The organism is Roseovarius aquimarinus (genome assembly GCF_043661195.1).
Lineage (GTDB): Bacteria > Pseudomonadota > Alphaproteobacteria > Rhodobacterales > Rhodobacteraceae > Roseovarius > Roseovarius aquimarinus.
This window is the reverse complement of the sequence record NZ_JBIHMM010000004.1, coordinates 1-54940: the sequence shown is the minus strand read 5'-3', so window position 1 is coordinate 54940 and position 54940 is coordinate 1. Positions and strand designations below refer to the sequence as shown.

The following is a 54940-nucleotide window of genomic DNA, read 5'->3' as shown; positions in this document are numbered from 1 at the left end:
GCGGGGCTGGTCTTCTGGGGCGCGCGCTGGGCGCCGCTCGGCTGGCTGGGGGCGGCGCTCTCGGTCGGCACGGTCTACGCAACGGCGATGATCTACGCGCAGATGCGCACGGTGCCGCGCTGGCGCAGCTGGCTCACGCCGGCGCTCTACCTCACGCTTTCCCTCACCGGCGGCGCGCTCCTTGCCGGGCAACTCTATCTCGCGATCCTGCTCTTGCCCGTCGCGGCCCTCGTTCAGATCGCGTGGTGGGTGCGCGGCGACGGGGCGCTCGCGCGGTCGGGCACCTCGCTCGAGACGGCGACCGGTCTCGGCTCCATCGGGACGCCGCGCGCCTTCGAGCCGCCGCATACCGGCACGAATTACCTCCTGCGCGAGTTCGTCCATGTCGTCGGCCGCCGCCACGCGAAGAAGCTGCGCATCCTCGCGCTCAGCTTCGGCTATGTGCTGCCGGTCATGCTTCTGGGCCTGCCGGGAGGCCATCTGACCGCCGGCCTCGCGGTGCTGAGCCATGTTCTGGGCATCGCCGCCTCCCGCTGGCTCTTCTTCGCCGAGGCCGAGCATGTGGTCGGGCTTTACTACGGCAAGCGCAGCGCCTGAGCGCGCGAGAAAACAATTTCGTCCGGACCTTGCAGAGGGGTCGCCGCGTTCGCATTTGCAAGCGATCACCGGCACGGAGCCCTCGCAGTCATGGATTATCTTTATGTCGCCCTCGGCCTTCTCGGTCTCTTCCTGGGCGGGGATGCGCTCGTGCGCGGCAGCGTCGGGCTGGCTCGGCGCATGGCGATCTCTCCGCTCGTCATAGGTCTTACCGTCGTGGGCTTCGGCACCTCGACGCCCGAGCTTCTGGTGTCGGTCGATGCGGCGCTGCGCGGCGTGCCGGACGTGGCGCTCGGCAATGTCGTCGGCTCCAACATCGCCAACGTGCTCTTGATCGTCGGCGCCACGGCGCTGATCTGGCCCATCGCGGTGGCGGGCGCGACGCTGCGGCGCGATACCGCCGTCATGGTGGCGGCAGCGCTGGCGCTGGTGCCGATCTTCGCGCTGGGCGAGGTCGGGCGGCTGGCGGGCGCGTGCCTTTTCGCGGCGCTCGTCGGCTATCTCGTCTGGGCTTACCTTCAGCCGGGCGATGCGGCGCCGGACGAGGCCGATCTTGCACCGCCGATGGCCGCGCCCCGCGCGCTTCTGTGGCTGGGCGGCGGTCTCGCCGTGCTGATGCTGGGCGCGCGGTTTCTCGTGACCGGGGCCGTCGCCATCGCCGAGGATTTCGGCCTCTCCGAAGCTTTCATCGGCCTCACCATTGTCGCGGTAGGCACGTCGCTGCCCGAACTCGCGACCTCGGTCGTCGCGGCCGTGCGGCGGCAATCGGCCATCGCCATCGGCAACGTGATCGGCTCGAACATTTTCAACGTGCTCGGCATCCTCGGCGTCACCGCCGTGATCGCGCCCATTCCGGTGGCGCCGCGCTTTCTCGGCTTCGATCTGCCGGTGATGATCGGCGTGTCGCTCCTGCTGACCGCGCTCCTGCTGCTGCGGGCATCGGTCGGGCGGATCATGGGCGCGGCGATGCTCGGGGGCTACGCCGCCTATATCATCGCGGCGCAGGGCTGAGCCGCGGCGAGCGCACATGAAAAAGGCCCCGCGGTGTCCCGCGGGGCCTTTCGTCATTCGATGATCCGGCGGGATCAGTCCTTGTCGGACTTCAGCGCCGCGCCGAGGATATCGCCCAGCGACGCGCCCGAATCGGACGAGCCATACTGCTCGACGGCCTCTTTCTCTTCCGCGATCTCGCGGGCCTTGATCGAGAGGCCCAGACGGTGCGATTTCGAGTCCACGTTGGTCACGCGCACATCGACCTTGTCACCGACCGAGAAACGATCCGGGCGCTGTTCGGCGCGGTCGCGGCTCAGGTCCGAGCGGCGGATGAAGGACTTCATGCCTTCGTATTCCACCTCGATGCCGCCATCCTCGATCGAGGTCACGGTCACGGTGATGATCGAGCCGCGCTTCACGCCGCCGACCGCTTCGGCGAACTTGTCGCCGCCGAGGTTCTTGATCGAGAGCGAAATACGCTCCTTCTCGGTGTCGACTTCCGAAACCACGGCCTGAACGACGTCGCCCTTGCGGTAGTTCTGGATCGCGTCCTCGCCACGCTCGTCCCAGCTGATGTCGCTGAGGTGAACCATGCCGTCGATCTCGCCTTCGAGGCCGATGAAGAGACCGAATTCGGTGATGTTCTTGACCTCGCCCTCGACCTCGGTGCCCTCGGGATGCGTCTCCGCGAAGACTTCCCACGGGTTGCGCATGGTCTGCTTGAGACCGAGCGACACGCGGCGCTTGGCCTGGTCGATCTCGAGAACCATGACTTCGACTTCCTGGCTGGTCGAGACGATCTTGCCGGGATGCACGTTCTTCTTGGTCCAGGACATCTCCGAGACGTGAACGAGACCTTCGACACCGGGCTCCAGCTCCACGAAGGCGCCGTAATCGGTGATGTTGGTCACGCGGCCCGTGTGGGTCGACTCGAGCGGGTACTTGGCGGCCACGAGATCCCACGGATCTTCCTGAAGCTGCTTCATGCCCAGCGAGATGCGGTGCGTTTCCTTGTTGATCTTGATCACCTGCACCTTGACCGTCTCGCCGATGGCGAGGATCTCGGAGGGGTGGTTCACGCGGCGCCATGCCATGTCGGTGACGTGCAGCAGGCCGTCCACACCGCCGAGATCGACAAAGGCGCCGTATTCGGTGATGTTCTTGACGACGCCGTCGACATTGTCACCCTCGCTGAGCTTGCCGATGACTTCGGCACGCTGCTCGGCGCGGCTCTCTTCGAGGATCGCGCGGCGCGAGACGACGATGTTGCCGCGGCGGCGGTCCATCTTGAGGATCTGGAACGGCTGCTTGAGGCCCATGAGCGGGCCGGCGTCGCGCACGGGGCGCACATCGACCTGGGAGCCGGGCAGGAAGGCCACGGCGCCGCCGAGATCGACGGTGAAGCCGCCCTTGACGCGGCCGAAGATGGCGCCTTCGACGCGCTCTTCAGCGGCATATGCCTTCTCGAGGCGATCCCAGGCTTCTTCGCGGCGCGCCATCTCGCGGCTGACGACAGCTTCGCCGCGCGCGTTCTCGGCCGAGCGCAGGAAGACTTCGACTTCGTCGCCAACCTTGATGTTGGGCTGCTCGCCGGGATCGGCGAATTCTTTCAGATCGACGCGGCCTTCCATCTTGTAGCCGACGTCGATGATGGCCTGGCCCGCTTCGACTGCGATGACCTTGCCTTTGACGACCGTGCCCTCTTCGGGCGTGTCCATTTCGAAGCTTTCGTTCAGGAGGGCTTCGAATTCCTCCATCGATGTATCTTGAGCCATGTGGTCTCGGGTTCCTTTATACGATTCTATTCGGGCCGTGCGGTTGTCTCCGCCGGTCTGGGGTGAATTTGGTCAGGCGGCATGCGAAATGCCGAAAGAGGCCACGGGTCTTGCCGGGCCCTGCTCGGTCTCGTTCGGAGTCGCGATGTATGTCGCCTTGGTGACAGGCGCGCGTATACGGGCATTGGCCCCGCTTTGCAAGGGCGGGCCCTAGCCGCGCTGCACCCGCTCGACCTCGGCGATGGCGGCGGCCACGGCCTCCTCGATCGTCAGCTTGGAGGTGTCGAGCCTCACGGCGTCCTCGGCGGGCTTGAGCGGGGCGGCGGCGCGGGCGCTGTCGCGCGCATCGCGCTGGCGCAGATCGGCCAGCACCTCGTCATATCCGATATCGTGCCCCGAGGCCGTCAGCTCGGCGAGGCGGCGCGCCGCGCGCACCTCGTCGGTGGCGGTGACGTAGAGCTTCACATCCGCTTCGGGGCAGATCACCGTGCCGATGTCCCGCCCGTCGAGCACGGCGCCGCCCGCGCGGGCGGCGAAGGCGCGCTGGAAATCCACCAGCGCCTGACGGACTTCGGGAAGGGCGGCGGCACGGCTCGCGGCCTGTCCGACCTCGGGCGTGCGCAGGCCGGGCGCGTCCAGATCGCCCGGGCGCAGCGACTGCGCCGCCTCGACGGGGCCTTCGCCGTCCAGCATGCGCCGCCCGGTCGCGCGGTAGAGCAGCCCCGTGTCGAGATGGGCGAAGCCGAAATGCGCGGCGAGCCTGCGCCCGACCGTGCCCTTGCCTGCCGCCGCAGGCCCGTCGATCGCGATAGTGAATGCCATATGCGGTCCTTGTGCTGCGCTGCGCCCGAGCCTCATGGCTACTGCACGCGGGCGGTCGGCTCAAGCGACGGCCAAGGAAAAACGTCTCCGAGGCGGCGCTCAATCCTCGTCGATCGGCAGATTGAGCGTGACGACCAGCCCGCCGGGCTGCCAGTCGAAATCGAGAGCGCCGTTCGACGCCGCGATCAGGCGGCTGACGATGCCCGCGCCGCTTTCGCGCTCGGGCGCGGTGACGGCGGGGCCGCCATGCTCGCGCCATGTCATGTGAAAAACGTCGTCCTCGTCCTTCGACCAGGTCAGCGCGACCAGTCCCGTCTCGCTGCCGAGCGCGCCGTGCTTGACCGAGTTGGTGGCAAGCTCGTGGAGCAGAAGCGTGAGGGACGTCACCATGTCGCCGGTCAGCTCGACCGGCGCGCCCTCGAATTTGACCTGACTGTCTCCGAGCGGCGCATAGGCAAGCAGGAGCGTGCGCGCCAGATGCTCGAATTCGAGTTGGCGGGGGCGCTCGGTGGTGAGGGTATCGAAATGCGTCTGGCCGAGCGCGACGAGGCGCTCGATCACCTTCTCGCTGTATTGCTCGGGATCGGTCTCGCTGCGGCCGGTCATCTTGATGACGACGCTCATCACGTTGACGATGTTCTTGAGGCGGTGCAGCAGTTCGGCGGTGCGCAGCTCGGATTCCTTGCGCTCGCGCTCGCGCGCCTCCGAGATGTCGAGCTGGGAGCCGAAGCGGAAGATCAGCTCTCCCTCCTCGTCGTAGATGGGGCCGATCTGGAGCGCGTTGATGAATTTCTCACCGTTCTTGCGGTAATTCACGATCTCGATCATCGTCACCTCCCGCGCCGCCATGGCTTCGCGGATCGCCGCGACGCTCGCGCGCGAGGTGTCCGGGCCTTGCAGGAACCGGCAATTCTTGCCGATGAATTCCGCTTCCTCATAGCCGGTCAGATCGCAGAACGCGCGATTGGCGAAGACGATCGGCTCGTCCGGCTTGGTCGGATCGGTGATGCAGAGCGGCAAGCGGCTATGCTTGATCGCATGCGCGAAGACGTCGTTTTCGCGCAGCGTTTCCGACGAAAGGGAAACCACATCTTTCAAATCGAGCGACATGCGATTGCCTGCATCTTGGTTCGGGATCGCGCGTTTATATGGGCTCTCGTCCGGGAAGGGCAAGTGGGCCCGCACGTCCGGCGCCTCCGTTCACTCCGCCCTTTCAACCTGCCGCGAGGGCAAGCGCGGCGTCGAGATCGGCCATCAGATCCATCGGAGATTCGATGCCGATCGAGAGGCGCAGAAGGTTCGGATGCACATCGAAGCCGGGGCCGGAGACGGTCTTGCGATGCTCGATCAGGCTCTCGACGCCGCCGAGCGATGTGGCCGGGTAAAAAAGCCGGCAATGGCGGGCGGTATCGATGGCCGTCTGCTCGGATCCCTTGGTGATGATCGAGAGCATGCCGCCGAAGAACCCTTCGCATTGACGGCGGGCGATGTCGTGGCCGGGATGGTCCGGCAGGCCAGGGTAGAGCACCTTTTCGACCTGCGGATGAAGGGCCAGTTGCTGCGCGATGCGGCTGGCGCTGGCGGTCTGACGCTCGTAGCGCAGCGGGAGCGTGCGCATCCCGCGAATCAGGAGCCACGCGTCGAAGCTGTGCAGCACGGTGCCGTGAAGCGTGCGGATGCTCGCGATCTCGTCCCACATCGCGCCCGCCCCGCGCGTCGCGAGCGAGCCTGCGGTGACGTCCGAATGCCCGCCGAGATACTTGGTGGCGGAATGAAACGAGATATCCGCACCGTGATCCAGCGCGCGGCAGTAGGGCGGCGGCGTGCCGGTGCAATCGGTGACGAGCCGCGCGCCCGCGCCATGCGCGATCTCGGCGGCGGCTTTGATATCGGTGACGGTCCAGTCGGGATTGCTGGGCGTCTCGACCCAGACCAGCGCGGTGACGCCGGGGCGCATGAGACCGCGCATCGCATCGAGATCGCCGACGGTATGAAAATCGACCTCGAGCCGCCCGCTGGCGTGATGCTTGCGCAGCTGGTGCAATACGCCGTGATACATGACCGAGGGCGCGACGACATGCGCGCCCATCGGCAGCGCCTCGAGCACCGCATTGGCCGCCGACATGCCCGACGCGAAAAGCAGCGTGGAGGCGGCGCCCTCGATATCGCCGATCATGGCTTCGGCGAGCTCGGTCGTCTCGTTGCTGTCGCGCCGGTAGATATAGGCCTGCCTCGGGCCGTAATCCGCGCCGCGCGCGTAGGTCGTGCTGGGCTGGATCGTGGGGGTGACGGCGCCGGTATGCTCCTCGAGATGATGTAGCGCCTGGGCGAGGCGGGTCGCGGGCGAGAGGGGCGCGTTGCGGCGGTCGTGCGTCATGGCGTGGCCTTTGCGATCATGGCCGGGCAGGACGCCTTCGGCGAGAGTATTTGTGCCAAGATGAAGCCGGGCGCGAAAGGGAAATTCCGCGCCCGGTTTTTTCGTCAGCCAAGCGCCTCGGAGCAGCGCTTGCACGTGCCGGGATGCGTGTGGGTGCCGACATCGGGCAGGATCTTCCAGCAGCGCATGCATTTCTGGCCGGGGGCCTTTTCGAAGACGACGCCGATCCCGTCCGTCTCGGGCAGGCGGAAGGCCGTCTCGGGGGCCGCGTCCTCGCGGATGTCGATGGCCGAGGTGATGCAGACATCCTCGAAATGCACCGAAGCGAGCGCCTCGCGCAGGCCTGCATCGGCCACATGCACCTTCGGCGCCGCTTCGAGCGACGAGCCGATCACCTTGTTCGTGCGCTCGATCTCGAGCGCGGCGGTGACCGCGCGGCGCGCCTGCCGGATGCCCGCCCATTTGGCGGCGAGATCCGGGTTCAGCCAGTCCTGCGGCGTCTCGGGCATGTCCTGAAGGTGCAGCGACGAGCCCTTGCCGGGGAAGCGCTCGAGCCAGACCTCCTCCATCGTGAAGACCATGACCGGCGCGAGCCAGGTGGTCAGGCGATGGAACAAGAGGTCGAGCACGGTGCGCGCCGCGCGGCGGCGCGTGCTGTCGCCGTCGCAATAGAGGACGTCCTTGCGCACGTCGAAATAGAAGGCCGAGAGGTCCAGCGTGCAGAAGTTGAAGAGGGCCTGCGTGACGCCCTGGAAATCATAGGCCGCATAGCCTTCGCGCACGCGGGTATCGAGCTCGGCCAGGCGGTGAAGCACCCATTGCTCGAGCTCGGGCATCTCATGCGGCGCGATGCGGTCCGACTCCTCGAAATGCGCGAGCGCGCCCAGCAGGTAGCGCATCGTGTTGCGCAGGCGGCGGTAGCTGTCCGACACGCCCTTGAGAATTTCCGGGCCGATGCGCAGATCGCCGGTATAGTCCGATTGGGCCACCCAGAGGCGCAGGATGTCGGCGCCGTATTGCTTGGTCACATCCTCGGGGCTGACCGTGTTGCCGACCGATTTGGACATCTTGTTGCCCTTCTCGTCCAGCGTGAAGCCGTGGGTCAGCACGCCGCGATAGGGCGCGCGCCCCATCGTGCCGCATGCTTGCAGCATCGACGAGTGGAACCAGCCGCGATGCTGGTCCGTGCCCTCGAGATAGAGGTCCGCCAGACCGTCCTCAGAGCCGTCTTCGCGGTCGCGCAGCACAAACGCGTGGGTGGAGCCGCTATCGAACCACACGTCGAGAATGTCATCGACCTTGTCCCACTCCTCGGGGTCCACGATGCCCGAAAGGAAGCGCTCCTTGGCGCCGTCCTTGTACCAGGCATCCGCGCCCTCGGCCTCGAAGGCCTCGAGAATGCGGGCGTTCACCTCCTCGTTCTTCAGAAGGAAGTCTTGGTCGGTCGGCTTGGCGCCCTTGCGGGTGAAGCAGGTGAGCGGCACGCCCCAGGCGCGCTGGCGCGACAGCACCCAGTCGGGGCGCTGTTCGATCATCGCATGAAGGCGGTTGCGGCCCTTTTGCGGGGTCCATGTCACCAGCTCGTCGATGGAGGTCAGCGCGCGCTCGCGGATCGTCTTGCCGTAGGTGTCCTGCCCGTCGCCGACCGGGCGGTCGATGGCGGCGAACCATTGCGGCGTGTTGCGGTAGATGATCGGCGCTTTCGAGCGCCAGCTATGCGGGTAGCTGTGCTTGATCTTGCCGCGCGCCAGAAGGCCGCCGACCTCGGTCAGCTTGTCGATGACGGCCTTGTTGGCGTTCCCTTCCTTGCCCTTGCGGTCGAGGATGAAGGTGCCACCGAAGAAGGGAAGATCCTCGCGGAAGCTGCCATCGTCAATGACGTTGTAGGTGATGACTTCCTGAAGGCGGCCGAGATCGCGGTAGAGCTCGAATTCCTCCATGCCGTGCGACGGCGCGCAGTGGACGAAGCCGGTGCCTTCCTCGTCGGTCACGAAACCCGCCGCGCGGAAATCGCGGGGAGCGTCCCATTCGCCGTTCGAGCCATCACTACCGGCGAGAGGGTGCTTGAGCGAGAGGCCCGCAAGCTCGTCCGCCGGAACGCCGCGCAGGCGTTTCCACATGCCTTCTTCGAGGCGGGCACGATTGAACACCTCGCCCGCCAGCTTGTCGGCCAGGAGGAACCGGTCGCCGGGCGCGGCCCAGCATTCTTCGGGCGTGTCGGTGACTTCGTAGAGGCCGTAGTCATAATTGGCGCCGTAGACGACCGCCTTGTTCGACGGGATCGTCCATGGGGTCGTGGTCCAGATGACGACGTTTGCGCCCTCTAGATCGTCCGAGCCGGACACGGCGAACTTCACCCAGATCGTGAAGCTTTCCTTGTCGTGATACTCGACCTCCGCCTCGGCCAGCGCGGTCTTCTCGACCGGCGACCACATCACGGGCTTGGAGCCTTGATAGAGCGTGCCGGTCATCAGGAATTTCTGAAACTCCTCCGCGATGATCCGCTCGGCGCGGTAGTCCATCGTCAGGTACGGCTTCTCCCATTTCCCGGTGACGCCGAGACGCTTGAACTCGTTTCGCTGCACATCGATCCAGCCATCGGCGAACTTGCGGCATTCCTGCCGGAAATCGACGATATCGACCTCGTCCTTGTTCAGGCCCTTGGCGCGGTACTGCTCCTCGATCTTCCACTCGATGGGCAGGCCGTGGCAGTCCCAGCCGGGGATGTAGCGGGCATCGCGGCCCATCATCTGCTGGCTGCGCACCACCATGTCCTTGAGGATCTTGTTCAGGGCGTGGCCGATATGCAAATGGCCGTTGGCATAGGGAGGGCCATCATGGAGCGTGAAGGGGGGACGGCTCCCGGCCTTCTCGCGCAGGCGGTCATAGATGCCGATCTCCTCCCAGCGGGCCAGCCATTCCGGCTCGCGCTTGGGCAGGCCCGCGCGCATCGGGAAATCGGTCTGCGGCAGGTTCAGCGTGTCTTTGTATTCAGGCGTGGTATCGACGGTATCGGCGCACATTTCGGGCGTCCTTTATCTCGGGTCTTGGCTTGGATATGAGGGGGCGGCGCGAATGGCTCGAACGCCTTGTCCCGGCGGCTCAGGTCTCAGAGCGCCGGGCATGTAATTCGAATGATGATCGCAATGAAACGCATCATGGGCGCGTTATAGGGGCGCCGCCGCCCCGCGTCCAGAGGGCGAAGGAGACACCATCATGACCAATCCGCTGGCCCAGTTCGACGTGAGCCGGGACGAGATCGCCCGCGTCGTCGCGCGCTTCTATGCGCGGGTGCGGCGCGATCCGGTTCTGGGTCCGGTCTTCGCCGCGCATGTTCGCGATTGGCCCGCGCATGAAGAGAAGATCGCGCGTTTCTGGGCCAACGCGATCCTGCGCGAGCGGGTGTATGACGGCAATCCGATGCAGGTGCACAAGGCCGCGCAGGATGTGCAGCCCGAGCATTTCGCGGTCTGGCTGGACCTTTTCGACGAGGTGCTGGCCGAGGAACTGAACGAGGAGACCGCGCGGCGCTGGTCCGCGCTGGCGCACCGGATCGGGCGCGGTTTTAAGGTGGGGCTCGAGATGCGCGCGCCGCCGGGATCGGTGCCGAAGCTGCGCTAGGGCGCGTTCACGTGGTCCCAGATCCGGCCGATCACGACCGAGCCTTCGCCGACCGCGCTCGCCACACGCTTGACCGATCCCGCCCGCACGTCGCCCACGGCGAAAATGCCGGGGCAGGAGGTGGCATAGGGGAAGTCCTGCCCCGCCGCCTCGCCCGTCTGCACGAAGCCCTTGTCGTCGAGCGCCACGAGATCCGAGAGCCAGCCCGTGTTGGGCGCGGCGCCCACCATCACGAAGAGGCCGCAAATCTCCATGTGGCGCTCCTCTCCGTCGATGCTGGCTGTGACGGCCTCGAGCGCCTCGCCGCCGTGGAGCGCGCGCACCTCGGATCTGCGGTGAAGCGTGATGTTGCGCGTGGCCTCGAGCCGGCTCGACAGGTAGTCCGACATGGATGCGGCGAGGCTGTCCCCTCGGATCATCACATGCACATGGCTTGCCGTGCGCGATAGGAACATGGCCGCCTGGCCCGCCGAATTGCCGCCGCCGATCACCACCACCTCGCGGCCCTCGCAAAAGCGCGCCTCGCTCTTGGTGGCGGCATAGTAGAGGCCCGCGCCCTCGAAGTCCTCGAGGCGGTCCCACGGAAGGCGGCGGTACTGCACGCCGGTCGCGATCACCAGCGCGCGGGTGCTGACCTGGCGCGCATCGTCGAGCGTGACGTGAAAGAGCCGCTTGCTGCATTGCGTGAGCGAGACGGCGCGGCGCGGCATGGCGAAGCGGGTGCCGAATTTCATCGCCTGAATTTCGCCCCGCCCCACGAGATCCGCGCCGGAGATGCCGGTGGGAAAACCCATGTAGTTCTCGATCCGGCTCGATGTGCCTGCCTGCCCGCCGATGGAGGTGTCCTCGAGCACAAGCGCGCTCAGCCCCTCCGCGCCGGCATAGACGCCCGCCGCAACGCCCGCGGGCCCCGCGCCGACGATCAGCACGTCGAGCACCTCGTCATCAGGTAGGCCGAGATCGATGCCCAGAAGCTGCGCGAGGCGCTTGGGGGTCGCCGGCTCGACCAGTTGGTCGCGGCCCAGCATCGCCATCGGCTTGCCCGGCTCGGCGCCGCAGGCTTCGGCCAGCCGGCGCGCCTCGTCCGTGCCGAGTTCGATCTCGCGGCAGGGCAGGCGGTTTCTGCCGGCGAAGGCGGCCAGGGCGCGCAGCTCGCGGCTCTGATCTACGCCGATGAGGGCGATGCCGGCTTTCTCGGTCTCGACCATGCGGCGGCGGCGCGCGGCGAAGACGGTGACGACGATATCGGACATCTCGGGCATGTCGGACATGAGGCGCAGCATGTCGGCGCGCGGCACGGCGAGAATACGCCCGACCCGCGTCGCGCGGTTGCCGAGGATCGCGTTGGCGCCCGTCAGGAAGCCCAGATCGCCGGTGAACTGGCCCGGCCCGAGAACCGCGCCGCCGTAGCGCTCGTCCGTGACGGGATCGAACGCCTCGATCTCGCCCTCGAGAACGTAGTGAAACGCATCCATCGGCGCGCCGGGAGTGACGACGATCTCGCCCGCCTCGATGGAGCGCTCGCGGCCCTTGGCGCGCATGGCGGCGACATGATCGTCCCCGAGCGGGGTCCGCACCAACGTGGCGAGATCTGCTGCGAATGATTCCATCTGTCTCGTCCTCGAATCAGTGCGGCGGCGCCGCGTCAGACCAGCATATAGGCACTAACTGGGAAAAAGCCCGCTGAGCGCGGTGGTGACGATCCGGCGCACCTTGGGCCGCTTGCCGGGCGAGAAGGGCAGCGGGCGGCAGACCTCCATGGCGGCGACGCCCACGCGCGCGGTCAGTGCGCCGTTGACCACTCCCTCGCCGAAGCGGCGCGAGACCTTGCCGAGCAGGCTGCCGCCCGCGACCGAGCTGATGACGTCGTCGCCCACCGCGACGGCGCCGGTCGCCACGAGATGCGTCATCACCGCGCGGGTGAGGCGCAGGCTGCCCAGCGTGCCCGAGCGGCCTCCATAGATCTCGGCGATGCGGCGGATCATGCGGATATTCGCGGTGAGCGCGGTGACGACATCCGCGAGGGCGAGCGGGACGAGCGCGGTGACGGCGGCCACTTGCCGCGCCGCACCCTCGATCTGGCGCAGCGCGGCGGCGTCGAGCGGCGTCAGAAGCTCGGTCTCGGCCAAGGCAAGCAGCGCGCCCGCATCGAACTGATCGCCTTGCCGCTCGGCCAGCCGCTGGCGGCCCCAGCGCGTGTCCTCCCGCCCCATGTAGAGCTGCACCAGATCGCCGGTCAGCTTGCGCGCTGCGCCCAGATCGTTCGCGGCGAGGGCCGCATCCGCGCGCCGGTGCAGCGCGTCGATCCGGCCAAGGCGGGCGAAAGCCGCCATCTCGCGGATGGCGATGAGGACCAGCACCACCAGCAGCGCCGCGATGAGCGCGGTGACGCCGTAGCCGAGCACGGGCACCCGCGCGACGAGGCCGGTGGCGAAATCCCACGCGGCGAGCGAGATCGCGACCCCGAGGAGCGCGGCGACAAGCCCCCAGAAGAGGCGCGCAAGCCGCGAGGGGCGCCGCGCGGCCAACACGGCGGCGGTCTGCATCGCTGCGCCTTGCGGCGCCTCCGGCAGATCCGGCTCGGGGACGGGCGGCGCTTCGGACGGCGCGGCGCGCGGCGCGCTCTCGTCCAGATCGAAGAGGATGGGGCCCTTGTGTCGGCTCATCGTGCGCACCTCTCGTCTTGCCACAGCATCTGAAGCTCGGGGATGCCTTCGTCATTGCCCGAGCCGTCGCCTTGCCGCGCCTCGACGAAGCCTTGCGCCGCATAGAAGGCGCGCGCATCGGCATTGGCTTCGGCGACCCAAAGCTCGAGCCGTGGGGCCGCATGCTTGGCATCGTCGAGAAGCGCACGGCCCAGCCCGAGCCCCTGCGCGCGCGGATGCACGTAAAGGGCATGCACCTGCGCGCCGTCACGGGCGATGAAGGCGGCGGGGCCGCGCGCGTCATGAAGGGCGCGCACCCAGCCCGCGCGCGTGATCCGCATCATCACGCGCAGATCGGTGCGGTAGGGCCGCACGCGCGGCAGCCAGTCCGACCGGCGCTCGAAGCCGCGCAGGATGGCGGTCATCTGCGGCACATGCCAAAGGCGCGCACGCAAGGGGACTGCCGCGCTCACAGCCGATCCCCGATCAGGAACTGCGCCGCCCGGTCGAGCCGGATATGCGGCGGCCCCATGCCAGGCTTGGAGACGAGCGGCGCGGGCGCGAATTTCATGATCCGGTAATCGGCATCGAGCCATGCTTCATGACCCTGCCGCGCGGCGGCGATGAGGCTTGCCGGGCTTTCGGGCAGATCGCCGGGATGGAACGCCGCCTCCTTGCCGCGCGTGCCGTCGGGGTTTTGCAGCGTGCCTCGCACGCAGGCGAGGGTTTCGCCTTCGTGCATGCGCTCCTCCTCGACCGTGGCGCGCAGTGCGGCCAGCGCGAGCGCGGATGTTTCGGCGCCCTGGAAATCGGCGCGGCTGCGCGCGCCTTGGGTCAACGCCTCCATGAAGGCGGTGAGGCGGGCATGCTGGGAATGGTGCAGATGGTCGGCCTTGGTGGCGGCGAAGAGGATCTTCTCGACACGGCGGCCAAGGAAGATGCGGCTGAGGAAGGCGTTGCGCCCGGGCCGGAACGCGCCGAGGATCTCGGCCATCGTGTCCTGAAGATCGGCCACGGCGGGCGGTCCCGCATGTATCGCGCCGAGCGCGTCGACGAGCACGATCTGGCGGTCGATCTTGGCGAAATGGTCGCGAAAGAAGGGCGTGACGATCTGCGCCTTGTAGGCGTCGAAGCGCCGCTCCATCTCGCGCCAGAGGCCACGGCGGGCGGGCTTCTCGGGCTTCTGCATCGGCGCGAAGGTGAGCGCGGGCGAGCCTGCCATGTCACCGGGCAGAAGGAAGCGGCCCGGCGCGACGCCGCTCAGGCCCTTGTCACGCGCGGCCTCGAGATAGGCGGTGAAGCTGTCGGCCAGCGCCTTGATCCGCGGCTCGTCCCAGCTTTCGGCGCCGTCCTCGTCGGCAAGGCGCGCGAGGTAGGGCGCGCCGATCTCGCGACGCTTCATCAGGTAGAGCGTGGCCTCGCACCAATCGGCGTAGCTTTTGTCCATGAGCGCCAGATCCAGCAGCCATTCGCCGGGATAGTCCACGATATCGACATGCACCGTGCGCGGCCCCGAAAAACCGGCCAGAAGGCCCGTAGGCCGCACCCGCAGGCTCAGGCGCAGCTCTGAAATGGTGCGCGTGCTTTCGGGCCAACGGGGCGTCGGCGCGGTTAGCGCATCGAGATGACGCTCGAACTCGAACCGGGGCACGGTATCGTCGGGCTGGGGCTGGAGAAAAGCTGCGTCGATCCGGCCCTCGGCAGCGGCGGCGAGGCCGGGCATGCGCCCGCGCTCGAGCAGATTGGCGACGAGCGAGGTGATGAACACGGTCTTGCCCGCCCGCGCGAGGCCAGTCACCCCGATGCGGATCACCGGCTCGAAAAAAGCGCCCGAGACGGTGCCGGTCAGCCTCTCGGCGCCGCGCGCGAGACCGTCTGCGAGGTTCGATATGCCCAATGCGCGGCCCTTTCCCGTGCAGCCTTGGACCCATAGATAACGGCGCCTCGGCGGTGTTTCCAGTGGCGCGACCGCGACGGTTCCGGCGCGAGAATTTTCGGAAAGACAGCGCCGCGCGCGCTTTCGCGTGGATGCGCGTTGGAGTATGAGCGCGAACATGCAGAGATTTGCGCTCAGGATCGAGTATCACGGCGGCCCCTTCGCGGGCTGGCAGAGGCAGCGCGACCAGCCGTCGGTCCAGGGCGCGATCGAGGCGGCGCTGGCGAAGCTCGAGCCGGGGCCGCACACGATCGCCGCCGCCGGGCGCACGGATGCGGGGGTCCATGCGCTGGGGCAGGTGGCGCATTGCGATCTCGAGAAGGAATGGGAGCCTTTCCGCCTCATGGAGGCGCTCAACTATCATCTGAAGCCCGCGCCGGTCGCGATCACCGCCTGCGCGCGGGTCGAGAGCGATTGGCACGCGCGATTCTCGGCGGTGGAGCGGCGCTATCTCTTCCGGCTCGTGATGCGGCGCGCGCCGGTGACGCATGACAAGGGGCTGGTCTGGCAGGTGCCGCATGACCTCGATGTCGAGGCGATGCGCGCGGGCGCCGCGCATCTCATTGGGCTGCATGATTTCACGACCTTCCGCTCGGCCATGTGCCAGTCGGCCAGCCCGGTCAAGACGCTCGATGCGGTGGAGATCACGCGGCAGGACGGGCCGGGCGGGGCCGAGCTGCGCTTTCGCCTGCGCGCGCGGTCCTTTCTGCACAACCAGGTGCGCAGCATCGTCGGCACGCTCGAGCGGGTCGGGCGCGGCGCCTGGACGCCCGAGGATGTGCGCCGCGCGCTCGTCGCCGCCGACCGCGCCGCTTGCGGGCCGGTCTGTCCCCCCGAGGGGCTCTATCTCGACGCCGTGGGATATCCCGCCGACCCCTTCGGAGCGGATTAGGCTTTGCGCCGCGCGCGGACCGGCGCTAGAGAAGGCGCGCGCGGTCCCTTAGCTCAACTGGATAGAGCAGCTGACTTCTAATCAGCAGGTTCGGGGTTCGAGTCCTCGAGGGATCGCCAAAGTCTCAGCCGTCCGCATTGCCAGCATGCTGGCGCAGCACCTCCATGGGAACGATGTCGAGGGCGCGCTCGTGGGTCGCCTCTAGATGCACGCGGGGGGCGCAGCCTTCCTCGTGGGCTTGGGCGAAGCGGGCGGCGCAGAGGCACCATTGATCGCCGGGTTTCAGCCCGGCGAAGCCGAATTCAGGGCGCGGCGTGCTCAGATCGTTGCCGACATACTTCGAAAAGGCGAGGAATTCGGCGGTCATCTCGGCGCAGACGGTGTGGCTGCCGCGATCCTCGGCGCAGGTATTGCAATGGCCATCACGGAAAAATCCGGTGACCGGATCGGCGAGCGAGCAGGGCTCGAGCCGGGTTCCAAGCACATTGACGGGGGCGTCTTTCTCCATGGTTCAGGGCCTTTCCTTGACGTCTCTGTCACTTTAGCGCGCGGCGGGATGCGGACAAGCGCCGCGCGGCTCAGCGGAACCTGTCCACCAGCTTTTGCAGGGCGCTGCGCGCGTCGGGCTCGGGCGGCGTCTCGGCCGGCTTCTCGGCGTGCGCGCGCGTCGCCTCGGGGGCGGCATCCTTTGCCGCAGGCTTGCCCTTCTGGCCGCCGGAGGAGCGCGGCGGCGCGGTGCGCAGGGCGACCGCGTTCTGGAACTTGCCGCTGTCGCCCGCCGCCAGATGCGGCGCGCCGTCCGAGCAGCCGCGCAGCACATCGTCCAGCCATTCCTGATCGGCCTTCGGGAAGTCATGCAGCACGTAGCCCGGCACGGCGTCCTTGTGGCCGGGATGGCCCACGCCCATGCGCACGCGGGTGTAATGCGGGCCGATATGCTGATGCAGCGAGCGCAGGCCGTTATGGCCCGCATGGCCGCCCCCGTCCTTGACGCGCACCTTGCCGGGCGCGAGGTCGATCTCGTCGTGGAAGACGGTGATATCGGGCGCTTCGAGCTTGAAGAAACGCATTGCCTCGCCTACCGATTGGCCGCTGAGATTCATGAAGGTCGCGGGCTTGAGCAGGAGCACTTTCTCGCCGCCCAGCATGCCCTCGGCGGCCTGACCCTGAAAGCGCGCCTTCCAAGGGCCGAAGCCGTGATCGGTGGCGATCCGGTCGAGCGCCATGAAGCCGATATTGTGACGGTTGCCCGCGTATTTCGCGCCGGGATTGCCCAGTCCCGCAAAGATCAGCATGAGGTGCCTCCTGTCCCGGTCGCGCCCGGATCGCGTCCTATCTATCCGCTCCGGGCACGGATTTGAATGGACCATGCCCAACGCGGCCCGGCAAACGAAAAAACGCGGCCCCGAAGGGCCGCGTTCCGAAACGCAGAACCGAAAGCCGGGCTTATTCGCCGTCGGCGGGCGGAATGTCGTCTTCCTGCTCGATGGTCGGGACTTCGTCGGCGGCTGCCTCATCCTCGTCCTCGGCGTCGGATTTCAGAGCCGACGGGGCCGAGACGTTGCAGATCATGAAGTCGCGATCCTTGATCACCAGCTCGGCACCCTCGGGAAGGGTGATGTCCGAGATCGTGATCGTGTCGCCGATGTTCTCGAGCTTCGACAGATCGACGGTCAGCGTGTCGGGAATGTCGCCGGCGGTGACCAGCAGCTCGACTTCGTTGCGAATCGTCGTCAGAACGCCGCCCTTGCGGATGGCCGGGCACTCTTCCTCGTTCTGGAAGTCGATCGGGATGAAGAGGTTGATCTTCGTCGTGCGGCGCAGGCGCATCAGATCGAGATGCGTCGGCAGATCCTTGACCACGTCGCGCTGCACGTCGCGGCAGATGACGCGGACGTCCTCGTGACCATCGACCTTCAGGTTGAACAGGGTCGACTTGAAGCGGCCCTGCTTGAGGCGCTTGATCAGGACGTTGTATTGGATGTTGATCGGAAGCGGATCTTTGTCGCCACCGAAAACGATACCCGGAACCATGCCCTCGCGGCGTGCGGCACGAGCGGCGCCCTTGCCTGTCCCCGTGCGTTCCTGGGCGTGAAGATCAGGAATTTCTCCAGCCATGTTTAGTCTCCATAAGATAAGGGCGGGGCTCCTCCAAGGCTGTAGCCCCGCATGAAGCCGCTCGCATAGAGGATTTGCTCCCGGATGGGAAGGGCGAATCTGGCGCCGGGCGGGCAGTGCTGCGCGGCTCAGTGCTCGGGCGGCGCCGCGCGGCCCCAGGAGACGCCTTCCAGAAGATCGGGGTCGAGCGTGTCGCCATGCAGGACGCTCACATCGCCTGTCGCCTCGAGCACGACGGCGCGCACGCAGCCGGGTGTGATCGCGTTCGCCTCGCGCAGCTTGCCGCGCAATTCATCGCGTGTGACGCGCGACAGGGCCAAGTTCTCTTCGAGGATTCGGCCCTCATGGACGAGCATGAGAGGGGTATTGTCGGTCAAGCGGCGCATCGGCGTCCAGCGCTGACGCAGGAGCGACACGGCAAAACGCGCGGCGAAGAGCGTCGCCAGCGCGACGAGGCCGGGCCACGGCGTCTTGGCGCTGGTCATCATCGTGGCCAGAACCGAGCCCGCGGCGACGGTCAGTGCGAAATCGAAGCTCGACATCTTGGAGAAGGAGCGCAGCCCGTTGATGCGCGCGAGGACGATGACGGCGATGACCGCGAGAAGCGTCTGGCCGATGATGGCGAGATGTTCCATCCCCTACGCCTCCGTGCGGCAGTCGAGGCCGCGCCAGAGGAAAACTAGCGAGAGCACGGCGATCATGCCGCAGGCGAAGAGGCCGAGAATGCGCTCGAGAAGGCCGTCGATCGAGGTGGGGGACATGAGGAACACCGGCGACATGACTGCCCACCCGACGCCGAGGCCGATGATCCACCAAGCCGCCCGGACATGCCCGGAGCTGCGCAATCCGGCTTGCATCACAGCGCTCAGCAGGGTGAATAGCGCGCCCATCGCATAGACGAGGTAGATGTGGATGACGACGCCTTCATTGTCGTTGTCGCCATATTCGTTGCGCGCGCCGATGATGACGACAATCGCCGCAAGAAGACTGAGGGACATAACGCCGAGGCTCCACCCGGTCTTGCCGAGATGCGCATGGGCCGCCGCCAGCGCGGTGGCCATGAGGCCCGCCGCGAAGCCGTAGAGCGCGATATCCATCAGGATCTCCCACCGCCCGGCGGCCAGATCGCTGATCGTGTCCGAGACCCAGTCATGGTTGGGCACATAGATGGGCGCGATGAGCGTGCCGAGGATGAGCGCGGCGCAGCCGCCGAGCCCGAGCGCACCGCAGGCGATGAGAAGCCAAGGCCGCTCGGCCGTTGGCGCAACGCCCGTGCGGCCTCTTTCATTGCCTTCGGTCGCCATGATCCCGCCCCCGCTGTGCTTTAATGGCACATAACGCGGGGCGGGTTGGTATCGTTCCGGCGGTCTTGGAAGGAGGCTACTGCCAGCCGTCCGAAAATCCCTTGGGAATCATCAGGATATCGCGGTCCACCTTGCGGATGTCCCGGTGCCCGCAAAAGGCCATCGAGACGTCCAGCTCCTTATGGATCACCTCGAGGGCGCGGGTCACGCCCGCCTCGCCCATCGCGCCGAGGCCGTAGATATAGGCGCGCCCGATATAGGTGCCGGTCGCGCCCATCGCGAGCGCCTTGAGCACGTCCTGTCCCGAGCGGATGCCGCTGTCGAGATGCACCTCGATCTTGTCTCCGACGGCGTCGAGGATCTGCGGCAACGCCCTTATCGAGCTGAGCGCCCCGTCGAGCTGACGTCCGCCGTGGTTGCTCACGACGATCGCGTCGGCGCCCACGTTCAGCGCCTCGCGCGCATCGCGCGGATCGATGATGCCCTTGATGACCAGCGGGCCGTCCCACATCTTGCGGAATTGCCGGATGCGGTCCCAGTCGAGCGACTGGTCGAACGCCTCGTTGGTCCAATAGCTCAGATCCCGCGGATCCTTGACCGCCTTCACATGGCCCACGATGTTCCCGAAGCTGCGCCGCTTGGTGCGGAGCATCTCGAGGCCCCATCTCGCCTTGGTCGCCATGTTCGCGACGCTGCGCGGGGTCAGCTTGGGCGGGGCGGAAAGGCCGTTCTTGATGTCCTTGTGGCGCTGGCCCAGCATCTGCAGATCGACGGTGATGACCGCCGCCGAACATTTCGCGGCCTTCGCGCGGTCGAAGAGCCGCTGCATGTAGTCGTCGTCGAGAAGCGTGTAGACCTGAAGCCAGAAAGGCTTGGACGTGTTCTCGGCCACATCCTCGATCGAGCAGATGGACATGGTGGACAGCGTGTAGGGCACGCCGAACTTCTCTGCCGCGCGGGCGGCCTTGATCTCGCCATCCGCGCTCTGCATGCCGGTGAGGCCCACGGGCGCGAGCGCGACGGGCATTGAGACGTCCTGCCCGATCATCTGGCTGGCGGTCGAGCGTCCGGCCATGTCGATGGCGACGCGCTGGCGCAAAAGGATCTCGCTGAAATCGGATGTGTTCGCGCGGAAGGTCTGTTCGGTCCAGCTTCCGGACTCGCAATAGTCGTAGAACATACGCGGCACACGCCGGCGGTAGATCCGTTTGAGATCGTCGATATTGGTGATGACGGGCATGGGCGGGCCTATGGTGCTGCGTTCGCGCAACGTCTTAGCGGCAGAGGCGCATGGCCCGCAATGGGCAGGGCTTATTCCGCCGGTGCGTTCAGCCCCGCGATCAGCGCCTTGGCGCTTTCGGAACTCCAATGCGCGTCGCCCTGCATGCGGGCGATCTCGCGGCCCTCGGGGTCGATGATGACGGTGATGGGCAGGCCCAGAACGCCCATGTCGCGCGCGACGCGCTGGTTCGGGTCGCGGTGCATCGGCAGGTTCTCGACGCCGATCTCGGCGAAGAAATCCTCGATGGCGGGCACGGCGTTGCGGCCCGTGGCCAGCGTCACCACCTCGAAATCCTCGCCGCCGAACTCGGTCTGAAGCTCGGAGAGCATGGGCATTTCCTTTCGGCAGGGCGCGCACCACGTGGCCCAGAAATTCAGAAGGACATACTTGCCCTCGTAATGCGCGAGCGTTCCGTCGCCGCCATCCTCCATCACGAAACTGCCGGCCGAGATCGCCTTCGGCTCGGCATGAAAGCTCAGCTTCTTCATGTCGCCTTCGAGCCCCGCCGCGAGCGCGGAATAGTCCCGCGCGGGCGCGTCCGACGCCGCATCCGGCGCGCTGCCCAGAAAGACCACGAGACCCACCGCGATTGCACCCAAGGCGGCGGCGGGATAAAGCAGGGCGGAACGGGACAGGCTCATAATTCCTCCGAAGGATACGGCATGGCAGACAAGACTTCGAACCAGATGTGGGGCGGCCGTTTCGCCGCCGGACCCGATGCGATCATGGAGGCAATTAACGCCTCGATCGGGTTCGACAAGCGCATGGCGGCCCAGGACATCGCCGGCTCGAAGGCCCATGCCGCCATGCTTGCGGCGACGGGCATCGTCACAGATAGTGACGCGCGCGCCATGACGGAAGGGCTCGATGCCGTTCTGGCCGAGATCGAGGCGGGCGACTTCGCCTTTTCCGCGGCGCTCGAGGACATTCACATGAACGTCGAGGCGCGGCTCAAGGAGATCGTGGGCGAGCCTGCGGGCCGGCTGCATACCGGGCGCTCGCGGAACGATCAGGTGGCGACGGATTTCCGGCTCTGGGTGCGTGACCAGTTGGACGGGGCCGAGGGCGCGCTGACCGCGCTGATGCGCGCGCTTGTGTCGCAGGCCGAGGCGGGCGCGGATTGGGTCATGCCGGGCTTCACTCATCTTCAGGTCGCGCAGCCCGTGACATGGGGGCATCACATGCTGGCCTATGTCGAGATGTTCGCCCGCGATCTGGGCCGCGTGCGCGACGCGCGGGCGCGGATGAATGAATGCCCGCTCGGCGCCGCCGCGCTTGCCGGCACGTCCTTTCCCATCGACCGGGACATGACGGCGCAGGCGCTGGGCTTCGATCGGCCCTCGGCCAACTCGCTCGACGCGGTGAGCGACCGGGATTTCGCGCTCGAATTCCTCGGCATGGCGAGCATCTGCGCGATGCATCTAAGCCGGATGGCCGAAGAGCTCGTCATCTGGTCTTCCGCGCAGTTCCGCTTCGTCGCGCTGTCGGATCGTTTCTCGACCGGCTCGAGCATCATGCCCCAGAAGAAAAACCCCGACGCCGCCGAGCTCATCCGCGCCAAGATCGGGCGTATCTTCGGCGCCAATGTCGCGCTGACGCTGGTGATGAAGGGCCTGCCGCTCGCCTATTCGAAGGACATGCAGGAAGACAAGGAGCAGGTCTTCGACGCCGCCGACAACCTCATGCTTGCGCTGGCCGCGATGGAGGGCATGGTGCGCGACATGAGCGCGAACCGCGAGGTTCTCGAGGCTGCCGCCGCGACCGGGTTCTCCACCGCGACCGACCTCGCGGACTGGCTGGTGCGGGTGCTGAACATGCCGTTCCGCGAGGCGCATCACGTCACCGGATCGCTGGTGGCCCTGGCCGAGACGAAGGGCTGCGATCTGCCCGATCTGAGCCTCGAGGACATGCAGGGCGTGCATGCGGGCATCACGGGGGATGTATTCGGCGTGCTGGGTGTGCATAATTCCGTGGCGAGCCGCACGAGCTATGGCGGCACCGCCCCCGACAACGTGCGCGCGCAGGTGGCGCGCTGGCAGGAGAGACTGGCATGAGACTTGGCCTCGCTATGAGCGCGCTGATCGCGCTGGCCGCTTGCGGCGTCGACGGCGCGCCCATCCCGCCGGGCAGCCAGGACGAACTGGCACCCGCGCGCAACCAGACACCCACGGCGAGCGGCCCGATCGGCGGCTTCTCGAGCGTGCATGCGGGGGCCGTGCTGTGAAATACGTCTATCTCGCCCTCGCGGTCTGGGGCACGATCCACCCGATGACCTATTTCATGAACTGGTTCATGCTGAACGGGTTCGATCTGGGCGGCATGATCGACGCATGGCACGTCAATCCGGCGACGAGCGGGCTGGTCTGGGATCTGACCATCGCCGCCGTCGCGCTGACGGTCTGGGTTCTGGTCGAGACATGGCGCAGCCGCGACTGGATGCGCCTGCTGGCGGTGCCCGCGGCCTTCTGCATCGGGGTGAGCTGCGGTCTGCCGCTCTATCTCTACCTGCGTCTGCGCAAGGGCTGATCGCCGGATTTTTCGAGTATTTTCGCCAAGATAAAGCCCCGAGGGGCGATAGGGGACGACGCGGCTTGGATCATTTTCTCTACAAGGACGGCGTGCTGCATGCCGAGGATGTGCCTCTGGCCGAGATCGCGGCCGCCGTGGGCACCCCCTTCTACGTCTATTCGACAGCCACGCTCGAGCGGCATTTCCGCCTCTTCGACGAGGCGCTGGCGGGTATGGATCACCTCGTCTGCTATGCGATGAAGGCGGCGAGCAACGTGGCCATCCTCAAGACGCTGGCGCGGCTCGGGGCGGGAATGGACGTGGTCTCGGGCGGGGAATACATGCGCGCCAAGGCGGCGGGCGTTCCGGGCGAGCGCATCGTCTTTTCCGGTGTGGGCAAGACCCGCGACGAGATGCGCCTCGCGCTCGCCGGCGGCATCCGCCAGTTCAATGTCGAGAGCGAGCCCGAGATGGAGGCGCTGAGCGCGGTGGCCGTGGAGCTGGGCGTGATCGCGCCCATCACGGTGCGCGTCAATCCCGACGTGGATGCCAGGACCCATGCCAAGATTGCGACCGGCAAGAGCGAGAACAAGTTCGGCATTCCCATCGCCCGCGCCCGCGAGGTCTATCGCCTCGCGGCGGATCTGCCCGGCCTCGAGGCGATCGGCATCGACGTGCATATCGGCAGCCAGCTGACCGATCTCGAGCCCTTCCGCATGGCCTATGCCAAGGTGGCCGAGCTGACCGGGGTTCTGCGCGCGGACGGGCATGACATCCGCCGCCTCGATCTGGGGGGCGGCCTCGGCATCCCCTACTCGCGCAGCAACGAGGCGCCGCCGCTGCCCACGGAATACGGCGCGCTCATCCGCGAGACGCTGGGCCATCTGGGCTGCGAGATCGAGATCGAGCCGGGGCGCCTCATCGCCGGGAATGCGGGGCTGATGGTCAGCGAGGTCATCTACGTCAAATCGGGTGAGGGCCGCGATTTCCTGATCCTCGACGGCGCGATGAACGATCTGATCCGGCCCGCCATGTATGACGCCTGGCACGATATCGTGCCGGTGATCGAGCCGGAGCCGGGCGCCGAGCAGCGCCCCTACGACATCGTCGGCCCGGTCTGCGAGAGCGGCGATACCTTCGCCAAGCAGCGCATGATGCCGCAGCTCGAAGCGGGCGATCTGGTGGCCTTCCGAAGCGCGGGCGCCTACGGCGCGGTCATGTCCAGCGAATACAACACCCGGCCCCTCATTCCCGAGGTGCTGGTCAATGGGCATGAATTCGCCGTGATCCGGGCCCGTCCGAGCTTTGACGAGATGATAAATCGAGATACCATCCCCGAATGGCTGTAGCGTTCTGCGGCCCCATCCGGAGAGGTGAATGGCCCAGACCCCCAATCAGCATGCCCCCGACAGCCATGAGGCGGTGAGGCAGCGGCTGCGCGGCCCCCTCAGCCTGACATGGGCGGGCCTGTTGGCCGAGCGGCTGGTGCGCGCCTTCTGGCCGCTCTGGACGCTGATGATCGGCTGCGGTGCGGCGCTCATGCTGGGCTGGCAGGATCTTTTCTCTTTCGAAGTGACGGCTGCCGCCGCCATCGCCGCCTGCCTCGGCGCGCTGGCGCTGCTTGTCGTCGGGGTGTCGGGCTTTCGCTGGCCACGGCGGGCCGAGGCGCTGGCGCGGCTCGATGCGGGGTTGCCGGGGCGGCCCTTGCAAGCGCTCGGCGATGCGCAGGCCATCGGGCGGGGCGATGCCGCGTCCGAAGCGCTCTGGCAGACGCATCTGGAGCGGATGCAGAAGGCCGCCGCTAGCGCCCGTGCGCCCAGACCCGACCTGCGCATCGCGCGGCTCGACCGTTTCGGGCTGCGCTACATCGCCCTTCTGGGCCTAGTCGTGGCCGTCATGTTCGGCTCGGTCTTGCGGATCGGCGCGCCGGCGCAGATGCTGCCGGGCGGGGCCGCCGGGCTTGCCACCGGGCCGGCCTGGGAAGGCTGGATCGAGCCGCCGGTCTATACGGGCCTTCCGACGCTCTACCTTGCCGATCAGGGCGAGAGGATCGAGGTGCCCGAGGGGAGCCGCGTGATGGTGCGCCTCTACGGCGAGCTGGGCGCGCTTGCGTTGTCCGAGACGGTGTCGGGGCGCACCGATGATCTGGGCGCCGCGACGGACCCGGCGCAGGGCTTCGACGTGACGCAGGACGGCACGCTCGCCATCGACGGGCCAGGCGGGCGGACTTGGGACATTCGCGCCGTACCGGACACGGCGCCGAGCGCCGAAGTGCTGGCCGAAGGCGCCAAGACGACGTTCGATGGCCAGATGAGCCAGCCCTACGCCGCGCGCGACGATCACGGCGTGATCGGCGGCACGGCGCGGTTCGCGCTCGATCTGGGTGCGGTGGATCGCCGCCACGGCCTCGCCGCCGAGCCCGAGCCGCGCGAGCCCATCACGCTCGATCTGCCGCTTCCCATCACCGGCAGCCGGACGGAGTTCACCGAGGCGCTGGTCGAGAACCTGTCGGAGCATCCTTGGGCGCATATGCCCATGACGCTGACGATCGAGGTGGAGGATGCGGCGGGCCAGACGGGCGCGAGCGCGCCGATGCCGATGGACCTGCCCGCGCGGCGCTTCTTCGATCCGGTGGCGGCCGCCTTGATCGAGCAGCGGCGCGATCTGCTCTGGAGCCGCGACAACGCGACGCGCGTGGCACAGGTGATCCGGGCGGTGTCCTACAAGCCCGAAGAGAAACTCTTTCGGGATCCGGCGGATTTTCTGAAACTGCGCACGATCCTGCGCCGGCTCGAGGCATCGCTCGAGGGTGGTCTCGACGCCGAGACACGCGACGAGCTCGCCGCCGCGCTTTGGGATCTCGCGGTGACGATGGAGGACGGCGATATCGGCGACGCGCTCGAGCGGATGCGTGAGGCGCAGGAGCGGCTGAGCGAGGCGATGCGCAACGGCGCCAGCGAGGACGAGGTCGCCCGCCTCATGCAGGAGCTGCGCGACGCGACGGACGACTACCTGCGCCAGAAATCCCAGCAGGCCCAGCGCGAGGACGAGACCGACCAGCGCGACATGGGCGACCGCGAGATGACGATGCTCAGCCAGCAGGATCTGCAGGACATGATGGATCGCATTCAGGAGCTGATGCAGGAAGGCCGCATGGCCGAAGCCGAAGAGGCGCTGCGCCAGTTCCAGGAAATGATGGAGAACCTGCGCGTCACCGAGGGCCAGCCGGGGCAGGGCGAGGGAAGTCCGGGGCAGCAGGCGATGGAGGGGCTGGCCGACACGCTGCGCCAACAGCAGGGCCTCTCGGATCAGGCGTTCCGCGATCTTCAGGAACAGTTCAACCCCGGCGCGCGGGCGGGCGAGAGCCAGGGCAATGAAGGCCGCAACGGCGGTCAGGGCCGGGGCCAGAGCCACGAGGGCCAAGGCGGCCAAGGCGAGGCGCAGGGCGGCGAGGGCGAAGGGAACCCGCAGGGCGAGGGCCAGCAGCGCCAGAGCGGGCAGGGCGGTGGCCAGCCGGGCGATCTGGCCGCGCGGCAGGAAGCCTTGCGGCAGGAGCTCGAGCGTCAGCGCGGCAGCCTGCCGGGCAGCGGCGCTGCCACTGAGGAGGCGCGCGGCGCGCTCGACCGCGCGGGCGAGGCGATGGACGGGGCCGAAGAGGCGCTGCGCGGTGATGATCTGGCCGAGGCGATCGACCGCCAGGCCGAGGCTATGGACGCGCTGCGCGACGGGATGCGCAGCCTGGGCGAGGCCATGGCCGAGCAGCAGGGCGAGCGTCAGGGCGGGCAGGGCCAGGCGCAGGGTGCGACCGGTGGCCAGCAATCCGATCCGCTGGGCCGCACGCCCGGGCAGGGCGACCGCGCAGGCACCGATGGCAATCTGTTGCAGGGCGAGGACGTCTACCGGCGCGCGCGCGAGCTTCTGGAGGAGTTGCGTCGCCGCTCGGGCGAAGGCGCGCGCCCCGAGGTCGAGCGCGATTACCTCGAACGGCTGCTCGAGCGGTTCTGACCGCTCAGGCCCGGCTCGGCGCTGCGGGAGGTGCCCGCAGCGTCATCACCGCCTCGAAGATCGCGGCGGCGAAGATAAGCGTGCCGCCAAGCGCCTGCCAAAGCCCGAAAGGCTCGTCGAGCAGGATTGCGGCAGAGATCACCCCGGAGACGATCTCGAGCGTGAAAAGAAAGCTGAGCAGCGCCGGCGCGAGGCGCAGCGCGCCCCAGAGCGTCATTCCGATCACCGGGACGAGATAGGCCGCGCCGAGCGCGAGAGAGAGGCCGAGCGCGCCGATGCCGGCCGCGTCGCTCAGCGTCTCGCCCAGGATCACCACGAAAAACGCCGATTGCAGCGCGCCCCAGCCCACCGTCGCAAGGGTCAGCGCGGCCACGGGGGCCCTGCGCCCGGTGAAGATCAGCGCCGCGCCGATGGCCCATGAAACGCCCGCCGCGAGCGCCATCAGATCGCCGATGTTGAGCGAGGCGAGCGAGAGATCGCCGCCGAGGACGAGATAGGCCCCGATCAACGACAGCCCCAGCGTGAGCCATGAGCTGCGCTGCCACGGCATGCGCAGGAACGCCCATTCGATGATCTTGGACCATGCGGGGGCGAGGTAGAACAACAAGATCACCCGCACCACGTCCGACAGCGTGATCGCGATGGAATAGAGCGTGAAGGCCAGCGCGATCAGGAATGCGCCGAGAAGCGCCTTCGGTCCGATGCGCGCCGACAGGCGGCGCGCCGCGATGAAGGCGGCGAGCAGGATCACCGCGCCGAGATTGCACAGAAAACTGGCCTGCGCGCCGGTCAGGCCCATGCTTTCGATCAGGCGGATCGGGATCCACCACAGACCCCACATGATCGCCGAAAGGAATGTGAGCATCACCGGCGCGAGCTGGCCGCCCGGTATGGGGGTGGAGGCGGATTTCACGCGGGGATCGCGGCGCGGCTCACCCGCCGGTGCCGGTGCCGGTGCCGGTTTCGGCCCCGGTATCCGCCGGCGCATTGCCGGTCACCGTGTCGAACCAGAGCATCAGCGCGGCGATCTGCCCATCCAGCCAGACCCGCAGCCCGTCGACCCAGACCACGTAATCGGCAAGCACGTCCCGAAGGGCCGGCAGCATCTCGGCAAGCTGCGCCGCGAAGGCATAGACGCCGAGCGCGGCGAGCGCGGCCAGAACCATCAGCAAAAAGCCACGGCCAAAGCCGCCGCGGCTACGCGGCGCGGCCTCGGGATACGCGTCATGCCCGGTTTCGGCGCCATCGTATTGCGCCGGCTCGGGTCCGAGCGAGGAATTGATTTCCTCGATATCGGGGAAAAGACTGCTGCGCGATTTGGGATCGATGTCGTCGTGATCGTCATCGCTGCGCTCATCGGGATCGAAGCCGCGCATGCGGGCCATGCGCTCGCGCGCCTGCCGGGCGCGCGTCGCCTCGCCCTCGTCCTCGTCGAGGCCGAGATCGGGCTGCATCTCGACGCCGCCCTGGGCCGCCGCGCGGGCGCGTTTCTCGCGCTCGGCCTCCTCGCGCAGCACCGACGCGACCGAGGGATCTATCTCGCGCCGCTCGGGGCGGGCAGAGGGCTTGGTCTGCGCCGCCGGCTCGGGCGGAGGCGGCGGGGCGAAATCCTCGGCGGCGGGTGAGGGCGGCTCGGGCGCCTCGGGGGGATCGACCTCTTCCCAGTCGTCCTCCTGCGCGGCAGTGCCCTCAGGGATGTCATCCTCGTCGCCTGCATCGGAGATGTGATCGCGATGGGGCTGGAACCACGTGTCGCCGCAATTGGAGCACTGCACGTCGCGGCCCGTTTCGGGGATCACCTCGTCGGGCACCTCGTATTGGGCACCGCAATTCGGGCAAGTCAGCCTCATTTTCGCACCTGTCACCTGTCCCCGTTTGCCGGGCTGTTTCTGATTATGGACAGCCTAAGGTTTAAAGGATGGATCGAAAAGAGCAAAGGAATTGCGGCCCCGCATTGCAACGCAAGGCGCGGTGGGGCATTTAGGAGCCAAATCGGGCATGAGGGGCAGCCGGTGATCGAGCTGGAAAATGTGGCCTATTCCTATGGCGGCGGCGAGCTTCTCAGCGATATCTCGCTGCGGCTCTCACCCGGCTCGTTTCATTTCCTGACGGGGCCGTCCGGCTCGGGCAAGACGACGCTGCTCAAGCTGCTGTACGGCGCGCTGATCCCGACCGCCGGTTTCGTGCGGCTTTTCGATGCGGATGTGCGCGAGCTGACGCGCGACGACATCGCACTCGCCCGCCGGCGGATCGGCGTGGTGCATCAGGATTGCCAGTTCCTCAACCACCTGTCGGTGTCCGAGAACATCGCCCTGCCGCTCATGGTGTCGGACCGCAACATGCTCGACGAGGACGCGAACCTGCGCGAGCTGACCGGCTGGGTCGGTCTCACGCAGCGTGCGGGCGCCCTGCCGCCCGAGCTTTCGGGCGGGGAGCGGCAGCGCGCGGCGCTGGCGCGCGCGATCATCATGTCGCCCGATGTCATCCTCGCCGACGAGCCGACGGGCAATGTGGACTGGGAGATGTCGCAGCGCCTCATGCGCCTGCTGATCGAGCTGAACCGCATGGGCAAGACGGTGATGATCGCGACCCACGACCTCGCCCTCATCCGCGCGGCCAAGAGCCAGGTTCAGGCGCGCGTGCTCCGGATCTCGAACCGGCGTCTGCAATTGGCGGGGGCGGATCTGTGAAGCTCGATCTCGAACGGCTGCGCGGCCTTTTGGCGGGCGATGCGGGGGCGGACCGGGTGGTGCCGCCCACGGGCTTCACCGCGTGGCTTACGCTCTTCGCCGCGGGCGCGATGGCCTTCCTCGCCGTCTTCGCGCTGGCGCTGTCGCTGGCGACGGCGCGGCTGGCCGATCGCTGGGGCGACGCGCTCGCGCGCAGCTCCACCTTGCGTATCTCGGCCCCGGAGGGCCAGATGGCGGCGCAGACGGAGGCGGCGCTGAAGGTGTTGAACACGACCGAGGGCATCGCCTCGGCCCGCGCGCTCAGCGCAGAGGAGCAGCGCGCCCTGCTCGAGCCGTGGTTCGGGCCGGACCTTCCGGTCGAGACGCTGCCCATCCCCCAGCTTGTCGAGATCATCGAGGAGGCTGACGGCTATGACGCCGCCGGCCTGCGCCTGCGCCTCGCCGCCGAAGTGCCGGGTGCCGTGCTCGACGATCATACCCGCTGGCGCGCGCCGCTTGTGCGCGCGGCCTCGCGGCTGCGGTTCATGGGATGGGTCTCGCTTCTGCTCATCGCGGGCACGGTCGCGGCGATGATCACGCTGGCGGCCAATGCCGCGCTTGCCGCGAATGCGCAGGTCATCGGCGTGCTGCGCCTCGTGGGCGCGCGCGACGGGTATATCGCGCAGGCCTTCGTGCGGCGCTTCACCTTGCGCAGCCTCGGCGGCGCGGCGGTGGGCATGGTGCTCGGCACGGTCGCGGTGGCGTTCCTGCCGCGCACCGAAGTGGGCGGCGGCTTTCTCACGGGCCTCGGCTTTCAGGGCTGGCACTGGCTCTGGCCGCTGACGATCCCGCTCCTGTCGGGACTGGTCGCGTTCCTCGCCACCCGCGCGGCGGCGGCGCGCACCTTGCGGGACATGCCGTGACGGGGGCGCTCCAATGGCTGCGCTCGCTCGCCTTCATCGTGCAGATGTATCTGGCGATGGCGGTGATCGGCCTTGTCTTCTTCCCCTGGGCGATCGTCAGCGCGCGGGGCGCGCGCACGGCTTGCAAGCTTTTCTGCATCTGGGTGCGCTGGAGCCTCGGGGCCATGGTCGGGCTTCGGACCGAGATCCGCGGCACGCCCCCCGAAGGCGAGGTGCTGATCGCCGCCAAGCATCAGTCCTTTCTCGACATCATCCTCATCTTCGGCGCCGTTCCGGCGGGCAAGTTCATCATGAAGCGCGAGCTGATGTGGGCGCCGATCCTCGGCCAATATGCGCTGCGCATCGGCTGCATTCCGGTCAACCGGGGCAAGCGGGGCGCGGCGGTCAAGAAGATGGTCGAGGATGTGGCGCGCGGCGCGGCGCAGCCGGGCCAGCTCATCATCTATCCGCAAGGCACGCGCGTCGCGCCGGGCGTCGCCGCACCCTACAAGATCGGGTCGGGCGCGATCTATTCCGAGATCGGTCAGGATTGCGTGCCGGTGGCGACGAATGTGGGTGTCTTCTGGCCCAAGCGCGGCATCCTGCGCAAGCCGGGCGTCGCCGTGGTGGAGTTCCTGCCGAGGATCGAGGCGGGCGTGCCGCGCGCCGAATTCATGGCGCGGCTCGAGACTGAAATCGAGGGCGCGTCGAACGCGCTTCTGACCGAAGCGGGGTTCGGCAAACATGCACTACGTTGAAGATATCGCGGCGCTCGAGGCGCTCTACGGCACGCCCAGCGTCGCCGCGCAGCGCAAGGTCTCGGACCGGCTCCTGCCGCTTCATGCCGAGTGGATCGCCGCCTCGCGCTTTTGCGTGCTGAGCACGGTCGGACCGAACGGCACCGATGGCAGCCCGCGCGGCGATGACGGCCCGGTGGTGACCGCGCTCGACGCGCGCACGCTCGTTATGCCCGATTGGCGCGGGAACAACCGGATGGACAGCCTGCGCAACATCGTCGTGGATGGCCGCCTGTCGCTGATATTCCTCGTGCCGGGATCGAACACCGTGATCCGCGTCAACGGGCGCGGCCGGGTGACGACCGATGCCGCGCTTCTGGCGCGGTTCGGCAAGGACGGGCAGATGCCGAGGACTGCGGTGGTGATCGAGATCGCCGAGGTCTATCTGCAATGCTCGCGCGCGCAGCAGCGCTCGGGGCTCTGGACGCGGGACGACAGCGACGGGTTGCCCAGTATGGGCGAGCTGCTGGCCGAGGCGACCGAAGGCGCGATAGAGGGCGCGGCATTCGACCGCGAATGGGCAGATCGATCGGTGCGCGAGATCTGGTCGTAATCCGGCGTTTGCGAGGAAAACCGCCCCGATAGCCCGCGATGCGGGACTATCGAGGCGTCTCGATCAAGCGTGGATCGCGCCGTCGCCGCAGGCGAGGGCGGCTTCGCGCACGGCCTCGGAATAGGTCGGATGCGCGTGGCAGGTCAGGGCCAGATCCTGGGCGGCAGCGCCGAATTCCATCGCGACGCAGACCTCGTGAATGAGATCGCCCGCCGAGGGACCGATGATGTGGCAGCCGAGGATGCGGTCCGTCTCCTTGTCCGCGAGGATCTTGACGAAACCGTCGGCGGCGAAATTCGCCTTGGCGCGGCCATTGCCCATGAAGCTGAACTTGCCCGCCTTGTAGGCGCGCCCCTCTTTCTTGAGCTCTTCCTCGGTCGCGCCGACCGAGGCGACCTCGGGATGGGTGTAGATGACGCCGGGGATGACGCCGTAATTGACGTGCCCGTGCTTGCCCGCCAGCACCTCGGCGCAGGCCATGCCCTCGTCCTCGGCCTTGTGGGCCAGCATCGGGCCGTCGATCGCGTCGCCGATGGCATAGATGCCCTTGACGTTCGTCTGCCAGTGATCGTCCGTCTTGATCTGGCCGCGGTCGGACATCTCGACGCCGAGCTTGTCGAGCCCCAGACCATCGGTGAAGGGCTTGCGGCCCGTTGCCAGAAGCACGGTATCGGCCTCGATCTCGGCCTCGCTGTCGTCCTTGCGCAGCTTGTAGGTGACGGTGGCCTTGCCGCCCTTCACGTCGCAGCCCTGCACGGCGGCGCCCATGATGAACTCGATCCCCTGCTTTTTCAGGATGCGCTGGAAGGTCTTCTGCACTTCCGCGTCCATGCCGGGGGTGATCGCGTCGAGATATTCGATCACCGTCACCTCGGCGCCGAGGCGGCTATAGACGCTGCCCATCTCGAGGCCGATGACACCCGCGCCGATGACGACCATCTTCTTCGGGATCTTGGCGAGTTCGAGCGCGCCCGTGGAGCTGACCACGGTCTTCTCGTCCACCTCTACGCCCTTGAGGCCGGCCGGCTCGGAGCCGGAGGCGATGATGATGTTTTTGGCCTCATGTGTGTCGTCGCCGACCTTGACCTTGCCCGCTTCGGGAATCGAGGCCCAGCCCTTGATCCAGTCGATCTTGTTCTTCTTGAAGAGAAACTCGATCCCCTTCGTGTTGCCGTCGATCGTCTCCTGCTTGTAGTCCTGCATCTGCTTCCAGTCGACCGAGGGCGACTTGCCCTTGAGGCCCATGGCCGCGAAATTGTGCTCGGCCTCGTGGAGCATGTGCGAGGCGTGCAGCAGCGCCTTGGACGGGATGCAGCCGACGTTGAGGCAGGTGCCGCCCAGCGTCTCGCGCCCCTCGACGCAGGCGGTCTTGAGGCCCAGCTGCGCGCAGCGGATCGCGGCGACATAGCCGCCGGGGCCGGAGCCGATCACGATGACATCATATGTGGCCATGGGTGGGGTTCCTTTGCATCAGATGCGGTCGCTCTCGAAAAAACAGGGATTTCTTCGCAGGGTCAACCGGAGGGGGAAAGTGGTTTGGGGCGGGATATGGGTATTCGCAGTAAGATGAAAGATCAGACCAGCGCCGCCAGAAGCATCAGCGTGGTGGCGCCGAAGCCCACCACCCAGACATAGGAGCGCCACGGCACGAGGCCGAAGTAATAGGCGGGAACGTAGGCGATCCGCGCGGCGAGATAGACCCATGCGCAGGCGGCGGTGAAGCCGCTCGACTGGTCCGAGACGGTGATGACCGTGCAGGCGATGGTGAAAAGGATGAGCCCCTCGAAATGGTTGTTGAGCGCGCGCACGAGGCGCGCGGTCGTCGGCTTGACCTGGTCGATCATGGGGCCGCCCATCCGCTCGGGATCGCGGGGCGACATCGTCTTGGCGGGACCGAGCTCGAGATTGACGGGAACGGCCATGAGGACGAATTGCACGACTTGCAGAAGGGCCGCGAGGGTGAGGACGGTAAGCTCGGGTGTCATGACGCGATTGCCTTTGCGATGAGGGCCGCGCGGGCGTCGAAGCTGCCGATGCGGGCCGAGGGGTGAGGAGCGATGGCGTGGTCGATGCCGAAATGGCTGAGGACATTGGCGGCATCCGTGCCGAGCGCGACGGGGCGCCGGCCCATCAGCTCGTGCCGGCCGATCGCGTCGAAACTCGCGCGGGCATGGGCGGCGGGGATGGTGCTGGAGCGTTTCGGCGTCAGCAGATGGAAGACGGGGGTGATGTAGATGTCCTCGCGTCTGAGGTTCAGAAGCGCGAGCGCCTTGTCGATGACGCGGATGAACGGGTTGTCCGGCAGGTGGCCGTAACGCTGGAGGTGGGTGCGGTGCTCCATCGCCGAGGGCGCGTCGAGCCAGTCCTTCGAGATGAGGAGGGGCCCCCCGAGGTTGCCGCAGGCGATCTGGATGGGCGAGACATAGTCGCCGTCGAAGCCGTAGTCCGCAAGGGTGGGATAGTCCGGCAGGCGGAAGGCGCGGCGGGCGGCTATGGCGCGGGTGTAGGGAGCGCAGGCGTCAATCATCAGGCGCAGCTCCGTTTCCACATGGTCGCCGGTGGCGGACTACTGGTCATTCGTTTTTCGCCTTCTTCGCTCTGATCCAGCCGATGAACGGAATAACCCAACCGAGCAGCGCCGCGGACAGAACCAGCTTCGCGGATGGCCTGGCGAAGGCATCGGCTCCGCCAATCCAGACCATGCAGACCGAGAATAACGCACAAAAGAGCCAAATCCTGAATGCGAAAGCAATTGGACGATCTTTGGCAAAGACGGCGAGCCTTCTTCGCCAAGCTGTGTGGCGCGGAAACTCTTTGTCGAAATCTGGTTCGGGAGTGTGGCTCATGCGCTTTCCCAGCTGCGGTCAGGGGCGGAAATGGCTCCGGCCCCTGACTGCCTTGCGAAAGGGTGCAGTGCGGCGTGGATCACAGATCCATCAGCAACCTGCGCGGATCCTCCAGCGCCTCTTTGACGCGCACGAGGAACGTGACCGCGCCCTTGCCATCCACGATACGGTGATCGTAGCTGAGGGCCAGATACATCATCGGGCGGATGACGACCTCGCCCTTGATGGCCATGGGGCGGTCCTGGATCTTGTGCATGCCGAGGATGCCCGATTGCGGCGGGTTCAGGATGGGCGAGGACATGAGCGATCCGTAGACCCCGCCGTTCGAGATAGTGAAGGTGCCGCCCTGCATCTCTTCCATGCTGAGCTTGCCATCGCGCGCCTTGGCGCCCTTCTCGGCGATGGCCTTCTCGATGGCGGCGAAGCCCATCGCGTCGGCGTCGCGGATGACGGGAACGACGAGGCCCGTGGGCGTGCCGGTGGCGATGCCCATATGGACGAAGTTCTTGTAGACGATCTCGGTACCGTCGATCTCGGCATTGACCTCGGGAACTTCCTTCAGCGCGTGCACGCAGGCCTTGGTGAAGAAGGACATGAAGCCGAGCTTCACGCCATGCTTCTTTAGGAATTCGTCCTTGTACTCGTTGCGCAGCGCCATGACCTCGGTCATGTCCACCTCGTTGTAGGTGGTGAGCATCGCCGCCGTGTTCTGGCTGTCCTTGAGGCGCTTGGCGATGGTCTGGCGCAGGCGCGTCATCTTGACCCGCTCTTCGCGGTCGGCATCGGAAGCCGGAGAAGGCGCGCGCTTGGGCGCGGCGGGGGCGGGCGCCTCGGCCTTGGCGCCGCCGTCCTTGGCCGCCTTGGCCACATCCTCTTTCATGATGCGGCCGTCCTTGCCGGTGCCGGTGACCTGATCGGCGCTGAGCCCGGCCTCGGCCATCGCCTTCTTGGCCGACGGGGCGTCCTCGACATCCTTGCCGCCGCCCGCCTTGGGCTGCTGATATTGATCGCCGTCCGCAGGGGCATCGTCCTTCGCCTGCTCGACGCCGCTGTCGCTGCCCGAGGAGAGCACGGCGAGCTTGCCGCCGGCCTGCACGGTGTCGCCCTCGTTCGCGAGGATTTCCGACAAGGTGCCGGCGCCGGGGCTCGGCACCTCGACCGAGACCTTGTCAGTCTCGAGCTCGCAGAGCATCTCGTCGGCCTCGACGGTGTCGCCGGCCTTCTTAAACCATGTGCTGACCGTCGCCTCGCTGACGCTCTCGCCCAGGGTGGGGACCATCACGTCGATGCTGCCGCCGCCGCCGCCGGATGCCTTCTCGGTCTGCTTGCCGTCCTTCGGCTCGGGCTTGGCTTCGGACTTCTCTTCCTTGGCGGGTTTTTCGTCCTTGCTCTTGGCTCCCGAGCCTTCCTCGATCGTCGCGAGAAGCGCATCGACGCCGACGGTCTCGCCCTCGGGGGCGACGATGTCGCCCATCGTGCCCGCGGCGGGGCTGGGCACCTCGACGGTGACCTTGTCGGTCTCGAGCTCGCAGAGCATTTCATCGGCCTCGACCTTGTCGCCCGGCTTCTTGAACCAGGTGGCGACGGTGGCTTCGGAGACGGATTCTCCCAAGGTGGGAACGCGGACTTCGGTGCTCATGACTTAGTTTCCTTTGATCGTCAGCGCGTCGTCGACGAGCGCTTCTTGTTGTGCCTTGTGCTGGCTCGCGAGGCCCGTGGCGGGCGATGCCGCAGCCGCGCGGCCCGCGTATTCCGGGCGCTTGTGCTTGGCGTCGATGCGGCCCAGCACCCATTCGATATTGGGCTCGATGAAGGACCATGCGCCCTGGTTCTTGGGCTCTTCCTGACACCAGACCATCTCGGCCTGCTTGAACCGCTCCAGCTCCTTCACCGCGGATTGCGCGGGGAAGGGATAGAACTGCTCGAAACGCATCAGGTAGATGTCGTCGATGCCGCGCTTGTCGCGCTCCTCGAGCAGATCGTAATAGACCTTGCCCGAGCACATGACGACGCGCTTGATCTTGTCGTCGGCCACCAGCTCGGTGTCCGAATTGCCGTATTGCGCATCGTCCCACAGAACGCGGTGGAAGCTCGAGCCGATGGTGAACTCCTCGGCCTTCGAGACCGCCAGCTTGTGCCGCAGAAGCGATTTCGGCGTCATCAGGATCAGCGGCTTGCGGTAGGTGCGGTGCAGCTGCCGGCGCAGGATGTGGAAATAGTTGGCCGGGGTCGTGCAGTTGGCGACGATCCAGTTGTCCTGTCCGCACATCGTCAGGAACCGCTCGAGACGTGCCGAGGAATGCTCGGGCCCCTGGCCTTCGTAGCCATGGGGCAGAAGGCAGACGAGGCCCGACATGCGCAGCCATTTCGATTCGCCCGAGGAAATGAACTGGTCGAACATGATCTGCGCGCCGTTGGCGAAATCGCCGAATTGCGCTTCCCAGAGGGTGAGCGCGTTCGGCTCGGCCAAGGTGTAGCCATACTCGAAGCCGAGTACGGCATATTCCGACAGCATCGAGTCGATCACCTCGTAGCGGGCCTGCCCCTCGCGGATGTTGTTGAGCGGGTAATAGCGCTCTTCGTCATCCTGGTTGATGAGCGCCGAATGCCGCTGGCTGAAGGTGCCGCGCGTGCTGTCCTGCCCCGAAAGGCGGACCGGAAAGCCCTCGGTCAGGAGCGAGCCGAAGGCCAGCGCCTCGCCCGTGGCCCAGTCGAAGCCCTCGCCGGTCTCGAACATCTTGGCCTTGGATTCGAGCAGGCGCTGCACTGTCTTGTGCAGCGGGAAGCCGTCCGGCGCCTTGCAAAGGGCCGTGCCGATCTCGTGGAAGGTCTCTTCCTTGATGGCGGTCTGGCCGCGTTGGTAATCCTCTTCCTTGCGGTCGAGATGGGACCATTTGCCGTCCAGCCAATCGGCCTTGTTCGGCTTGTAGTTGGCGCCCGCCTCGAACTCGTCGGCAAGATAGGACTGGAAGGCGTCCTTCATGTCCTCGACCTCGCCCTCGGGAATGAGGCCGTCCTTGACCAGGCGTTCGGTGTAGAGGGTCAGCGTGGTCTTCTGCTGCTTGATCTTCTTGTACATCACCGGGTTGGTGAACATGGGCTCGTCGCCCTCGTTGTGACCGAAGCGGCGATAGCAGATGATGTCGATCACGACATCCTTCTGGAACTTCTGGCGATATTCCGTGGCGACCTTGGCGGCGTGGACCACGGCCTCGGGATCGTCGCCGTTCACGTGGAAGATCGGCGCCTCGACCATCAGCGCGATGTCCGTGGGGTAGGGGCTGGAGCGGCTGAAATGCGGCGCGGTGGTAAAGCCGATCTGGTTGTTCACCACGATATGCATCGTGCCGCCGGTGCGGTGACCGCGCAGGCCCGAGAGGCCGAAGCATTCCGCCACGACGCCCTGACCCGCGAAGGCCGCGTCGCCGTGCAGCAGGATCGGCAGAACCTGCGTGCGCTCGGTGTCGCCCAGTTGGTCCTGCTTGGCGCGCACCTTCCCCAGAACGACGGGGTTCACCGCCTCGAGATGGCTGGGGTTGGCGGTCAGCGACAGGTGCACCTTGTTGCCGTCGAATTCGCGGTCCGAGCTGGCGCCGAGATGGTATTTCACGTCGCCCGAGCCGTCCACGTCATCAGGCTTGAAGCTGCCGCCCTGAAATTCGTTGAAGATCGCGCGATAGGGCTTGCCCATGACGTTCGCGAGCACCGACAGGCGGCCGCGGTGCGGCATGCCGATCACGATCTCCTTCACGCCCAGATTGCCGCCGCGCTTGATGATCTGCTCCATCGCGGGGATGAGGCTCTCGCCGCCGTCGAGGCCGAAGCGCTTGGTGCCCATGTATTTGACGTGGAGGTATTTCTCGAGCCCCTCGGCCTCGACCATCTTCTTGAGGATCGCCTTGCGGCCCTCCTCGGTGAAGTTGATCTCGTTGCCATAGCCCTCGATCCGTTCCTTGAGCCATCCGGCCTGCTCGGGGTCGGAGATATGCATATATTGCAGCGCGAAGGTGCCGCAATAGGTGCGGCGCACGATGCCCATGATCTCGCGGATCGACGCGATCTCGAGACCGAGCACGTTGTCGATGAAGATCGGGCGGTCCCAATCCTCGCCGGTGAAGCCGTAACTCTCGGGATCGAGCTCGGGGCGGAAGGGCTGCTCGCGCAGGCCGAGCGGATCGAGATCCGCGATGAGATGCCCACGGATGCGGTAGGCGCGGATCAGCATGAGCGCGCGCACCGAATCGAGCACGGCGCGCTGGATCGCCTTGTCGCTGACCTCGGCACCCTTTTCGCGGGCCTTCTCGGTCAGTTTCTTGCCCACGGCCTTCGCCTCGGGCTCGGCCGGGTATTCGCCTGTCAGGGCCGAGGTCAGATCGTCCTGCGGCATGGGCGGCCAATCGGCGCGCGCCCAGGAGGGGCCAGCGGCCTCGGCGGTGACATCGCTGCCGTCATCGCCCATTTCCTTGAAGAATTTCTGCCACGCCTCGTCCACCGCATTCGGATCGTTCGCGTAGCGCGCGTAAAGCTGTTCGAGATACTCCGCGTTATGTCCCTGCATGAAGCTGGAGGCATGAAATTGGTCGTTCGGGGATTGGTCGGTCATTGGAGCACCTCAAACAGGTCGGGGCATAGGGAGCTTGCCATGCGGGCGATGCCGCGATGGCTGTTGTGGGGGCGGGTCAGGGCCCGCCCCCGGATATGGCGCGTTGGCCGCATGATTTACCCGATCGCCTCCAGCACCGCCTCGCCAAGACCCGCTGGGCTTTCGGCGACGATGATCCCGGCGGATTTCATCGCCTCGATCTTGTCATCCGCGCCGCCCTTGCCGCCGGCGACGATGGCGCCTGCGTGGCCCATGCGGCGGCCCGGAGGGGCGGTGCGGCCTGCGATGAAGCCTGCGGTCGGCTTCCAGCGGCCGCGCTTCTTCTCGTCCGCGAGGAACTGAGCGGCTTCTTCTTCGGCCGATCCACCGATCTCGCCGATCATGATGATCGACTGCGTCTCGTCATCGGCGAGGAACCATTCCAGCACGTCGATATGCTCGGTCCCCTTGATGGGATCGCCGCCGATGCCGACGCAGGTCGATTGGCCGAGACCCACATCCGAGGTCTGCTTGACCGCCTCATAGGTCAGCGTGCCCGAGCGGCTGACGACGCCGCAGGAGCCGCGCTTGTGGATATGGCCGGGCATGATGCCGATCTTGCAGGCGTCGGGCGTGATGACGCCGGGACAGTTGGGGCCGATCAGCTTCGATTTCGAGCCTTCCAACGCGCGCTGCACGCGCATCATGTCGAGCACCGGGATGCCTTCGGTGATGCAGACGATCAGCTCCATCTCGGCGTCGATCGCCTCGAGGATGGAATCCGCCGCGAAGGGCGGGGGCACGTAGATCACGGAGGCGTTCGCTTCGGTCGCGTGCTTGGCCTCGTGGACCGAATTGAAGACCGGCAGATCGAGATGCGTCTGGCCGCCTTTGCCGGGGGTCACGCCGCCGACCATCTTGGTGCCGTAGGCGATGGCCTGTTCGGTGTGGAACGTGCCCTGGCTGCCGGTGAGACCCTGGCATATGACCTTGGTGTTTTCGTCGATGAGAATGGCCATGTATCTAGGCTCCTTGATGTGTCTTTTGTGTTTCTATCGGGGCGCGATGGCGCCCGCAGGGCCGCTGGGATGTCACGGTGCCTCCTGGCTGGCATGATGCCGCTCGACGGCCTCGATGACCTGCGCGCGCGACCAAAGGCCCATCGAGCGTTGGCGCCGCCCGCGACTTGTCTCCAGCACCTCGGGGCTCAGATCGATCTCGCCGGTTTCGGCGATCGTCTCGAGCGGTTCGGGGAAGTTGAACGGTGCGGCGCAAGGGTTGAACGGCGCAAAATCCCCGTTCTTGCGCAGCCTCTTGTTCCAGGTGCCGTGATGCATGCTTGTCAGCAGGAACGAGATGCCGCTCTGGGCGAAATTCTCGAAAAATTTCCAGCGCAGCCACCATTTGAGGTGAAAGAGGCAGTCGCGGCACATCATCATGTCGGCGTCGGGCAGCGGATCCGAGGTGATGTCGAGATGCACGAATTCGCGGTTCTTGCGCCCATGCTCCGCGCGCACGGCCTCGATCACTTCGGCGGAAATGTCGCCGCCGGTGTAATGCGTACGCCCCAGCTTGGTGTGCTGCATCCAGAACCAGTCGCCGCAGGGTGCGTCGAGAAACCGTTTGACCTTGTAGCGTTTCAGCAGGTCCGGCAGCGCCGCGCGCAATGCTTCCGTCGCCTCGAGCGTGGAGCCTGAACCGGAGCGCGATTCCACCTTGCGCCCGGACCAGTCCTTGGTCTCGAATTCGTCTCTCAAAGCATCGCGCATCGGCTTTCCTTACGCTTTCGCACTGCCGCCACCGGGGCGCGCGTCGCTCACCCCTTCACCGCCTTCACGATCTTCTGGGCGCCGTCCTTGAGGTCATCCGCCGCGATCACGTCGAGGCCGGAGTTGTTGATGATCTCCTTGCCCTTCTCGACGTTCGTGCCCTCGAGACGCACGACCAGCGGCACTTTGAGGCCGACTTCCTTGACCGCGGCGACCACGCCCTCGGCGATGACGTCGCAGCGCATGATGCCGCCGAAGATGTTGACGAGGATGCCTTTGACCTGCGGATCGGACGTGATGATCTTGAACGCCTCGGTCACCTTCTCCTTGGTCGCGCCGCCGCCCACGTCGAGGAAGTTGGCAGGCTCGGCGCCGTAGAGCTTGATGATGTCCATCGTCGCCATGGCAAGGCCCGCGCCGTTGACCATGCAGCCGATCTCGCCGTCGAGGGCGATGTAGTTGAGATCGTACTTGGAGGCTTCGAGCTCTTTCGGATCCTCTTCGGTCGTGTCGCGCAGCTCGGCGATATCCGAGTGGCGGTAGATCGCGTTGCCATCGAAGCCCATCTTGGCGTCGAGGCATTTCAGATCACCCTTGTCGGTCACGATCAGCGGGTTGATCTCGAGCATCTCCATGTCTTTTTCGATGAACATCTTGTAGAGCGTGCCCATCAGCGCGACGCATTGCTTGATCTGCGCGCCTTCCAGACCGAGGTTGAACGCGATGCGGCGGCCGTGGAAGGCCTGATAACCGGTCGCGGGATCGACGGAGAAGCTGAGGATCTTCTCGGGCGTCTTTTCGGCCACTTCCTCGATGTCCATGCCGCCTTCCGTGGAGGCGACGAAGCTGACGCGGCTGGTCTGGCGATCGACCAGCAGGGCCAGGTACATCTCGGTTTCGATGCCGCTGCCATCCTCGATATAGATGCGGTTGACCTGCTTGCCGGCCTCGCCGGTCTGCTTGGTCACGAGGGTGCGGCCCAGCATGCGCTTGGCCTCCTCGGCGGCTTCCTCGACCGACTTGGCAAGGCGCACACCGCCCGCATCGCCGGCGCCGGCCTCCTTGAACTTGCCCTTGCCGCGGCCGCCAGCATGGATCTGCGCCTTGACCACCCAGAGGGGTCCGTCCATCTCGCTGGCCGCTGTCTTGGCTTCTTCGGCGCGCAGCACGACGCGCCCGTCCGAGACGGGGGCGCCGTAGGAGCGCAGGAGAGCCTTGGCCTGATACTCGTGGATGTTCATCTGAAACTGTCCCGTTTTTTGTAATCGCCTCTGGTATACATAGAAGCGTTGCCAAGGATTAAACGGTTTTTGCGTTTCGCCCGGGCCTAAACGGTGAAATTTCGACATTTGTGATCACACGAATATCTTGTGTGATCACAAATATTGTCGCGGGTGCGCCGGGAGGAATCATGCGGCGCGCCGAAGAGACAAAAAGACCCCGGCGGTGGGTGCCGGGGCCTCGGGTCGTTTGGGTGCATCCGGCCCGCGTGCGGGCCCGCAGCGGCTGCTGCGATCAGGCCAGCGTGTTGTCGATTTCCTTGCACGCCTTGACGAGGCCTTTGACGGCGTCGACCGACTTGTCGAACATGGCCTGCTCGTCCTTGTTCATCTTGATCTCGACGACACGCTCGACGCCGCCCGCGCCGATCACGGTCGGCACGCCGACATAGAAGCCGTTGAGGCCATAAGCGCCATCAACATGCGCGGCGCAGGGCAGGACACGCTTCTGGTCCTTGAGATAGGCCTCGGCCATTTCGATCGCCGAGGTGGCGGGCGCGTAGAAGGCGCTGCCCGTCTTGAGCAGGCCGACGATCTCGGCGCCGCCGTCACGGGTGCGCTGGACGATCGCGTCCATCTTCTCCTGCGTGGTCCAGCCCATGTCGATCAGGTCCGGCAGCGGGATGCCCGCGACGGTCGAATAGCGCACCAGCGGCACCATCGTGTCGCCATGCCCGCCCAGAACGAAGGCCGAGACGTCGCGCATCGAGACGTTGAACTCGAGGCTCAGGAAATGACGGAAGCGGGCCGAGTCGAGCACGCCCGCCATGCCGCAGACCTTTTCATGCGGCAGGCCCGAGAACTCGCGCAGCGCCCAGACCATCGCATCGAGCGGATTGGTGATGCAGATGACGAAGGCATCGGGCGCGTTGGCGGCGATGCCTTCACCGACGGCCTTCATGACCTTGAGGTTGATGCCCAGAAGATCGTCACGGCTCATGCCGGGCTTGCGCGGCACGCCGGCGGTGACGATGCAGACATCGGCGCCTGCGATATCGGCGTAGGATTGCGTGCCCTTCAGCGACGCATCGAACCCCTCGGAGGGGCCGCTCTCGGCGATGTCGAGCGCCTTGCCCTCGGGCGTGCCCTCGGAAATGTCGAACAGGACGATGTCGCCCAGCTCCTTGATGGCGGCGAGATGAGCGAGCGTGCCGCCGATCTGTCCCGCGCCGATCAGTGCGATCTTGGGTCTGGCCATGGGTATTACCTCCGATTGGCGAATAAATTCCGCCGTGGGGGTAGTCCTATTCGCTCGCGCGCGCAAGGGTGCGGCGCTGCGGCGGCAGGATCGGGCGCCGGGTTTTCTGCGGCGCGGCAAGAAATGGCTTGAACAAATGCGCCGCGAAATGGCATCCCTGCGCAATATTGTTTCAACGCACCGCGCAGGAGAAGGCCGATGGACACCGCCACCCGCCCGTATCGATCCGTTCTGTATATCCCGGCTTCGAAGGAGCGCGCCCTCGAGAAGGCGCGTGATCTGCCCTGCGATGCGATCATCTTCGATCTGGAAGATGCGGTGGCGCCCGATGCCAAGGCCGCCGCGCGCGATGCGCTCGCCGCCGCGCTGAGGGCGGGCGGCTACGGGCGCCGCGCAAAAATCGTGCGGATCAACGCGCTGACGAGCGAATGGGGGCTCGAGGACGCGCGCAGTCTCAAGGACGCGGGCGCCGACGCGATCCTTCTGCCGAAGGTCAACACGCGCTCGGATGTGGACAATCTGGTCGATCTGATCGGCGAGGACATGCCGATCTGGGTGATGATGGAAACGCCCGTCAGTGTCTTCAACGCGCGCGACATCGCCGCGCATGGGCGCGTTGCGGCGCTGGTCACCGGCACCAATGACCTGACGAAGGATCTGGGCAGCCGCACGCGCCCGGACCGCCTGCCGCTGATGCTGGCTTTGCAGACCATCGTGATGGCGGCGCGCGCGGCGCGGATCATCGCCATCGACGGCGTCTACAACCGCTTTCGGGACGGCGATGGCCTCGCCGCCGAGTGCGAGCAGGGCCGCGATCTCGGCTTCGACGGCAAGACGCTGATCCATCCGGCGCAGATCGAGGGCGCGAACCGGGCCTTCGCGCCGACCTCTTCCGAGATCGACCTCGCGCGCCGCCAGATTGCCGCGTATGAAGCAAGTCAGGCTTCGGGCGAGGGCGTCGCGGTCGTGGACGGCACCATCGTGGAGAATTTGCACGTGGTCGCCGCGCGGCGCATATTGGCCAAGGCGCAGATTCTGGCGGAAATGGAGACGGCATGATGGGCATCGCGATACTGATACTGGGGCTCGCGCTCTGGTCGGGCGGGCATCTCTTCAAACGGCTGGCGCCCGAGGCGCGGGCGGCCATGGGCGCCAAGGGACGCGGGCCGATCACGCTCGTGCTGCTGGGCGGGGTCATCCTCATGGTGATCGGCTACCGCATGTCAGACGGCGCGTTTTTCTGGGGGCGCCACCCCGCGACGGTCGGCATCAACAATCTGCTGATGCTGCTTTCGGTCTATCTTTTCGCGGTCGCGGGAATGAAGACGGCGCTGGCGCGCCGCATGCGCCATCCGATGCTGGGCGCCGTGAAGGTCTGGGCGCTCGCGCATCTGCTGGTGAACGGGGACGTGGCATCCTTCATCCTCTTCGGCGGCCTTCTCGCCTGGGCGGTGCTCGAGGTCATTCTCATCAACCGAGCCGAGCCGGAATGGACGCCCCCGCCCGCCAAACCGGCGAGCAAGGAAATCATCGCGGTCGTGGCGACGCTCGTCATCTATGCGGGTATCGTCGCGGTGCATTACGCGCTGGGCTATCCGACCTTCGGATAGGCCGCCTGAACCAAAGAGGACATCATGAAACTCTACCGCTTTCTGAGCGCCGACGACACGTCGGCCTTCTGCCACAAGGTGACGGATGCGCTGAACAAGGGCTGGGAGCTCTATGGCACGCCCACCTATGCCTATGACGAGGCGAACGGCGTGATGCGCTGCGGGCAGGCCGTGACCAAGGAGGCGCCGGGCGTCTATTCGCCGGATGTGAAGCTGGGCGAGCAATGAGCAAGACGACCGCCGGCCGCTTCTTCGAGGATTACCACGTCGGTCAGGTGATCGAGCATGCGGTGCCGCGTACCGTCGGCGCGGGCGAGCGGGCGCTCTATCATGCGCTCTACCCGGCGCGGCATGCGCTCTATTCGTCGGACGCCTTCGCCCGCGCCTGCGGGCTGGCGGCCTCGCCGCTAGACGATCTGATCGCCTTTCATACGGTTTTCGGCAAGACCGTGCCGGATATCTCGCTGAATGCGCTGGCCAATCTGGGTTACGCCGAGGGGCGCTGGCTCGCGCCGGTCTGGCCGGGCGATACGCTGCGCTCGGTCTCGGAGGTGATCGGGCTCAAGCAGAATTCGAACGGCAAGTCGGGCGTGGTCTGGGTGCGCACGCAAGGCGCCAACCAGCACGGGCAGCCGGTGCTGGACTACGTGCGCTGGGTGATGGTCCGCAAGCGCGACGCAGACGCGCCCGCGCCCGAGACCTGCATTCCCAATCTTGCGTCCGCGCTCGACGCGGAGGAGCTCATCGTGCCCGAGGGGCTCGATTTCAGCGCCTATGATTTCGCGCTTGCGGGCGAGCCGCATCGCTGGGGCGATTACGCGGTGGGCGAGGTGATCGACCATGTCGATGGCGTGACCATCGAGGAGGCCGAGCACATGATGGCGACGCGCCTGTGGCAGAACACCGCCAAGGTCCATTTCGACGCGACCGCGCGCGAGAACGGGCGGCTTATCTATGGTGGCCACGTCATCTCGATGGCGCGCGCGCTCAGCTTCAACGGGCTTGCGAATGCCCAGATGATCGTCGGACTGAATGGCGGCGCGCATGCCAATCCCTGCCATGCGGGCGATACCGTCCGCGCGTGGAGCGAGGTTTTGGACCGCGCCGAGACCGCGGCGCCGGGCGTGGGTGCGCTTCGGCTGCGGCTCGTGGCGACGAAGGGCGGTGCGGCGGGCGTGCTCAAGGGCGAGGACGGACGCTATCTGCCGGAGGTTCTGCTCGATCTCGATTACTGGGCCCTGATCCCGATGTGACATCGCGGGCGGCGGCGCTATGCTCTGCCGCGCGGCGCACGTGCGCCGTGCGAGATTCGAGTTGTTCTGGAAAGATGAAAGGTCTGCGGGATGGTGACGGTGACGCTGAGCTGGATCCCGGGCGCGGACCGCGCGCTGGGCCTTCCGGATTATGCGACGGCGGGTGCGGCGGGCGCTGATCTGCGCGCGAACTTCCCGGATGGCGAGGACGTGACGCTGGCGCCGGGCGCGCGGGCGCTCATTCCGACCGGCCTCGCCATGGCGATTCCCGACGGCCACGAGGTGCAGGTCCGCCCACGCTCGGGGCTGGCGCTCAAGCATGGGGTCACGGTCGCCAATGCGCCGGGCACGATCGACAGCGATTATCGCGGCCCGGTGGGCGTGATCCTCATCAATCTGGGCGATGCGCCCTACGAGATCGCGCATGGCGCGCGCATCGCGCAGATGGTGGTGGCGCCGGTGACGCGCGCGGCCTTCGATCTGGCCGAGACGCTGGACAAGACCGCGCGCGGCGCGGGCGGGTTCGGCTCGACGGGGCAAGGCTGATGCTGCTGGTCCTTCTTCTGGCTGCTGCGCTCTGGGGTCTCGGCGCGCTTCTGGGCACGCCCCGGCGGATGCGCCTGACGATGATCGGCATGCTCTGGGTCGGGGTGGTTCTTCTGCATCTCGTCCTGCCCGCCGGCAATCCCCTGCGCCTCGCCACCGGCGAGAGCGCGGCGCCCTGGCTTCTGCTCGGCGGTCTCGTCGCGCTCATCATGGCCTATCGGGCGGGCCTTGCGCGGGTGCGGGGGCGGGCCGATGCGGTGCGCGCCGAGGCCGAGCCGCAGCGCGACGGCGCCTTTTCGGAGGTCGAGCTCGAGCGCTATGCGCGCCATATCGTGCTGCGCGAGATCGGCGGGCCGGGTCAGCGCGCGCTCAAGGACGCGAAGGTGCTGGTGATCGGCGCCGGAGGGCTGGGCGCGCCCGCGCTCACCTATCTCGCCGCCGCCGGGGTGGGCACCATCGGGGTGATCGACGACGACGCGGTGGATCTGTCGAACCTTCAGCGCCAGGTGATCCACCGCGACCGCGATATCGGCGTGCCCAAGGTGCATTCCGCCGCCGCCGCCCTGCGCGCGCTCAACCCGCATGTCGAGATCCGCCCCTATGAGCGGCGCCTGACCGAGGAGATCGCCCGCGATCTTTTCGAAGACTATGACATCATCCTCGACGGCTGCGACAATTTCGAGACGCGCCATCTGGTCAACCGGACGGCGGTCGAGACGGGCAAGCCCATGGTGTCGGGCGCGTTGACGCAATGGGAAGGGCAGCTCAGCATCTTCGATCCCGCGCAGGGCGCGCCCTGCTATGCCTGCGTCTTTCCCGAAGTGCCCGCCGAGAGGCTGGTGCCGTCCTGCGCCGAGGCCGGGGTGATGGGGCCCTTGCCGGGGGTCATCGGCTCCATGATGGCGGGCGAGGCGATCAAGCTGATCACCGGGGCGGGCACGCCGCTTCGAAGAACGCTCTTCATCTATGACGCGCTTTATTCGGACGCGCGCCGCATCAAAATCGAGCGCCGCCGCGATTGCGCGGTCTGCGGCGCCAAGGAGGATACATGAGCAATCCGCTTCTGGGAGATTGGGACACGCCCTTCGCGATCGCGCCGTTCGGGCGCATCGAGGACAAGCATTTCGGCCCCGCGCTCGAGACCGCGCTGACCCTCGCGCGGGCCGAGATCGTGGCGATCGCCGAGGATCCCGAGGCGCCGAGCTTTGCCAACACGATCGAGGCGCTCGAGGCGTCGGGCAAGGCGCTCGACCGGGTGCTGAGCACGTTCTTCACCGTCGCGGGCGCGGACAGCAATCCGGAGCGGCAGGCGCTCCAACGCGAATTCGCGCCGAAGCTCGCGGCCTATTCCTCCTGGGTCTATTCGCAGAAGGCGCTCTTCGCGCGCATCGAGGCCCTTTGGGAGCGGCGTGATCAGCTCAACCTGACCGACGAGCAGGCGCGCGTCCTGATGCTGACCCATCGCGGTTTCCGGCGGCGCGGCGCCGCGCTTACCGGCGCCGAGGAAGCGCGGATGCAGGACATCATGGCCCGGCTGGCCGAGCTTGGGACGGCCTTCACGCAGAACCTGCTGGCGGACGAGGCGGGCTGGCATATGGAGCTGAGCGAGGCCGACCTCGAGGGGCTGCCCGATTTCGTCGTGCGCAGTGCGCGCGATGCCGGCAAGGAAAAGGGGCTGGAGCGGCCCGTCGTCACGCTCTCGCGCTCGCTGATCGTGCCTTTCCTGCAATTCTCTCCCCGCCGCGATCTGCGCGAGAGGGCATTCGCCGCTTGGGCGTCGCGCGGCGCGAACGGGGGCGAGACCGACAATCGCGCCATCGCGGACGAAACGTTGGCGCTGCGGGCCGAGCGGGCGCGGCTTCTGGGATACGAGGATTTCGCGCATTTCAAGCTCGAGACCGAGATGGCGGGCACGCCGCAGGCGGTGCGCGATCTGCTCATGCAGGTCTGGGAGCCCGCCCGCGCACAAGCGCTCCGCGATGGCGAGTTGCTGACGCGCATGATGCATGAGGACGGTATCGAGGGGCCGCTCAAACCGTGGGATTGGCGCTATTACTCGGAAAAACGCCGGCAGGCCGAACACGATCTCGATGAGGCCGAGCTCAAGCCCTATCTTCAGCTCGAACGGATGATCGAGGCGGCATTCGCCTGCGCAAGCCGCCTTTTCGGCCTCGAATTCAGGCCGGTGGACGTGCCGCTCTACCATCCCGATTGCCGGGCGTGGGAAGTCACGCGCGGCGGCGCGCATGTCGCGGTCTTCATCGGCGATTATTTCGCGCGCGGATCGAAACGCTCGGGCGCGTGGTGCAGCGCGATGCGCGGGCAGGCGCGCTTTCCCGAGCGGCAGGGACCGGTCGTCATCAACGTGTGCAATTTCGCCAAGGGCGATCCGGCGCTTTTGAGTTACGACGACGCGCGCACGCTCTTTCACGAGTTCGGGCACGCGCTGCACCAGATGCTGTCGGACGTGACCTACGAAAGCGTCAGCGGCACCTCGGTCGCGCGCGATTTCGTCGAATTGCCGAGCCAGCTCTATGAGCATTGGCTCGAAGTACCCGAAGTGCTCGCCGAATTCGCCACCCACGCCGAGACGGGCGAGCCGATGCCGAAGGCGCTGCTGCAGAAGGTGCTGGATGCGGCGAGCTATGACATGAGATTCCAGACGGTGGAATATCTAGGCTCGGCGCTGGTCGATCTCGCCTTTCACGAGGGCGCGCCGCCCGCCGACGCGATGGCGCGCCAGGCGGAGGTGCTGCGCGATCTGGGCATGCCCGAAGCGATCACGATGCGCCATGCGACGCCGCATTTCGCGCATGTCTTCGCCGGGGACGGCTACAGCTCGGGGTATTACAGCTACATGTGGTCCGAGGTGATGGATGCCGACGCGTTCCAGTCCTTCGAGGAAGCGGGTGGCGCCTTCGATGCCGAGCGGGCGAAGGCGCTGGAGAAGACCATCCTGTCGCGCGGCGGCTCGGCGGATGCGGAGGCGCTTTATCTCGCGTTTCGCGGCAGGATGCCGGGGCCGGAAGCGCTCTTGAAAGGCCGCGGCCTCGCGGCTTGACGCTGCGCGTGATCTTGCACGGGGCGGGGCCGGGTGGCATGATCGGCCCGGCCATTCTGGAGAGTGAGATGCGCAAGTTCATGGTCGTCCTCGACGACAGCCGCGAATGCCTGAACGCCATGCGCTTCGCCGCGATGCGCGCCTCCCATACGCAAGGGGGCGTCAAGGTTCTGGCCGTAATTCCGCCCGAGGAGTTCAATCACTGGATCGGCGTCGGCGATATCATGCGCGAGGAGCAGCGCGAGCGCATCGAGGCGCATTTCGAGGTCTTTGCCAAGTGGATGCGCGACAAGCAGGGGGTGAACCCCGAGCTGGTCATCCGCGAGGGCGAGCCGGTGGCCGAGATCATCGCGCAGATCAGCGAGGATGCCGAGGTGGGCGTTCTGGTGCTGGGCGCCTCGGCGGACGGCAAGGGGCCGGGGCCTCTGGTCAGCCAATTGAGCCGCAGCGCCGGGAGCCTGCCCATCCCGATCACCATCGTTCCGGGCGATCTGAGCAAGGAACGGCTCGAGATGATTACCTGACGGCACATACCCGAGGGGCGGGGGCTTCCCGAGAGCCTGCTCACGCCAAGATGATTGCCGCAGCGGTCAGTTTAGAATGGTTCCAAACCTTGACTTGGCGCGCGGCGGGGCGCATATGCAAGGTCATAGCTTTCAAGGGGGCCTTCCCATGTTCATCCAGACCGAGTCCACGCCGAACCCGGCGACGCTGAAATTCCTGCCGGGCCAGACCGTCATGCCGGCGGGCACCGCGGATTTCCCCTCGGCCGAGAACGCGGGCGCATCGCCGCTGGCGAGCCGGGTCTTCGCCGTCGATGGCGTCACGGCCGTTTTCTTCGGCAATGACTTCATAACCGTCACCAAGGGTGAGGGTGTGGAGTGGGATCACATCAAGCCGGGCATCCTCGGCGCGATCATGGAACATTTCCAGTCGGGCCAGCCGGTCATGGCGGATGGCGGCACCGCGCCGTCGGGCCATTCCGAGCATACCGGAGAGGACGGCGAGATCGTCGGCCAGATCAAGGAGCTGCTCGACACCCGCGTGCGCCCCGCCGTCGCGCAGGATGGCGGCGACATCACCTTTCACGGCTTCGACCGGGGCGTCGTCTACCTGCACATGCAGGGCGCCTGCGCCGGGTGCCCGTCCTCGACCATCACGCTGAAGATGGGCATCGAGAACCTGCTGCGCCATTACATCCCCGAAGTCACCGAGGTGCGTCCTGTCGGTGTCTGAGCCACTCGTCCTCGGCGTCGACACGTCCGGGCCTTATTGCAGCGCCGCCCTTATCCGGGGCGGCGCGTTGCTGTCCGGCCTCGACGTCGAGATGCCGAAAGGACAGGTCGAGGCGCTCTTTCCCATGCTGGAGAACTTGCTGGCTGAGGGCGGCGCTTTCTGGAGCGATCTTTCGGCCATCGGTGTCGGGACCGGCCCCGGCAATTTCACCGGCATCCGCATTTCCGTCTCGGCCATGCGCGGATTGGCGCTCGCGCTCGATGTGCCGGCCGTGGGGGTGAGCCTTCTGGACGCGCTGGCCCATGCCGCGCCGGGTCCGGTTCTGGCGGCGATCGCGGCGCCGCGCGGTCAGGCCTATATCGCGGGGCGCGGCATGGCGCATGACTTGGCCCCCGCCTTGGTCGCCATCGAGGAGCTTCCGCACGAGCTTGCCGAGCCGGGGCTGGTCGCGATCGGCTCCGCCGGAGACGCCGTGGCCGCGCATTTGGGCGTGCCACATGCCGCGCCGGCCTTCGCGCCCGGAGAGGCCATCGCGCGGATCGCGGCAACGCGCTGGCGCACCGAAACGGCGCCGGCGACGCCATTCTATCTCAAGGCCGCGGATGCTGCGCCTGCGCGCGACGCGCCTCCGGTCATTCTCGATGAGCCTGCCTGACAGCCTCGCGCGCCTTCATGCGCGCGCCTTCGCTCCGACCGGGCGCGGCTGGAGCGCGGCGGAATTCGCCTATCTCATCGACGCGCCGCATTGCTGCCTTCGCCACGAGACCTACGGCTTCGCCCTGAGCCGCGTCATCGCGGGCGAGGCCGAGCTTCTGACCCTCGCCACGGACCCCGAGCATCGCCGCCAGGGAATCGCCGCGCGCCTTCTGGCAGCTGTCGAAAGCGCGGCGATGGACATGGGCGCGGATCGGCAGTTCCTAGAAGTGGCGGCGGACAATCCGGCGGCGCGCGCCTTGTATTCGGCATTCGGTTATGCGGAGATCGCGCGGCGCGCCGGATACTACGCCCGGCCCGGCGGCACGCCCGTCGATGCGCTGGTGCTGAGCAAGGAGCTGACGCCGTGACCGATTTCGCCCCGTTTCTGCCCGGCTTCATCGCCGCCTATTCCATCCTTCTTTTCGCCGCGGCCTCGCCCGGCCCTGCCGTGGCGATGCTGCTCGGGGTCGCGCAATCGGAAGGGCGGCGCGATGCGCTGGTCGCGGCGACAGGCATCGCCGCCGGAAGCGCGACGATCAACATTGCGACCCTCCTGGGCGTCGGCCTGATCCTGAGCCAGGCGGCGTGGGCGATGGGCATCCTGCGCCTGATCGGTGCGGCCTATCTTTTGTGGCTGGCCTACGGCGCCTTCCGCAAGGCGCTGGCGCCCCCGGTTCTCAAGGCGCGCGAGGTGCGCCGCCGCAGTCTGCCGCGCCGGTTTCTCGCCGGCTATCTCTTGCAGGTGACCAATCCCAAGGCGCTGGTTTTCTGGCTGGCCATCGCCTCGATCGGGGCGACGCAGGGCGGGGGCGCGCCCGTGGTGCTCCCCTTCGTCGCCGGGGCCTTCGCCATTTCGCTCGGCGCGCATGGCGCCTGGGCGCTTCTTCTGTCCGCCGATCCGATCCGGCGCGCCTATGCGCGCGGGCGGCGGTGGATCGAGGCGGGGCTGGGCGTGTTTTTCGTCTTCGCCGCGTGGAAGCTCGCCGCCGCGCGATAAGCCGGGGCAGCGTCGCGCCGGACGCTTGCCAAAGAGGCGCGCCGGGGGCTACGACAGGTCATGCAAATCTACCTGCCCATCGCCGAGGTTTCGGTCAACATCTTCCTCCTGCTGGGCCTCGGCGGTCTCGTCGGTGTGCTTTCGGGCATGTTCGGGGTCGGTGGCGGGTTCCTGATGACGCCGCTGCTGTTTTTCATCGGCATCCCGCCCGCCGTCGCGGTGGCCACGGGCGCGAACCAGATCGTCGCGTCGTCCTTCTCGGCGGTGCTGGCGCATTTCAGGCGCAAGGCGGTCGATCTGAGGATGGGGACGGTGCTTCTGATCGGCGGTCTGATCGGCGCGGGTCTCGGGGTGATGCTCTTCAACTACCTCAAGGCGCTGGGGCAGGTCGATCTGCTGGTGACGCTATTCTACGTGGTCTTCCTCGGCATCATCGGCGCGCTGATGTTCGTCGAGAGCATGCGGGCCATCCGCCGCAGTCGCCGGGGCGGCCCCGTCGCGCCCCGCAAGAAGCACACATGGATCCAGAAACTGCCGCTCAAGATGCGGTTCCGGACCTCGGGCCTCTACATCAGCATCATCCCTCCCATCCTCGTCGGCATGTCGGTGGGCGTGCTGGCGGCGATCATGGGGGTCGGCGGCGGCTTCATCATGGTGCCCGCGATGATCTACCTGCTCGGCATGCCGACGAAGGTGGTGGTTGGCACATCCCTTTTCCAGATCATCTTCGTCGCGGCCTTCACCACGCTTCTGCATGCGACGACCAGCCATATCGTCGACATCGTACTGGCGCTCTTCCTTCTGGTCGGCGGAGTCGTCGGGGCGCAGTTCGGCACGCAGATCGGCTCGCGCATGAAGGCCGAACAGCTGCGCATTCTGCTCGCACTTCTCGTGCTCGCCGTCTGTTTCAAGCTGGGGCTCGATCTTCTGTTGCGCCCGGCCGAGCTTTTCTCGATCAGCGAGATCACCCCGAAATGACGCGGCTCCTGCTCATTTTCTCGCTGATGATGGCGGCACTGCCCGCGTGGGCCGAGGACGTGGTGCTGGGCCTCAGCCGCAACAGCATTTCGATCGACACCACCTTCGACGGCTCCGAGATCCTGCTTTTCGGCGCGATCAAGCGCGAGGAGGCGATTCCCGCCGACGAGCTGGGCGTGGTCGTCGCCATCGCGGGCCCGAGCCAGCCGCTCGACGTGCGCCGCAAGGAACGGCGTCTCGGGATCTGGGTGAATGTCGATGCGGTCGAGGTGGATGCGGCGCCGAGCTTTTATGCGGTCGCGACATCGGGCCCCTTCTCCGAGGTGCTGAGCCAGGTCGAGGATCTGCGCCACAAGATCTCCATTCCGCGCGCGATCCGCTCGGTCGGGGCGCCGGGGGGCGTGGTGGATTCGCAAAGCTTCACCGATGCGGTCATCCGCATCCGCGAGCGCAGCGGCGCCTACAAGATGCGCGAGGGCGCCGTCGAGGTCAGCGAACAGACGCTCTTTCAGACGTCCATCGAGCTTCCCGCCAACCTGACCGAGGGAGATTACGTCACGCGCATCTTCCTGACGCGCGAGGGCGCGGTCGTCTCGAAATACGAGACCATCATCGACGTGCGCAAGGTAGGCCTCGAGCGGTGGCTCTTCGTCCTCTCGCGCGAGAACGCGCTTCTCTATGGCCTCATGTCCCTCGCGATCGCGATCGCCGCAGGGTGGGGCGCGTCGGCGGCCTTCAGATTGCTGCGCCAGGGCTGAGCTTTGCCGCGAGTCGCGACAGGGTTCGTGCCTGACGAAGCGCGATCATGGTCCGGAATCGCCGGGACGCGAGGTAAGCTTGGCAAAAGCGCGTCACATCCTCTGCCCGATTCTCGCCGCCACGGGGCGCGAAGAGGGGTTGGCAGCTTGGAGTGCCCTCATAAGTCACTGAAAATATGATTATTTCAAGATTCACTTTGGAAAAACGACAAGTCGTGCGAAAAAGGGGTTGCGGCCCATCGGTTCTCACCTTAAATCCCCCTTCACCGGCGGCGCTGAGGCGCTTCTGGGGAGTTGGACGGGAAGTCGGGGCTGAGCTTCGATGGATCGTTCG

At 66.8% G+C, this 54940-nt stretch carries 55 protein-coding genes and 1 tRNA gene (1 of these 56 cut by a window edge); 28 read left to right on the top strand and 28 right to left on the bottom strand.

From position 1 onward, the window contains the following. A protein-coding gene (locus ACGRVM_RS14000) for a dimethyl sulfoxide reductase anchor subunit family protein (protein ID WP_377172617.1) crosses the window boundary here: on the top strand, positions 1 to 597 show its 3' portion. It extends 282 nt beyond the left edge of the window; the window shows 597 of its 879 coding nt (coding positions 283-879); its start codon lies off the left edge, out of view; it ends in the stop codon at positions 595 to 597. A gap of 90 nt (positions 598 to 687) precedes the next feature. After that, positions 688 to 1608: a calcium/sodium antiporter gene (locus ACGRVM_RS13995; RefSeq protein WP_377172618.1), complete on the top strand. Its 921-nt coding sequence runs from the start codon at positions 688 to 690 to the stop codon at positions 1606 to 1608. A 74-nt stretch (positions 1609 to 1682) separates the two neighbouring features. Here ACGRVM_RS13995 and rpsA read toward each other — a convergent pair whose 3' ends face one another. The 5 genes from rpsA to ileS form a co-directional block, all read right to left on the bottom strand. Continuing rightward, positions 1683 to 3395, bottom strand: a complete 1713-nt coding sequence (gene rpsA / locus ACGRVM_RS13990; protein ID WP_377172681.1) for a 30S ribosomal protein S1 — start codon at positions 3393 to 3395, stop codon at positions 1683 to 1685. A 180-nt stretch (positions 3396 to 3575) separates the two neighbouring features. Continuing rightward, complete coding sequence (locus ACGRVM_RS13985) at positions 3576 to 4187, bottom strand: (d)CMP kinase (protein WP_377172619.1); 612 nt, start codon at positions 4185 to 4187, stop codon at positions 3576 to 3578. 99 nt (positions 4188 to 4286) lie between these two features. Further along, entirely contained in the window at positions 4287 to 5297 is a 1011-nt protein-coding gene (locus ACGRVM_RS13980) for a PAS domain-containing protein (protein ID WP_377172620.1), read from the bottom strand. A gap of 103 nt (positions 5298 to 5400) precedes the next feature. Beyond that, entirely contained in the window at positions 5401 to 6564 is a 1164-nt protein-coding gene (locus ACGRVM_RS13975) for a trans-sulfuration enzyme family protein (protein WP_377172622.1), read from the bottom strand. Between the two features lie 104 nt (positions 6565 to 6668). Continuing rightward, complete coding sequence (ileS, locus tag ACGRVM_RS13970) at positions 6669 to 9587, bottom strand: isoleucine--tRNA ligase (RefSeq protein ID WP_377172623.1); 2919 nt, start codon at positions 9585 to 9587, stop codon at positions 6669 to 6671. Between the two features lie 193 nt (positions 9588 to 9780). Between ileS and ACGRVM_RS13965 the strand changes: the two genes are divergently transcribed. After that, positions 9781 to 10185, top strand: coding sequence for a group III truncated hemoglobin (locus ACGRVM_RS13965; RefSeq protein ID WP_377172624.1), 405 nt, complete (start codon positions 9781 to 9783; stop codon positions 10183 to 10185). Here ACGRVM_RS13965 and ACGRVM_RS13960 read toward each other — a convergent pair. Genes ACGRVM_RS13960 through ACGRVM_RS13945 form a run of 4 tightly spaced genes read right to left on the bottom strand, consistent with a single transcriptional unit; the run spans position 10182 to position 14727 of the window. Continuing rightward, entirely contained in the window at positions 10182 to 11795 is a 1614-nt protein-coding gene (locus ACGRVM_RS13960; protein WP_377172625.1) for an FAD-dependent oxidoreductase, read from the bottom strand. The genes ACGRVM_RS13965 and ACGRVM_RS13960 overlap by 4 nt on opposite strands. A gap of 54 nt (positions 11796 to 11849) precedes the next feature. Then, positions 11850 to 12851 carry a YcjF family protein gene (locus ACGRVM_RS13955; protein WP_377172626.1) on the bottom strand — a complete coding sequence of 334 codons (1002 nt, stop codon included), beginning with the start codon at positions 12849 to 12851 and terminating at the stop codon, positions 11850 to 11852. Then, positions 12848 to 13303 (bottom strand): GNAT family N-acetyltransferase, encoded by a 456-nt coding sequence (locus ACGRVM_RS13950; protein ID WP_377172627.1) that lies wholly within the window; start codon positions 13301 to 13303, stop codon positions 12848 to 12850. The genes ACGRVM_RS13955 and ACGRVM_RS13950 overlap by 4 nt, the downstream gene beginning before the upstream one ends. Continuing rightward, positions 13300 to 14727 (bottom strand): YcjX family GTP-binding protein, encoded by a 1428-nt coding sequence (locus ACGRVM_RS13945; protein WP_377172628.1) that lies wholly within the window; start codon positions 14725 to 14727, stop codon positions 13300 to 13302. The genes ACGRVM_RS13950 and ACGRVM_RS13945 overlap by 4 nt, the downstream gene beginning before the upstream one ends. A 157-nt stretch (positions 14728 to 14884) precedes the next feature. On the opposite strand from ACGRVM_RS13945, the gene truA reads away from it, so the two are divergent. Both truA and ACGRVM_RS13935 read left to right on the top strand, forming a co-directional pair. Further along, positions 14885 to 15658, top strand: a complete 774-nt coding sequence (gene truA / locus ACGRVM_RS13940; RefSeq protein ID WP_377172629.1) for a tRNA pseudouridine(38-40) synthase TruA — start codon at positions 14885 to 14887, stop codon at positions 15656 to 15658. A gap of 42 nt (positions 15659 to 15700) precedes the next feature. After that, a tRNA-Arg gene (locus tag ACGRVM_RS13935) sits at positions 15701 to 15777 on the top strand. 5 nt (positions 15778 to 15782) lie between these two features. Here ACGRVM_RS13935 and ACGRVM_RS13930 read toward each other — a convergent pair. The 7 genes from ACGRVM_RS13930 to ACGRVM_RS13900 all read right to left on the bottom strand — a co-directional run bounded on the left by ACGRVM_RS13930 (position 15783) and on the right by ACGRVM_RS13900 (position 21003). Next, positions 15783 to 16166 (bottom strand): DUF2237 family protein, encoded by a 384-nt coding sequence (locus ACGRVM_RS13930; protein ID WP_377172630.1) that lies wholly within the window; start codon positions 16164 to 16166, stop codon positions 15783 to 15785. 70 nt (positions 16167 to 16236) lie between these two features. Then, positions 16237 to 16953, bottom strand: coding sequence for an aminoacyl-tRNA hydrolase (pth, locus tag ACGRVM_RS13925; protein WP_377172631.1), 717 nt, complete (start codon positions 16951 to 16953; stop codon positions 16237 to 16239). Positions 16954 to 17104: 151 nt separating this feature from the next. Beyond that, entirely contained in the window at positions 17105 to 17776 is a 672-nt protein-coding gene (locus ACGRVM_RS13920; RefSeq protein WP_377172632.1) for a 50S ribosomal protein L25/general stress protein Ctc, read from the bottom strand. A 128-nt stretch (positions 17777 to 17904) separates the two neighbouring features. After that, positions 17905 to 18411 (bottom strand): DUF421 domain-containing protein, encoded by a 507-nt coding sequence (locus tag ACGRVM_RS13915; protein WP_377172633.1) that lies wholly within the window; start codon positions 18409 to 18411, stop codon positions 17905 to 17907. Positions 18412 to 18414: 3 nt separating this feature from the next. Next, positions 18415 to 19080 carry a DUF998 domain-containing protein gene (locus tag ACGRVM_RS13910; RefSeq protein ID WP_377172634.1) on the bottom strand — a complete coding sequence of 222 codons (666 nt, stop codon included), beginning with the start codon at positions 19078 to 19080 and terminating at the stop codon, positions 18415 to 18417. 76 nt (positions 19081 to 19156) lie between these two features. Beyond that, positions 19157 to 20320 carry an alpha-hydroxy acid oxidase gene (locus ACGRVM_RS13905; protein WP_377172635.1) on the bottom strand — a complete coding sequence of 388 codons (1164 nt, stop codon included), beginning with the start codon at positions 20318 to 20320 and terminating at the stop codon, positions 19157 to 19159. Between the two features lie 71 nt (positions 20321 to 20391). Then, on the bottom strand, positions 20392 to 21003 hold the full coding sequence (locus tag ACGRVM_RS13900; RefSeq protein ID WP_377172636.1) for a TlpA family protein disulfide reductase: 612 nt from the start codon (positions 21001 to 21003) through the stop codon (positions 20392 to 20394). Between the two features lie 21 nt (positions 21004 to 21024). On the opposite strand from ACGRVM_RS13900, the gene argH reads away from it, so the two are divergent. The 5 genes from argH (at position 21025) to ACGRVM_RS13875 (ending at position 26875) form a co-directional block, all read left to right on the top strand. After that, positions 21025 to 22416, top strand: a complete 1392-nt coding sequence (argH, locus tag ACGRVM_RS13895; protein WP_377172637.1) for an argininosuccinate lyase — start codon at positions 21025 to 21027, stop codon at positions 22414 to 22416. After that, positions 22413 to 22586, top strand: coding sequence for a hypothetical protein (locus ACGRVM_RS13890; RefSeq protein WP_377172638.1), 174 nt, complete (start codon positions 22413 to 22415; stop codon positions 22584 to 22586). Before argH ends, ACGRVM_RS13890 begins: the two co-directional genes overlap by 4 nt. Next, positions 22583 to 22888, top strand: coding sequence for a DUF2834 domain-containing protein (locus ACGRVM_RS13885; protein WP_377172639.1), 306 nt, complete (start codon positions 22583 to 22585; stop codon positions 22886 to 22888). The genes ACGRVM_RS13890 and ACGRVM_RS13885 overlap by 4 nt, the downstream gene beginning before the upstream one ends. A 65-nt stretch (positions 22889 to 22953) precedes the next feature. Continuing rightward, complete coding sequence (gene lysA / locus ACGRVM_RS13880) at positions 22954 to 24219, top strand: diaminopimelate decarboxylase (RefSeq protein WP_377172640.1); 1266 nt, start codon at positions 22954 to 22956, stop codon at positions 24217 to 24219. A gap of 28 nt (positions 24220 to 24247) precedes the next feature. After that, positions 24248 to 26875 carry a TIGR02302 family protein gene (locus ACGRVM_RS13875; RefSeq protein WP_377172641.1) on the top strand — a complete coding sequence of 876 codons (2628 nt, stop codon included), beginning with the start codon at positions 24248 to 24250 and terminating at the stop codon, positions 26873 to 26875. 4 nt (positions 26876 to 26879) lie between these two features. Here the strand turns inward: ACGRVM_RS13875 and ACGRVM_RS13870 are convergent, their stop codons facing one another. Beyond that, complete coding sequence (locus ACGRVM_RS13870) at positions 26880 to 27740, bottom strand: DMT family transporter (protein ID WP_377172642.1); 861 nt, start codon at positions 27738 to 27740, stop codon at positions 26880 to 26882. A 67-nt stretch (positions 27741 to 27807) separates the two neighbouring features. Then, a complete protein-coding gene (locus ACGRVM_RS13865) occupies positions 27808 to 28725 on the bottom strand; it encodes a zinc-ribbon domain-containing protein (protein WP_377172643.1) in 918 nt (305 codons plus the stop codon). A 162-nt stretch (positions 28726 to 28887) separates the two neighbouring features. Here ACGRVM_RS13865 and ACGRVM_RS13860 point away from each other — a divergent pair, with 162 nt between their 5' ends. From ACGRVM_RS13860 to ACGRVM_RS13845, 4 genes are read left to right on the top strand one after another with little or no spacing between them, the layout of a single operon-like run. Beyond that, the gene (locus ACGRVM_RS13860) at positions 28888 to 29565 is read left to right on the top strand and encodes a cell division ATP-binding protein FtsE (RefSeq protein ID WP_377172644.1); all 678 of its coding nucleotides are present in this window, start codon (positions 28888 to 28890) and stop codon (positions 29563 to 29565) included. Continuing rightward, positions 29562 to 30467: a cell division protein FtsX gene (locus ACGRVM_RS13855; protein WP_377172645.1), complete on the top strand. Its 906-nt coding sequence runs from the start codon at positions 29562 to 29564 to the stop codon at positions 30465 to 30467. The genes ACGRVM_RS13860 and ACGRVM_RS13855 overlap by 4 nt, the downstream gene beginning before the upstream one ends. Beyond that, on the top strand, positions 30464 to 31204 hold the full coding sequence (locus ACGRVM_RS13850; RefSeq protein ID WP_377172646.1) for a lysophospholipid acyltransferase family protein: 741 nt from the start codon (positions 30464 to 30466) through the stop codon (positions 31202 to 31204). The genes ACGRVM_RS13855 and ACGRVM_RS13850 overlap by 4 nt, the downstream gene beginning before the upstream one ends. Then, positions 31191 to 31796, top strand: coding sequence for an MSMEG_1061 family FMN-dependent PPOX-type flavoprotein (locus ACGRVM_RS13845; protein ID WP_377172647.1), 606 nt, complete (start codon positions 31191 to 31193; stop codon positions 31794 to 31796). Before ACGRVM_RS13850 ends, ACGRVM_RS13845 begins: the two co-directional genes overlap by 14 nt. A gap of 63 nt (positions 31797 to 31859) precedes the next feature. Here the strand turns inward: ACGRVM_RS13845 and lpdA are convergent, their stop codons facing one another. From lpdA to mdh, 10 genes are all read right to left on the bottom strand, one after another. Then, complete coding sequence (gene lpdA, locus ACGRVM_RS13840) at positions 31860 to 33248, bottom strand: dihydrolipoyl dehydrogenase (protein ID WP_377172648.1); 1389 nt, start codon at positions 33246 to 33248, stop codon at positions 31860 to 31862. 122 nt (positions 33249 to 33370) lie between these two features. Then, positions 33371 to 33781, bottom strand: a complete 411-nt coding sequence (locus tag ACGRVM_RS13835) for an MAPEG family protein (protein ID WP_377172649.1) — start codon at positions 33779 to 33781, stop codon at positions 33371 to 33373. Next, positions 33778 to 34323: a uracil-DNA glycosylase family protein gene (locus ACGRVM_RS13830; RefSeq protein WP_377172650.1), complete on the bottom strand. Its 546-nt coding sequence runs from the start codon at positions 34321 to 34323 to the stop codon at positions 33778 to 33780. Before ACGRVM_RS13830 ends, ACGRVM_RS13835 begins: the two co-directional genes overlap by 4 nt. 46 nt (positions 34324 to 34369) lie before the next feature. Then, positions 34370 to 34642: a hypothetical protein gene (locus ACGRVM_RS13825; RefSeq protein ID WP_377172651.1), complete on the bottom strand. Its 273-nt coding sequence runs from the start codon at positions 34640 to 34642 to the stop codon at positions 34370 to 34372. Between the two features lie 79 nt (positions 34643 to 34721). Beyond that, a complete protein-coding gene (gene odhB, locus ACGRVM_RS13820; RefSeq protein WP_377172652.1) occupies positions 34722 to 36281 on the bottom strand; it encodes a 2-oxoglutarate dehydrogenase complex dihydrolipoyllysine-residue succinyltransferase in 1560 nt (519 codons plus the stop codon). A 3-nt stretch (positions 36282 to 36284) separates the two neighbouring features. Then, a complete protein-coding gene (locus ACGRVM_RS13815) occupies positions 36285 to 39245 on the bottom strand; it encodes a 2-oxoglutarate dehydrogenase E1 component (RefSeq protein ID WP_377172653.1) in 2961 nt (986 codons plus the stop codon). A 116-nt stretch (positions 39246 to 39361) separates the two neighbouring features. Continuing rightward, positions 39362 to 40243 (bottom strand): succinate--CoA ligase subunit alpha, encoded by an 882-nt coding sequence (gene sucD, locus ACGRVM_RS13810; protein ID WP_377172654.1) that lies wholly within the window; start codon positions 40241 to 40243, stop codon positions 39362 to 39364. Between the two features lie 72 nt (positions 40244 to 40315). After that, positions 40316 to 40993, bottom strand: coding sequence for a class I SAM-dependent methyltransferase (locus ACGRVM_RS13805; RefSeq protein ID WP_377172655.1), 678 nt, complete (start codon positions 40991 to 40993; stop codon positions 40316 to 40318). 47 nt (positions 40994 to 41040) lie between these two features. After that, on the bottom strand, positions 41041 to 42234 hold the full coding sequence (gene sucC, locus ACGRVM_RS13800) for an ADP-forming succinate--CoA ligase subunit beta (RefSeq protein WP_377172656.1): 1194 nt from the start codon (positions 42232 to 42234) through the stop codon (positions 41041 to 41043). A gap of 274 nt (positions 42235 to 42508) precedes the next feature. Next, entirely contained in the window at positions 42509 to 43471 is a 963-nt protein-coding gene (gene mdh, locus ACGRVM_RS13795; RefSeq protein ID WP_377172657.1) for a malate dehydrogenase, read from the bottom strand. Positions 43472 to 43669: 198 nt separating this feature from the next. On the opposite strand from mdh, the gene ACGRVM_RS13790 reads away from it, so the two are divergent. The 14 genes from ACGRVM_RS13790 to ACGRVM_RS13725 all read left to right on the top strand — a co-directional run bounded on the left by ACGRVM_RS13790 (position 43670) and on the right by ACGRVM_RS13725 (position 54606). Next, entirely contained in the window at positions 43670 to 44530 is an 861-nt protein-coding gene (locus ACGRVM_RS13790; protein WP_377172658.1) for an HpcH/HpaI aldolase/citrate lyase family protein, read from the top strand. Positions 44531 to 44535: 5 nt separating this feature from the next. Further along, entirely contained in the window at positions 44536 to 45081 is a 546-nt protein-coding gene (locus ACGRVM_RS13785) for an NnrU family protein (protein ID WP_377172682.1), read from the top strand. A 24-nt stretch (positions 45082 to 45105) separates the two neighbouring features. Beyond that, positions 45106 to 45309, top strand: coding sequence for a DUF1737 domain-containing protein (locus ACGRVM_RS13780; protein ID WP_377172659.1), 204 nt, complete (start codon positions 45106 to 45108; stop codon positions 45307 to 45309). Beyond that, a complete protein-coding gene (locus tag ACGRVM_RS13775) occupies positions 45306 to 46334 on the top strand; it encodes a MaoC family dehydratase (RefSeq protein ID WP_377172660.1) in 1029 nt (342 codons plus the stop codon). The genes ACGRVM_RS13780 and ACGRVM_RS13775 overlap by 4 nt, the downstream gene beginning before the upstream one ends. A gap of 90 nt (positions 46335 to 46424) precedes the next feature. Further along, the gene (dut, locus tag ACGRVM_RS13770; protein ID WP_377172662.1) at positions 46425 to 46880 is read left to right on the top strand and encodes a dUTP diphosphatase; all 456 of its coding nucleotides are present in this window, start codon (positions 46425 to 46427) and stop codon (positions 46878 to 46880) included. After that, positions 46880 to 47932 (top strand): HesA/MoeB/ThiF family protein, encoded by a 1053-nt coding sequence (locus ACGRVM_RS13765; protein ID WP_377172663.1) that lies wholly within the window; start codon positions 46880 to 46882, stop codon positions 47930 to 47932. The genes dut and ACGRVM_RS13765 overlap by 1 nt, the downstream gene beginning before the upstream one ends. Next, positions 47929 to 49941 carry a M3 family metallopeptidase gene (locus ACGRVM_RS13760; protein ID WP_377172664.1) on the top strand — a complete coding sequence of 671 codons (2013 nt, stop codon included), beginning with the start codon at positions 47929 to 47931 and terminating at the stop codon, positions 49939 to 49941. The genes ACGRVM_RS13765 and ACGRVM_RS13760 overlap by 4 nt, the downstream gene beginning before the upstream one ends. Before the next feature lie 68 nt (positions 49942 to 50009). Next, positions 50010 to 50465, top strand: a complete 456-nt coding sequence (locus ACGRVM_RS13755) for a universal stress protein (RefSeq protein WP_377172684.1) — start codon at positions 50010 to 50012, stop codon at positions 50463 to 50465. Between the two features lie 148 nt (positions 50466 to 50613). Then, positions 50614 to 51177: a NifU family protein gene (locus tag ACGRVM_RS13750; RefSeq protein ID WP_377172666.1), complete on the top strand. Its 564-nt coding sequence runs from the start codon at positions 50614 to 50616 to the stop codon at positions 51175 to 51177. Further along, on the top strand, positions 51170 to 51832 hold the full coding sequence (gene tsaB / locus ACGRVM_RS13745; protein WP_377172667.1) for a tRNA (adenosine(37)-N6)-threonylcarbamoyltransferase complex dimerization subunit type 1 TsaB: 663 nt from the start codon (positions 51170 to 51172) through the stop codon (positions 51830 to 51832). The genes ACGRVM_RS13750 and tsaB overlap by 8 nt, the downstream gene beginning before the upstream one ends. Further along, positions 51819 to 52241 (top strand): GNAT family N-acetyltransferase, encoded by a 423-nt coding sequence (locus ACGRVM_RS13740; protein ID WP_377172668.1) that lies wholly within the window; start codon positions 51819 to 51821, stop codon positions 52239 to 52241. The genes tsaB and ACGRVM_RS13740 overlap by 14 nt, the downstream gene beginning before the upstream one ends. Further along, positions 52238 to 52870, top strand: a complete 633-nt coding sequence (locus ACGRVM_RS13735) for a LysE family translocator (protein ID WP_377172669.1) — start codon at positions 52238 to 52240, stop codon at positions 52868 to 52870. The genes ACGRVM_RS13740 and ACGRVM_RS13735 overlap by 4 nt, the downstream gene beginning before the upstream one ends. A gap of 60 nt (positions 52871 to 52930) precedes the next feature. Next, on the top strand, positions 52931 to 53848 hold the full coding sequence (locus ACGRVM_RS13730) for a sulfite exporter TauE/SafE family protein (RefSeq protein ID WP_377172670.1): 918 nt from the start codon (positions 52931 to 52933) through the stop codon (positions 53846 to 53848). Continuing rightward, complete coding sequence (locus ACGRVM_RS13725) at positions 53845 to 54606, top strand: TIGR02186 family protein (RefSeq protein ID WP_377172671.1); 762 nt, start codon at positions 53845 to 53847, stop codon at positions 54604 to 54606. The genes ACGRVM_RS13730 and ACGRVM_RS13725 overlap by 4 nt, the downstream gene beginning before the upstream one ends. The last annotated feature ends 334 nt before the right edge of the window (positions 54607 to 54940 follow it).

What these genes read in the sequence shown, in the direction of transcription:
- ACGRVM_RS13995 (WP_377172618.1), top strand. Translation starts at nt 688, where the DNA reads ATGGATTATCTTTATGTCGCCCTCGGCCTTCTCGGTCTCTTCCTGGGC.
- ACGRVM_RS13985 (WP_377172619.1), bottom strand. Translation starts at nt 4,187, where the DNA reads ATGGCATTCACTATCGCGATCGACGGGCCTGCGGCGGCAGGCAAGGGC.
- ACGRVM_RS13980 (WP_377172620.1), bottom strand. Translation starts at nt 5,297, where the DNA reads ATGTCGCTCGATTTGAAAGATGTGGTTTCCCTTTCGTCGGAAACGCTG.
- ACGRVM_RS13975 (WP_377172622.1), bottom strand. Translation starts at nt 6,564, where the DNA reads ATGACGCACGACCGCCGCAACGCGCCCCTCTCGCCCGCGACCCGCCTC.
- ileS (WP_377172623.1), bottom strand. Translation starts at nt 9,587, where the DNA reads ATGTGCGCCGATACCGTCGATACCACGCCTGAATACAAAGACACGCTG.
- ACGRVM_RS13965 (WP_377172624.1), top strand. Translation starts at nt 9,781, where the DNA reads ATGACCAATCCGCTGGCCCAGTTCGACGTGAGCCGGGACGAGATCGCC.
- ACGRVM_RS13960 (WP_377172625.1), bottom strand. Translation starts at nt 11,795, where the DNA reads ATGGAATCATTCGCAGCAGATCTCGCCACGTTGGTGCGGACCCCGCTC.
- ACGRVM_RS13955 (WP_377172626.1), bottom strand. Translation starts at nt 12,851, where the DNA reads ATGAGCCGACACAAGGGCCCCATCCTCTTCGATCTGGACGAGAGCGCG.
- truA (WP_377172629.1), top strand. Translation starts at nt 14,885, where the DNA reads ATGCAGAGATTTGCGCTCAGGATCGAGTATCACGGCGGCCCCTTCGCG.
- ACGRVM_RS13930 (WP_377172630.1), bottom strand. Translation starts at nt 16,166, where the DNA reads ATGGAGAAAGACGCCCCCGTCAATGTGCTTGGAACCCGGCTCGAGCCC.
- pth (WP_377172631.1), bottom strand. Translation starts at nt 16,953, where the DNA reads ATGCTGATCTTTGCGGGACTGGGCAATCCCGGCGCGAAATACGCGGGC.
- ACGRVM_RS13920 (WP_377172632.1), bottom strand. Translation starts at nt 17,776, where the DNA reads ATGGCTGGAGAAATTCCTGATCTTCACGCCCAGGAACGCACGGGGACA.
- ACGRVM_RS13915 (WP_377172633.1), bottom strand. Translation starts at nt 18,411, where the DNA reads ATGGAACATCTCGCCATCATCGGCCAGACGCTTCTCGCGGTCATCGCC.
- ACGRVM_RS13910 (WP_377172634.1), bottom strand. Translation starts at nt 19,080, where the DNA reads ATGGCGACCGAAGGCAATGAAAGAGGCCGCACGGGCGTTGCGCCAACG.
- ACGRVM_RS13905 (WP_377172635.1), bottom strand. Translation starts at nt 20,320, where the DNA reads ATGCCCGTCATCACCAATATCGACGATCTCAAACGGATCTACCGCCGG.
- ACGRVM_RS13900 (WP_377172636.1), bottom strand. Translation starts at nt 21,003, where the DNA reads ATGAGCCTGTCCCGTTCCGCCCTGCTTTATCCCGCCGCCGCCTTGGGT.
- argH (WP_377172637.1), top strand. Translation starts at nt 21,025, where the DNA reads ATGGCAGACAAGACTTCGAACCAGATGTGGGGCGGCCGTTTCGCCGCC.
- ACGRVM_RS13890 (WP_377172638.1), top strand. Translation starts at nt 22,413, where the DNA reads ATGAGACTTGGCCTCGCTATGAGCGCGCTGATCGCGCTGGCCGCTTGC.
- ACGRVM_RS13875 (WP_377172641.1), top strand. Translation starts at nt 24,248, where the DNA reads ATGGCCCAGACCCCCAATCAGCATGCCCCCGACAGCCATGAGGCGGTG.
- ACGRVM_RS13870 (WP_377172642.1), bottom strand. Translation starts at nt 27,740, where the DNA reads ATGCTCACATTCCTTTCGGCGATCATGTGGGGTCTGTGGTGGATCCCG.
- ACGRVM_RS13865 (WP_377172643.1), bottom strand. Translation starts at nt 28,725, where the DNA reads ATGAGGCTGACTTGCCCGAATTGCGGTGCCCAATACGAGGTGCCCGAC.
- ACGRVM_RS13845 (WP_377172647.1), top strand. Translation starts at nt 31,191, where the DNA reads ATGCACTACGTTGAAGATATCGCGGCGCTCGAGGCGCTCTACGGCACG.
- lpdA (WP_377172648.1), bottom strand. Translation starts at nt 33,248, where the DNA reads ATGGCCACATATGATGTCATCGTGATCGGCTCCGGCCCCGGCGGCTAT.
- ACGRVM_RS13835 (WP_377172649.1), bottom strand. Translation starts at nt 33,781, where the DNA reads ATGACACCCGAGCTTACCGTCCTCACCCTCGCGGCCCTTCTGCAAGTC.
- ACGRVM_RS13830 (WP_377172650.1), bottom strand. Translation starts at nt 34,323, where the DNA reads ATGATTGACGCCTGCGCTCCCTACACCCGCGCCATAGCCGCCCGCCGC.
- ACGRVM_RS13825 (WP_377172651.1), bottom strand. Translation starts at nt 34,642, where the DNA reads ATGAGCCACACTCCCGAACCAGATTTCGACAAAGAGTTTCCGCGCCAC.
- odhB (WP_377172652.1), bottom strand. Translation starts at nt 36,281, where the DNA reads ATGAGCACCGAAGTCCGCGTTCCCACCTTGGGAGAATCCGTCTCCGAA.
- ACGRVM_RS13815 (WP_377172653.1), bottom strand. Translation starts at nt 39,245, where the DNA reads ATGACCGACCAATCCCCGAACGACCAATTTCATGCCTCCAGCTTCATG.
- sucD (WP_377172654.1), bottom strand. Translation starts at nt 40,243, where the DNA reads ATGGCCATTCTCATCGACGAAAACACCAAGGTCATATGCCAGGGTCTC.
- ACGRVM_RS13805 (WP_377172655.1), bottom strand. Translation starts at nt 40,993, where the DNA reads ATGCGCGATGCTTTGAGAGACGAATTCGAGACCAAGGACTGGTCCGGG.
- sucC (WP_377172656.1), bottom strand. Translation starts at nt 42,234, where the DNA reads ATGAACATCCACGAGTATCAGGCCAAGGCTCTCCTGCGCTCCTACGGC.
- mdh (WP_377172657.1), bottom strand. Translation starts at nt 43,471, where the DNA reads ATGGCCAGACCCAAGATCGCACTGATCGGCGCGGGACAGATCGGCGGC.
- ACGRVM_RS13790 (WP_377172658.1), top strand. Translation starts at nt 43,670, where the DNA reads ATGGACACCGCCACCCGCCCGTATCGATCCGTTCTGTATATCCCGGCT.
- ACGRVM_RS13780 (WP_377172659.1), top strand. Translation starts at nt 45,106, where the DNA reads ATGAAACTCTACCGCTTTCTGAGCGCCGACGACACGTCGGCCTTCTGC.
- ACGRVM_RS13775 (WP_377172660.1), top strand. Translation starts at nt 45,306, where the DNA reads ATGAGCAAGACGACCGCCGGCCGCTTCTTCGAGGATTACCACGTCGGT.
- dut (WP_377172662.1), top strand. Translation starts at nt 46,425, where the DNA reads ATGGTGACGGTGACGCTGAGCTGGATCCCGGGCGCGGACCGCGCGCTG.
- ACGRVM_RS13765 (WP_377172663.1), top strand. Translation starts at nt 46,880, where the DNA reads ATGCTGCTGGTCCTTCTTCTGGCTGCTGCGCTCTGGGGTCTCGGCGCG.
- ACGRVM_RS13760 (WP_377172664.1), top strand. Translation starts at nt 47,929, where the DNA reads ATGAGCAATCCGCTTCTGGGAGATTGGGACACGCCCTTCGCGATCGCG.
- ACGRVM_RS13755 (WP_377172684.1), top strand. Translation starts at nt 50,010, where the DNA reads ATGCGCAAGTTCATGGTCGTCCTCGACGACAGCCGCGAATGCCTGAAC.
- ACGRVM_RS13750 (WP_377172666.1), top strand. Translation starts at nt 50,614, where the DNA reads ATGTTCATCCAGACCGAGTCCACGCCGAACCCGGCGACGCTGAAATTC.
- ACGRVM_RS13740 (WP_377172668.1), top strand. Translation starts at nt 51,819, where the DNA reads ATGAGCCTGCCTGACAGCCTCGCGCGCCTTCATGCGCGCGCCTTCGCT.
- ACGRVM_RS13730 (WP_377172670.1), top strand. Translation starts at nt 52,931, where the DNA reads ATGCAAATCTACCTGCCCATCGCCGAGGTTTCGGTCAACATCTTCCTC.
- ACGRVM_RS13725 (WP_377172671.1), top strand. Translation starts at nt 53,845, where the DNA reads ATGACGCGGCTCCTGCTCATTTTCTCGCTGATGATGGCGGCACTGCCC.